Source organism: Heyndrickxia sp. NPDC080065 (genome assembly GCF_050281185.1).
Lineage (GTDB): Bacteria > Bacillota > Bacilli > Bacillales > Bacillaceae_C > Heyndrickxia.
In genome coordinates, this window is record NZ_JBNNWS010000006.1 from 172228 (window position 1) to 229898 (window position 57671).

59 protein-coding genes (1 of these 59 running past the window's edge) are annotated in these 57671 nt (G+C 33.7%); 45 read left to right on the forward strand and 14 right to left on the reverse strand.

The window, feature by feature from the left end; translation table 11 throughout:
• Positions 1–730: 730 nt before the first annotated feature.
• The 6 genes from ACQKP0_RS08845 (at position 731) to ACQKP0_RS08870 (ending at position 6465) form a co-directional block, all read left to right on the forward strand.
• Entirely contained in the window at positions 731–1681 is a 951-nt protein-coding gene (locus ACQKP0_RS08845; protein ID WP_427405461.1) for an ABC transporter permease, read from the forward strand.
• Positions 1682–1730: 49 nt separating this feature from the next.
• Positions 1731–2636 carry an oligopeptide ABC transporter permease gene (gene opp4C / locus ACQKP0_RS08850; RefSeq protein WP_427405462.1) on the forward strand — a complete coding sequence of 302 codons (906 nt, stop codon included), beginning with the start codon at positions 1731–1733 and terminating at the stop codon, positions 2634–2636.
• 24 nt (positions 2637–2660) lie between these two features.
• Positions 2661–3542: a GNAT family N-acetyltransferase gene (locus ACQKP0_RS08855; protein ID WP_427405463.1), complete on the forward strand. Its 882-nt coding sequence runs from the start codon at positions 2661–2663 to the stop codon at positions 3540–3542.
• Positions 3543–3654: 112 nt separating this feature from the next.
• The gene (locus ACQKP0_RS08860) at positions 3655–4572 is read left to right on the forward strand and encodes a serine hydrolase domain-containing protein (RefSeq protein WP_427405464.1); all 918 of its coding nucleotides are present in this window, start codon (positions 3655–3657) and stop codon (positions 4570–4572) included.
• 26 nt (positions 4573–4598) lie between these two features.
• Positions 4599–5423 (forward strand): alpha/beta fold hydrolase, encoded by an 825-nt coding sequence (locus tag ACQKP0_RS08865; protein WP_427405465.1) that lies wholly within the window; start codon positions 4599–4601, stop codon positions 5421–5423.
• A 1-nt stretch (position 5424) separates the two neighbouring features.
• Positions 5425–6465: a dienelactone hydrolase family protein gene (locus ACQKP0_RS08870; RefSeq protein ID WP_427405466.1), complete on the forward strand. Its 1041-nt coding sequence runs from the start codon at positions 5425–5427 to the stop codon at positions 6463–6465.
• Between the two features lie 155 nt (positions 6466–6620).
• Here the strand turns inward: ACQKP0_RS08870 and ACQKP0_RS08875 are convergent, their stop codons facing one another.
• Both ACQKP0_RS08875 and ACQKP0_RS08880 read right to left on the reverse strand, forming a co-directional pair.
• Positions 6621–6914 (reverse strand): DUF4190 domain-containing protein, encoded by a 294-nt coding sequence (locus ACQKP0_RS08875; protein WP_427405467.1) that lies wholly within the window; start codon positions 6912–6914, stop codon positions 6621–6623.
• A gap of 221 nt (positions 6915–7135) precedes the next feature.
• Positions 7136–7987: a helix-turn-helix transcriptional regulator gene (locus tag ACQKP0_RS08880; RefSeq protein WP_427405468.1), complete on the reverse strand. Its 852-nt coding sequence runs from the start codon at positions 7985–7987 to the stop codon at positions 7136–7138.
• Between the two features lie 117 nt (positions 7988–8104).
• Between ACQKP0_RS08880 and fabF the strand changes: the two genes are divergently transcribed.
• Positions 8105–9337 (forward strand): beta-ketoacyl-ACP synthase II, encoded by a 1233-nt coding sequence (fabF, locus tag ACQKP0_RS08885; protein ID WP_427405469.1) that lies wholly within the window; start codon positions 8105–8107, stop codon positions 9335–9337.
• Between the two features lie 171 nt (positions 9338–9508).
• On the opposite strand, the gene ACQKP0_RS08890 is transcribed toward fabF, so the two are convergent.
• From ACQKP0_RS08890 to ACQKP0_RS08900, 3 genes are all read right to left on the reverse strand, one after another.
• A complete protein-coding gene (locus tag ACQKP0_RS08890; protein WP_427405470.1) occupies positions 9509–10771 on the reverse strand; it encodes a hypothetical protein in 1263 nt (420 codons plus the stop codon).
• Positions 10772–10893: 122 nt separating this feature from the next.
• Positions 10894–11496 (reverse strand): hypothetical protein, encoded by a 603-nt coding sequence (locus ACQKP0_RS08895; protein ID WP_427405471.1) that lies wholly within the window; start codon positions 11494–11496, stop codon positions 10894–10896.
• Positions 11497–11709: 213 nt separating this feature from the next.
• Positions 11710–12225 (reverse strand): DinB family protein, encoded by a 516-nt coding sequence (locus ACQKP0_RS08900; protein ID WP_427405472.1) that lies wholly within the window; start codon positions 12223–12225, stop codon positions 11710–11712.
• A gap of 249 nt (positions 12226–12474) precedes the next feature.
• On the opposite strand from ACQKP0_RS08900, the gene ACQKP0_RS08905 reads away from it, so the two are divergent.
• Positions 12475–12876 carry a VOC family protein gene (locus ACQKP0_RS08905; protein WP_427405473.1) on the forward strand — a complete coding sequence of 134 codons (402 nt, stop codon included), beginning with the start codon at positions 12475–12477 and terminating at the stop codon, positions 12874–12876.
• A 190-nt stretch (positions 12877–13066) separates the two neighbouring features.
• On the opposite strand, the gene ACQKP0_RS08910 is transcribed toward ACQKP0_RS08905, so the two are convergent.
• The gene (locus ACQKP0_RS08910; RefSeq protein ID WP_427405474.1) at positions 13067–13627 is read right to left on the reverse strand and encodes a cysteine hydrolase family protein; all 561 of its coding nucleotides are present in this window, start codon (positions 13625–13627) and stop codon (positions 13067–13069) included.
• 206 nt (positions 13628–13833) lie between these two features.
• Entirely contained in the window at positions 13834–13965 is a 132-nt protein-coding gene (locus ACQKP0_RS08915) for a hypothetical protein (RefSeq protein WP_427405475.1), read from the reverse strand.
• Positions 13966–14213: 248 nt separating this feature from the next.
• Here ACQKP0_RS08915 and ACQKP0_RS08920 point away from each other — a divergent pair, with 248 nt between their 5' ends.
• Complete coding sequence (locus ACQKP0_RS08920) at positions 14214–14939, forward strand: VC0807 family protein (RefSeq protein ID WP_427405573.1); 726 nt, start codon at positions 14214–14216, stop codon at positions 14937–14939.
• A 299-nt stretch (positions 14940–15238) separates the two neighbouring features.
• On the opposite strand, the gene ACQKP0_RS08925 is transcribed toward ACQKP0_RS08920, so the two are convergent.
• Complete coding sequence (locus ACQKP0_RS08925) at positions 15239–15700, reverse strand: competence protein ComK (RefSeq protein WP_427405476.1); 462 nt, start codon at positions 15698–15700, stop codon at positions 15239–15241.
• 189 nt (positions 15701–15889) lie between these two features.
• Here ACQKP0_RS08925 and ACQKP0_RS08930 point away from each other — a divergent pair, with 189 nt between their 5' ends.
• The 3 genes from ACQKP0_RS08930 to ACQKP0_RS08940 all read left to right on the forward strand — a co-directional run bounded on the left by ACQKP0_RS08930 (position 15890) and on the right by ACQKP0_RS08940 (position 17225).
• Positions 15890–16471, forward strand: a complete 582-nt coding sequence (locus ACQKP0_RS08930) for a sigma-70 family RNA polymerase sigma factor (RefSeq protein WP_427405477.1) — start codon at positions 15890–15892, stop codon at positions 16469–16471.
• 63 nt (positions 16472–16534) lie between these two features.
• Positions 16535–16723, forward strand: a complete 189-nt coding sequence (locus ACQKP0_RS08935) for a hypothetical protein (RefSeq protein WP_427405478.1) — start codon at positions 16535–16537, stop codon at positions 16721–16723.
• Between the two features lie 283 nt (positions 16724–17006).
• The gene (locus tag ACQKP0_RS08940; protein ID WP_427405479.1) at positions 17007–17225 is read left to right on the forward strand and encodes a rhodanese-like domain-containing protein; all 219 of its coding nucleotides are present in this window, start codon (positions 17007–17009) and stop codon (positions 17223–17225) included.
• A 227-nt stretch (positions 17226–17452) separates the two neighbouring features.
• On the opposite strand, the gene ACQKP0_RS08945 is transcribed toward ACQKP0_RS08940, so the two are convergent.
• Entirely contained in the window at positions 17453–17611 is a 159-nt protein-coding gene (locus ACQKP0_RS08945; RefSeq protein WP_427405480.1) for a hypothetical protein, read from the reverse strand.
• A 767-nt stretch (positions 17612–18378) separates the two neighbouring features.
• On the opposite strand from ACQKP0_RS08945, the gene ACQKP0_RS08950 reads away from it, so the two are divergent.
• The 5 genes from ACQKP0_RS08950 to ACQKP0_RS08970 all read left to right on the forward strand — a co-directional run bounded on the left by ACQKP0_RS08950 (position 18379) and on the right by ACQKP0_RS08970 (position 23990).
• Positions 18379–19221, forward strand: coding sequence for a GGDEF domain-containing protein (locus tag ACQKP0_RS08950; RefSeq protein WP_427405481.1), 843 nt, complete (start codon positions 18379–18381; stop codon positions 19219–19221).
• A 382-nt stretch (positions 19222–19603) separates the two neighbouring features.
• The gene (locus ACQKP0_RS08955; protein ID WP_427405482.1) at positions 19604–20476 is read left to right on the forward strand and encodes a YitT family protein; all 873 of its coding nucleotides are present in this window, start codon (positions 19604–19606) and stop codon (positions 20474–20476) included.
• Between the two features lie 307 nt (positions 20477–20783).
• Complete coding sequence (locus tag ACQKP0_RS08960) at positions 20784–21380, forward strand: TetR/AcrR family transcriptional regulator (RefSeq protein ID WP_427405483.1); 597 nt, start codon at positions 20784–20786, stop codon at positions 21378–21380.
• 62 nt (positions 21381–21442) lie between these two features.
• Positions 21443–22579 carry an MFS transporter gene (locus ACQKP0_RS08965; RefSeq protein ID WP_427405484.1) on the forward strand — a complete coding sequence of 379 codons (1137 nt, stop codon included), beginning with the start codon at positions 21443–21445 and terminating at the stop codon, positions 22577–22579.
• Positions 22580–23111: 532 nt separating this feature from the next.
• Entirely contained in the window at positions 23112–23990 is an 879-nt protein-coding gene (locus ACQKP0_RS08970; protein WP_427405485.1) for a GNAT family N-acetyltransferase, read from the forward strand.
• Positions 23991–24196: 206 nt separating this feature from the next.
• On the opposite strand, the gene ACQKP0_RS08975 is transcribed toward ACQKP0_RS08970, so the two are convergent.
• From ACQKP0_RS08975 to ACQKP0_RS08985, 3 genes are read right to left on the reverse strand one after another with little or no spacing between them, the layout of a single operon-like run.
• Complete coding sequence (locus ACQKP0_RS08975; RefSeq protein ID WP_427405486.1) at positions 24197–25078, reverse strand: glycine betaine ABC transporter substrate-binding protein; 882 nt, start codon at positions 25076–25078, stop codon at positions 24197–24199.
• Positions 25078–25926 carry an ABC transporter permease gene (locus tag ACQKP0_RS08980; RefSeq protein ID WP_427405487.1) on the reverse strand — a complete coding sequence of 283 codons (849 nt, stop codon included), beginning with the start codon at positions 25924–25926 and terminating at the stop codon, positions 25078–25080. Before ACQKP0_RS08980 ends, ACQKP0_RS08975 begins: the two co-directional genes overlap by 1 nt.
• Positions 25927–27171, reverse strand: a complete 1245-nt coding sequence (locus ACQKP0_RS08985) for a quaternary amine ABC transporter ATP-binding protein (RefSeq protein WP_427405488.1) — start codon at positions 27169–27171, stop codon at positions 25927–25929.
• A gap of 356 nt (positions 27172–27527) precedes the next feature.
• On the opposite strand from ACQKP0_RS08985, the gene ACQKP0_RS08990 reads away from it, so the two are divergent.
• From ACQKP0_RS08990 to ACQKP0_RS09030, 9 genes are all read left to right on the forward strand, one after another.
• A complete protein-coding gene (locus ACQKP0_RS08990) occupies positions 27528–28061 on the forward strand; it encodes a GbsR/MarR family transcriptional regulator (protein ID WP_427405489.1) in 534 nt (177 codons plus the stop codon).
• A gap of 221 nt (positions 28062–28282) precedes the next feature.
• On the forward strand, positions 28283–28711 hold the full coding sequence (locus ACQKP0_RS08995; protein ID WP_427405490.1) for a hypothetical protein: 429 nt from the start codon (positions 28283–28285) through the stop codon (positions 28709–28711).
• Positions 28712–28957: 246 nt separating this feature from the next.
• Positions 28958–29569, forward strand: a complete 612-nt coding sequence (locus ACQKP0_RS09000) for a DUF4304 domain-containing protein (RefSeq protein ID WP_427405491.1) — start codon at positions 28958–28960, stop codon at positions 29567–29569.
• Positions 29570–29738: 169 nt separating this feature from the next.
• A complete protein-coding gene (locus ACQKP0_RS09005; protein WP_427405492.1) occupies positions 29739–30686 on the forward strand; it encodes a tyrosine-type recombinase/integrase in 948 nt (315 codons plus the stop codon).
• Between the two features lie 109 nt (positions 30687–30795).
• A complete protein-coding gene (locus ACQKP0_RS09010) occupies positions 30796–30990 on the forward strand; it encodes a hypothetical protein (RefSeq protein ID WP_427405493.1) in 195 nt (64 codons plus the stop codon).
• Between the two features lie 21 nt (positions 30991–31011).
• Positions 31012–31158: a hypothetical protein gene (locus ACQKP0_RS09015; RefSeq protein WP_427405576.1), complete on the forward strand. Its 147-nt coding sequence runs from the start codon at positions 31012–31014 to the stop codon at positions 31156–31158.
• Positions 31159–31321: 163 nt separating this feature from the next.
• Positions 31322–32281, forward strand: a complete 960-nt coding sequence (locus tag ACQKP0_RS09020) for an ABC transporter ATP-binding protein (protein WP_427405494.1) — start codon at positions 31322–31324, stop codon at positions 32279–32281.
• Positions 32274–33791, forward strand: coding sequence for an ABC transporter permease/substrate-binding protein (locus tag ACQKP0_RS09025; RefSeq protein WP_427405495.1), 1518 nt, complete (start codon positions 32274–32276; stop codon positions 33789–33791). The genes ACQKP0_RS09020 and ACQKP0_RS09025 overlap by 8 nt, the downstream gene beginning before the upstream one ends.
• Positions 33792–33932: 141 nt before the next feature.
• Complete coding sequence (locus ACQKP0_RS09030; RefSeq protein ID WP_427405496.1) at positions 33933–34877, forward strand: YncE family protein; 945 nt, start codon at positions 33933–33935, stop codon at positions 34875–34877.
• Positions 34878–34991: 114 nt separating this feature from the next.
• Here ACQKP0_RS09030 and ACQKP0_RS09035 read toward each other — a convergent pair whose 3' ends face one another.
• Positions 34992–35273: a hypothetical protein gene (locus ACQKP0_RS09035; RefSeq protein WP_427405497.1), complete on the reverse strand. Its 282-nt coding sequence runs from the start codon at positions 35271–35273 to the stop codon at positions 34992–34994.
• A gap of 602 nt (positions 35274–35875) precedes the next feature.
• A complete protein-coding gene (locus ACQKP0_RS09040) occupies positions 35876–36679 on the reverse strand; it encodes an SGNH/GDSL hydrolase family protein (RefSeq protein ID WP_427405498.1) in 804 nt (267 codons plus the stop codon).
• Positions 36680–36886: 207 nt separating this feature from the next.
• On the opposite strand from ACQKP0_RS09040, the gene ACQKP0_RS09045 reads away from it, so the two are divergent.
• From ACQKP0_RS09045 to ACQKP0_RS09135, 19 genes are all read left to right on the forward strand, one after another.
• The gene (locus ACQKP0_RS09045; RefSeq protein WP_427405499.1) at positions 36887–37630 is read left to right on the forward strand and encodes a YveK family protein; all 744 of its coding nucleotides are present in this window, start codon (positions 36887–36889) and stop codon (positions 37628–37630) included.
• Complete coding sequence (locus tag ACQKP0_RS09050) at positions 37623–38318, forward strand: CpsD/CapB family tyrosine-protein kinase (RefSeq protein ID WP_427405500.1); 696 nt, start codon at positions 37623–37625, stop codon at positions 38316–38318. Before ACQKP0_RS09045 ends, ACQKP0_RS09050 begins: the two co-directional genes overlap by 8 nt.
• A gap of 101 nt (positions 38319–38419) precedes the next feature.
• Complete coding sequence (locus ACQKP0_RS09055; protein ID WP_427405501.1) at positions 38420–39187, forward strand: tyrosine-protein phosphatase; 768 nt, start codon at positions 38420–38422, stop codon at positions 39185–39187.
• Between the two features lie 485 nt (positions 39188–39672).
• Positions 39673–40566 (forward strand): UTP--glucose-1-phosphate uridylyltransferase GalU, encoded by an 894-nt coding sequence (gene galU, locus ACQKP0_RS09060; RefSeq protein ID WP_427405502.1) that lies wholly within the window; start codon positions 39673–39675, stop codon positions 40564–40566.
• A gap of 43 nt (positions 40567–40609) precedes the next feature.
• Positions 40610–42433: a polysaccharide biosynthesis protein gene (locus ACQKP0_RS09065; protein ID WP_427405503.1), complete on the forward strand. Its 1824-nt coding sequence runs from the start codon at positions 40610–40612 to the stop codon at positions 42431–42433.
• A 92-nt stretch (positions 42434–42525) separates the two neighbouring features.
• A complete protein-coding gene (locus ACQKP0_RS09070) occupies positions 42526–43155 on the forward strand; it encodes a sugar transferase (RefSeq protein ID WP_427405574.1) in 630 nt (209 codons plus the stop codon).
• Positions 43152–44009 carry an NAD-dependent epimerase/dehydratase family protein gene (locus ACQKP0_RS09075; RefSeq protein ID WP_427405504.1) on the forward strand — a complete coding sequence of 286 codons (858 nt, stop codon included), beginning with the start codon at positions 43152–43154 and terminating at the stop codon, positions 44007–44009. The genes ACQKP0_RS09070 and ACQKP0_RS09075 overlap by 4 nt, the downstream gene beginning before the upstream one ends.
• Positions 44010–44024: 15 nt before the next feature.
• The gene (locus ACQKP0_RS09080) at positions 44025–45257 is read left to right on the forward strand and encodes a glycosyltransferase family 4 protein (protein ID WP_427405505.1); all 1233 of its coding nucleotides are present in this window, start codon (positions 44025–44027) and stop codon (positions 45255–45257) included.
• A 5-nt stretch (positions 45258–45262) separates the two neighbouring features.
• The gene (locus ACQKP0_RS09085; protein WP_427405506.1) at positions 45263–46300 is read left to right on the forward strand and encodes a polysaccharide biosynthesis protein; all 1038 of its coding nucleotides are present in this window, start codon (positions 45263–45265) and stop codon (positions 46298–46300) included.
• Between the two features lie 16 nt (positions 46301–46316).
• Entirely contained in the window at positions 46317–47426 is a 1110-nt protein-coding gene (locus tag ACQKP0_RS09090; RefSeq protein WP_427405507.1) for a capsular polysaccharide biosynthesis protein CapF, read from the forward strand.
• Between the two features lie 3 nt (positions 47427–47429).
• A complete protein-coding gene (gene wecB / locus ACQKP0_RS09095; RefSeq protein WP_427405508.1) occupies positions 47430–48554 on the forward strand; it encodes a non-hydrolyzing UDP-N-acetylglucosamine 2-epimerase in 1125 nt (374 codons plus the stop codon).
• Between the two features lies 1 nt (position 48555).
• Positions 48556–49623: a glycosyltransferase family 4 protein gene (locus tag ACQKP0_RS09100; protein ID WP_427405509.1), complete on the forward strand. Its 1068-nt coding sequence runs from the start codon at positions 48556–48558 to the stop codon at positions 49621–49623.
• A gap of 15 nt (positions 49624–49638) precedes the next feature.
• Positions 49639–50181 carry an acyltransferase gene (locus ACQKP0_RS09105; RefSeq protein WP_427405510.1) on the forward strand — a complete coding sequence of 181 codons (543 nt, stop codon included), beginning with the start codon at positions 49639–49641 and terminating at the stop codon, positions 50179–50181.
• A 1-nt stretch (position 50182) separates the two neighbouring features.
• Complete coding sequence (locus ACQKP0_RS09110; protein ID WP_427405511.1) at positions 50183–51340, forward strand: glycosyltransferase; 1158 nt, start codon at positions 50183–50185, stop codon at positions 51338–51340.
• Positions 51341–51364: 24 nt separating this feature from the next.
• Positions 51365–52615, forward strand: coding sequence for a hypothetical protein (locus ACQKP0_RS09115; protein WP_427405512.1), 1251 nt, complete (start codon positions 51365–51367; stop codon positions 52613–52615).
• Between the two features lie 17 nt (positions 52616–52632).
• Entirely contained in the window at positions 52633–53700 is a 1068-nt protein-coding gene (locus tag ACQKP0_RS09120; RefSeq protein ID WP_427405513.1) for a glycosyltransferase family 2 protein, read from the forward strand.
• 113 nt (positions 53701–53813) lie between these two features.
• The gene (locus ACQKP0_RS09125; RefSeq protein WP_427405514.1) at positions 53814–55337 is read left to right on the forward strand and encodes a lipopolysaccharide biosynthesis protein; all 1524 of its coding nucleotides are present in this window, start codon (positions 53814–53816) and stop codon (positions 55335–55337) included.
• A gap of 148 nt (positions 55338–55485) precedes the next feature.
• Positions 55486–56862: a UDP-glucose dehydrogenase family protein gene (locus tag ACQKP0_RS09130; protein ID WP_427405515.1), complete on the forward strand. Its 1377-nt coding sequence runs from the start codon at positions 55486–55488 to the stop codon at positions 56860–56862.
• Positions 56837–57671, forward strand: partial view of a GDP-mannose 4,6-dehydratase gene (locus ACQKP0_RS09135; RefSeq protein ID WP_427405516.1) — the 5' portion only. 191 nt of this gene lie beyond the right edge of the window; only the first 835 of its 1026 coding nucleotides appear in the window; its start codon is at positions 56837–56839; the stop codon falls past the right edge of the window. Before ACQKP0_RS09130 ends, ACQKP0_RS09135 begins: the two co-directional genes overlap by 26 nt.

The following is a 57671-nucleotide window of genomic DNA, read 5'->3' on the forward strand; positions in this document are numbered from 1 at the left end:
CCGGATGAACATCTACTTCAAAGAAGAGGAATGAAGTAGATGAAGCACGAAACCGGATGAACATCTACTTCAAAGAAGAGGAATGAAGTAGATGAAGCACGAAACCGGATGAACATCTACTTCAAAGAAGAGGAATGAAGTAGATGAAGCACGAAACCGGATGAACATCTACTTCAAAGAAGAGGAATGAAGTAGATGAACCACGAAACCGGGTAAACATCTACCTCAAAGAAGAGGAATGAAGTAGAAGAACCACGAAACCGGGTAAACATCTACTTCAAAGAAGAGGAATGAAGTAGAAGAACCACGAAACCGGGTAAACATCTACTTCAAAGAAGAGGAATGAAGTAGATGATGCACGAAACCGGGTAAACATCTACTTCAAAGAAGAGGAATGAAGTAGAAGAACCACGAAACCGGAAGAACATCTACCTCAAAGAAGAGGAATGAAGCACATGATGCACGAAACCGGATGAACATCTACTTCAAAGAAGAGGAATGAAGTAGATGATGTACGAAACCGGGTAAACATCTACCTCAAAGAAGAAGAATGAAGCACATGAAACAAGAAAAAGGGTAAACATGCACTTCAGGGAAGGGGCATCCCCTTCCTTTCTTAAAATAGCCAGCCTGTTGTTACACCTCTGAGTAAAAAACAGGTGCTTCGCAGGCGAGTTTTCAGAGCCATAAAAAAATATAACCAAAAGATAAAGTAAAAGGAGAAATGAATATGCTCACCTATATTTTTCGCCGTGTGTTATCAGCGATTCCCTTACTTTTTGGCATAACTATCCTTTCTTTTATTATTATTCAAGTGGCACCAGGGGATCCGATTGATATGTTGGTCGATCCTTCGGTTAGTCCGGAAGATCGCGAGAAATTTATCGAAGCATATGGGTTAAATGACCCGATGTATGTTCAATATTTTAGATGGGTTGGGAATATGATTCATGGGGATTTCGGAGAATCGATTGTAAGGAAAGGAATGCCAGTCAGTGAGTTGATTTGGAGTAGGCTTCCTAATACATTATTGCTAATGCTTATTTCTGCATTGCTTGCCATGTTGATTTCGATCCCTTTTGGCATTCTTTCTGCAACGAAGCCTTATTCGAAAATAGATTATACAGTGACAACCGCATCTTTTATTGGGTTAGCCACACCAAGTTTTTGGCTTGGATTAATTTTAATTATGGTACTTTCGGTACATCTCAACATCTTCCCAACAGGCGGTGTATCTACATTGAATGCCCCTTTTAGCATTTGGGATCGGCTGCACCATTTAATTTTGCCAGCTTTTGTTCTTGCTTCAGCAGATATGGCTGGATTAACAAGGTATACACGATCGAGTATGTTGGATGTCGTTAAACAGGATTATATTCGCACCGCTCGTGCAAAAGGATTTAAAGAAGGAAGAGTGATTTATAAACATGGGTTACGAAATGGACTTATCCCTATAATTACAATGTTTGGTCTGATGATTCCAGGTTTTATAGGAGGATCGGTTGTTGTTGAGACCGTATTTAGTTGGCCGGGACTTGGCAAATTATACGTGGATCATGCATTTATGAGGGATTATCCCGTTATTATGGCTTTAACAGTGATTACTGCTGTCTTTGTTGTCATAGGTAACTTGGTTGCAGATATCCTTTATGCCATTTTTGATCCTAGAATTGAGTATTAAAAGTAAATGTTCAAAAAAGAGCTGACAATCTTTAGGAGGGGAGAAATTCATGTCACAAACTAATTTAGTTCCTGTTAAAACAGAGTTGCTCGGGATAAAACAACAGGCTGATACAATGACAAAGATTTTTTTTCGAAAGTTTATGAAAAATAAACTGGCCGTTTTGTCCGCAATTGTCCTATTTATAATCATTTCGGCCACTATTTTCGCCCCGTTAATAGCACCGTATTCTCCTGATAAACAAAGTTTATTTGAAAAATTAAGTCCGCCAAGTGGAAAGTATATTTTTGGGGCGGATACATTTGGGCGGGACATTTTTTCCCGTTTATTATATGGTGCAAGGGTTTCTTTATTAGTCGGATTTGCCTCTGTGATCGGTTCTCTGACGATTGGCACCATTGTAGGAGCGATTTCTGGTTATTTCGGTGGTTGGTTAGATGGATTTTTTATGAGAGTCGTAGATATTATCTTATCGATTCCGCAAATTTTTCTATTAATCACGTTAGTGACGATTTTTGAGCCTGGAGTAGATAAAATTATCTTAATTTTTGCTATACTTGGGTGGACAGGAACAGCTAGGCTGGTACGTGGTGAATTTTTGTCGCTTCGTTCAAGGGAATACGTTTTGGCAGCAAAAACAATCGGAGTCAAAAGCTATAAAATTATTTTTTCTCATATCCTTCCCAATGCAATGGGACCGATCATTGTGTCTGCAACCCTTGCTGTCGGGAATGTCATTTTAGCTGAAGCCGTATTGAGTTTTCTGGGCCTAGGTATTCAACCGCCAACACCGAGTTGGGGGAATATGCTCGAGGATGCAAAAAACTTCACTATTTTAGTAAAAGCATGGTGGTATCCATTGTTTCCTGGTTTGCTTATTTTGATTACGGTACTTTGCTTTAATTTTTTAGGTGACGGTCTAAGGGATGCCACAGATCCAAGAATAAATGATTAGATGAATAGAATGAGAGGGAGAAACATGATCGAAATTAAAAGGTTGACAGATTGTACGATGGCAGAGGCAGTAAAGGCCTGGAATGTTGGTTTTGAGGGATATTATTTTGATGCAACGACCACACCAGAGAATTTTATCAAAAGGATGGTAAGTGAAGATCTATCGCCATCATTGTCAATCGTAGCATTTCAGGATAACCAACCAGTAGGAATCGTTATGAACGGTGTAAGAGAAGTGAATGGGAAAAAAATTGCCTGGAACGGCGGGACAGGAGTTGCCACGGAAGTTAGGAGCAAAGGGGTAGGGAAATTATTAATGGAGTCAACACTCTCTATTCTAAAAGAAGAAGGAATAAATATCGCCACCTTAGAAGCAATTAGTGATAACAGTAAAGCCATTTCACTGTATGAAAACAGGGGCTATTCCATCGTTGATGATTTAGAGTATCTGGGTCTTAAAGGATCGTTACAACAAAATCCGCTAAATTATTCCCAAGGAAATGATTTTGTCGAACGAGCAGCACCCCAGCAAATAGGCCATCTTCCGTTTTATAAAGACATGAATCCATGGCAAACACAATGGCAAAGTGCAAAAGATGGTGAAGGGATTATCGTAAAAGATGCTAATGGCAATGAGCTTGGTTACGCTTATTATCGCAAGACATTTAATTCTGAAGGGATTCATGTAGGTACCACTTTGTTTCAGTGTGAGGCGAAACCAGATCGAACAGATGCTGAAGAAATCATTTGTTTTATGTTAGGTGAGATTTTTGGCGATTTCAAGGATGATATCAATCGAACGATTCCTAATTTACCGATTACCAAAAGCAAATTAACCTATACGATTTTAAAAAGAATTGGTTTTGAACCGATAGCGAAGCAGGTTTATATGGTGAAAGAGCTTTAAATAAACAAACGCTGTATGGTCTGCGTTCAACCAGTTTTACTACGTAAAGAAAACGTTTCACGCATCCCATACAGCTGATTTTAAAAAAAGAAACGAACAAAGGAGATATCTTTTGAAATCTGAATTACTGAATCAGTTGGAACAAGAAATAAAAAAAGTGAAGATTGCTTCTTGTCTTATTCATCATGAAAATGAAATGGTTTTTCAATACTTCAAAAACAAAAAAATGGAAAATAAATTATTTCAAATGCATTCTGTGACAAAAAGTGTGATATCGATTCTAATGGGTATTGCGATTGATAAAGGAAAAATCGATAGTATAAAAGCTCCGATTTCAAATTATTTATCAAATGTTCCAGAAGATAAGAGAAATATTACAATGGAACATTTATTAACGATGACACCTGGGTATGAATGGGGAGAATTTGGAGAATGGGGTGGACGGCCATTTCCGATGATCAACAGTAAAAATTGGGTGAAGTTTGTCCTTGAGAAGAACATGGAAACCGAACCAGGCATGAAAATGGCTTATAATTCGGGGGCCTCTCATTTATTAAGTGCCATCCTACAAAAGGCGGCAAATGATAAATCTTCTGCGTATGCTGAGAAAGAGCTTTTTAAACCTTTAGGCATAACAGATTATCGTTGGTATGAGGATTCTAAAGGAATTTCAATTGGCGGATTTGGTTTATGTTTAAAATCGAAGGATATGTTAAAAATCGGGATAATGATGCTGGAAAGAGGGGGATGGTCAAATAAGCAGCTCGTCTCTGACGAATGGGTATCTAGTTCAACAACGGCTAAATATCATACTTATGATCATATAGGCTCATATGGATACCATTGGTGGGTATTGACTGATGAAAGCCCGAATATATTTTTCGCGATGGGTTTTGGTGGGCAATATATCATCGTGTCTCCTTCGCATAAATTAGTCGTTGTGTTTACTAGTGAATTATACAACGATACATTTTTTCCGTTACACATTTTTAGAAAACATATTTTACAGGCCATTGAGCTGAGCAGATAAGTTTAAAAAGAAAGCAGGTGCACAATATGTTCGTCGAAAAATATATGAAGCTCAGAAACTTAAACATTTTTACAAAGAAATATGGAAATGGAACACCGTTACTATTTTTGCATGGGGGGCCAGGAGGAGAGCACCGCTATTTTCTGCCCCATTTGCAAGAACTCTCGGATAGATTTCAATTAATCTTCTATGATCAAAGAGGTTGTGGATTATCTGAGGAGCCACAGGATAAAAATTATACAATGGATGAAGAAGTAGAGACTTTGGAAGCTTTAAGAGTAGAGTTAGGGATTGAAAAGGTAAATTTAATCGGTGAGTCTTGGGGGTCTATGTTAGCTCTGCTTTATGCCTGTAAATATCCCCAACATGTGAATAAAATCTTTTTAACCGCCGCAGTCGGAGCAGTTATCGATGGATATTTGAATTTCGAAAAAGAGCTTTTGAGTAGAATGACAGAAAAAGATAAACATGAGCTTGAGGAGTTAACACCAAAATTAGAACATGGGGAAGTAAGTGTGAACGAGATCTTCCGCATCATTGATCCCTACTACCTTTTTTCCTCCAAGAATCTGCACAAGAAGACCCCTACGAAAAGCAATGCGGAAGTAAATAGAATCATGGGAAACGATATCGTAAATCATTATGATTTATCCGGAAAAATGGATCAATTGTCTGAGATACCAATCCTTGTTGCTCAAGGTGACCATGACATGATTACTCCGGAAAAATTGCCGGATCTACTACTAAAGTTTATCCCTCATGCACAGTTAAAAGTTATTAAAGACTGTGGGCATTGGTCAGTCATTGAAAAACCTGATGTGCTTCAGGAATATATAACGGAATTTTTTTAAGATGAGAATAGGCAGAATGGTAAAAGAAGTGACAAATATAAAAGAGGATAGAAAATTTATGATTAGTATTTTTTATCCTGTCGATATCGAATGGAAAACAGAACATCATCCCACTTTTTTAGATTTATTTTTCCCGTATATCGATGAAGCAGTAAACATTTTTAAAGTGATGGGAGCAGAAGAAAGTCAACTAAGAAGTATTAAGACGAACTGCTATAATGATGCACCTATTTCAAAAAATGTGAAGAATAGCCCCGTTATTATTTACTCACCTGGGATCGGTGTGGATCGGGATATGTATCTTTATAATATTAAAAAACTTGTTCACGAAGGATATATTGTAATTACTGTTGGACCAACATATGACACGCTTTTTACAGTATTTCCGAGTAGAGGGATCGTGTACCAGAACGAAAAGGTACAAAATATAGCAGCAACAGATTTTACATCCCTAAAAAGTCTTATGGAAATTAGAATAAATGATATTACTTGTTTACTAGATAGTCTATCCGACATGTTTTCAAAAGATAGGGTGGATTTGCATAGAATAGGAGTAATCGGACATTCATTAGGCGGTGCGACAATTTTTGAACTTGCCAAAAATGATAAAAGAATAAAGGCAGGAATCATTTTAGATGGAAGCCTACATCTACTTTCGCACGAAAAGGATGTGTGGACACCTTTTCTATCGATTAGACAACATCAATCAACCTATCAGCAAATGAGAGAAATCTGGAGTGAAGAGGTTGCCCAAGCATATTGTGAAGGTCAAAAGTTATTATATGATCGATTAACTGGAAATAAATTATTTGTGAATGTCACAGACTCTGATCATATGTCGTTTACAGATGTTCCATTTATTTTTAGCAACAATGCAGATAAGTCGGTAGAAAGAATTCATCATGTGGTTAATGAATTGGTTGTAGGTTTTTTTGATGAGTTTCTTGCATATAAAAATAGTGATTTTAGCCATCTAGTAAATGATAAATCGACGGATTCTAGATTTTCTATTATTGATAGGGAAGGGAAAATTGAGAAATAGCTGGAGGCATGCGAAGAGGTAGCTTAGTTACCGGAGTGCATGCCTTATCTAATAAAGGGGCAGTGAATATTATTTTCTACCCAACGGTTGTTTAAAAAGTACTAACCGAATGAAAAAAAAGAAAGATGCTGTCGAAGCAACATCTTGTTTACCTCTTAAATAAAAATAAATTGTAATTCGAACCTTACGTTAGTGTACAAATACAAAGATAGAATAACTAAAAATATCCAGACAGAATGAATGATGATTCCTATTATGCTACAAATAAATCCGGAAGTTGCGAGTCCTCTGCCATTTTCATTTGTTTCCTCAATTTCTTTTATACTTATTCTAGAAATTACTAGTCCGATAACACCAAGTAACAGTCCAATAATAGGTATAATAATTGAAAGAATTCCAAGCGTTAACGAAATCACCGATTTGCTATTTGTCTGTGCTTTTTCAACCATTTATACGCCCTCCTCGTCATAAATATGAATAAATAAATGTTCTATAATCGATTAGATCAGCCCCCGTTTAGTTCAACAACTTATTTGAAAGCATCCTGTATCATGTTCCATTAATTATATTAAATTCCACTTATATTACAATTTTTCCTTCTTGCGCTAACCTTCCTGTTACAAAAGAAAAAAACTGATGATCCGCAATAGACCATCAGTTTTAAACTTTATTATGAATTCTTTTCCGTTTTTTCCATCAATCTCTTTAATTTCTCTTCAGTAGCTGATTCTTCTACTGAAGTATAAATGCTGCACCATAAATCAACATTCCCTTGAACTTGTAAGGAAGTTAAATTAAAAAGCATTTTTCCTGCTTTGGCATGTCTAAATTCGATTAGTAATTCCGGGGCAGTACTGACCTCGTTTTCTTGCCATAATGTCTGAAATTCTGGATAAAGATGAATCATTTCTTCGAGAAATTGTTCATACCATTCATCGCCTACATATTGTCCATAATATGCTCGAAAAATGGAAAGAAAACCTTTGACAAAATGCTCCCAGTTTACGGCTAACGCCCTTAGTTCTTTTCTTGCAAAGACTAATCGAATCAAATTTCTCTGCTCAATAGGAATCTGTTCAAAGTCCAAGAAAACATGCGCTGCCGCACGATTCCAACCAACTATTTGAAAATGACGATCCGTGATAAGTGTTGGACAATATTTGAGTTCAGATAAAATTTTTTCTAAAGAAGATGGAAGTTTCTTCTGAATGATTTCTTGCTGAGGAACATTAGGATTTACTTCAAAAGCTAGATCGTGCAGGTACTTCCGTTCATCATTATTTAACTGAAGAGCTGCTGCAATAGAATCTAATACGGAAGAGGAGACGCTAATATCCCGTCCTTGTTCTAACCATGTATACCAAGTCGTACTCACGCCTGCCATGTGAGCGACTTCCTCTCTTCTCAGGCCAGGTGTTCTCCGTCTAGTTCCCGTCGGTAATCCAACAGATTGTGGTTTAATATTTGCACGCTTTGACTTTAAAAATGCTGAGAGTGCTTCTAATCTATTTTTATTATTCATATTTCACACCCTTTGATCAATCATCCTATTACTAATTATACTATTATAAACTACAACTTGTAATAGGATAACCTCCGTGTAAAAATATAGAAAAATGTTATTAAGGAGGATTCAATAATGGAAAGAGTTGTTATTACAGGGATGGGAGTCGTCTCTCCATTAGGGAGCAACGTTGAAAAACTTTGGGGAAATTTGATTAAAGGTAAATCAGGAATTTCTTCAATTGATACATTTGATGTGAGCAAACATAAAACAAAAATTGCTGGTCTTGTTCGCGATTTTAACGCTGAAGAGGTTCTTGACCATAAGGAGGCGCGTTTAGATCGATTCTGTCAATTTGCTTTATATGCAGCAGAGCAAGCTTGGAAAGACTCCTCTCTAAATCTTAATGATATCGACCCGGAAAGGTTTAGTGTATATGTTGGGTCAGGAACAGGTGGAATTGAAACATTAATTAGAAATGCTGATGTCCTTCGAGAAAGAGGTCCAGGAAGGGTAAGTCCAACTTTGGTCCCTTCGATGATTTCAAACGCAGCTTCTGCACAAATCAGTATGAAATATGGGGCAATGGGACCTTCAATGTCACCCGTTTCTGCTTGTGCAATCGGGAACACAGCAATTGGAGAGGCATTCAGACTTATTCGTTCCGGAGTAGTAGATATTGCATTTGCAGGTGGAACAGAAGCGGCTGTAACTGATTTATCCTTAGCTAGTTTCGGAAATGCTAAAGCACTTTCTACAAGAAATGATGATCCATCAAAAGCAAGTCGTCCATTTGATGTAAACCGGGATGGATTCGTCATGTCAGAAGGAGCGGGAATTTTAATTCTCGAGTCATTGTCTCAGGCATTACGCAGAAATGCACGAATCTACGCTGAGGTCATAGGGTATGGTGCAAGTTCCGATGCCTACCATATGGTTGCTACACATCCAGAAGGGAAGGGGGCATATCTTGCAATGAAAAGCGCAATAAATGATGCTTCCATTTCGACTGAGGATGTAAATGTGATTAGTGCACATGCAACAAGCACCCTGCCAGGTGACATATCCGAGACACTCGCTATTAAAAATTTATTTGGTCCTCTTGCACACAGTATTCCAGTGACAGCTAATAAGTCAATGACAGGTCATTTATTAGGTGCATCCGGTGGTGTTGAGGCGATTGCATTAATCAAAAGTATCCAAAATGGCATCATTCCCCCAACCATTAATTTGGAACAACCAGACCAATTATGTGATTTAGATTATGTACCGGATGCAGCACGACAAGCAAATCTAAAAATAGGATTATCCAATTCTTTTGGTTTTGGCGGTCATAATGCGGTCATTGTATTGAAAAAATATGAATAGTTTCTTGAGGATTTGATTTTGAATTGAAAATGTCCTTTATTATAGAGTGAGGAAGATTTTAAAATCGTCCTCCTCTTAATTTAATGTAGGTCATTTTGCTGATATAGCTAATACCTATATCTATACAAAAAGAGACATTCATGTTTTCCATCAATGTCTCTTTTCTACTATTTATGGGGCGGTGGTTCCACTACACTTCTCTAAAATTGCCTCTTTTTCTTTCTGCGCATACACTTTACGGTTATTGATAAATGTATCGATTAATCCGTTTACCAGTGTGAGTTGTGTGGCAAATGATTTGTCGTCTTCTTGTGTAGATAACTTCTGTAATCTATCATACGCTTCTTCTACCACTTTATAGTTTTTTGTACGATAGTCTTGTAATTTATAAAAGTAACTCCATGCAACACGATCAAGTTCACCAAACGATACTCCTTTTTCATGCAGCAACTTCCTTAAGTCGTCTGCATCATTCTCATCTGCGGTTGAATCGAGTTGTAACTTCTCTTTCAACATGTTCATTTCATCATAATGCTTCATATAATGATCAAATTTACGTTCTCTTCCTATTTCAATTACTTTATCCGCTACTTCATCTAAATTTTCACCCCAATATTCTATTAATCTATTTGATAAATCTTCTAATTTTGTACCTATTATTTGAACATCATTATGATACAATTTTGCTATCGAAGATGGTGATGGTAAATTTTCTATCTTTTTTTGAAGAGAGAGTACTTGCTTTTTCACATCTTCATTGCTTTTATTAAGCGACACTAAATTACTATCAATTTTCTTTAATTCTGCATCATATTTACTTGGTGTTGTAGTCAATAGTTCATTAATTCGATTTCTCATTTTTTGTATAGTAGTTTTAACATAATCATACCCATCAAATAACCTATCAGTCTCATTAGTTAAAAACAGCTTTGCCATATTTAATTCAACTTCCGCCTTTTTCTTTTTCCCAATACTTGCTACCTCTGATTTTGTTTTGCCAATCTCTGTTTTTAATGCGACTAATTGCTTCTTTAAAGACGAAGATGTTTTCCCTAATGTAGCATCTTTTTTAGTATTTTTCTGAGCCTTCACGTCTTTTTCAAATTTACTTACCTTACTAGATAACGCAGCATTTGTTTTACCTTGCTTTACTGCTTTCGCTTCTAAAGAAGATAATGTACTATCATACTTTGTTTTCCCTAATTCTTTGTATCCAATTAATTCTCTTTTTATTCCGTTAATTGAAGAAGTATTAGAGGATAGAATACTACGATATTCTTTGATTTGTTTTGTATATTTTGCTTTCATTGCACTTACAGATTTCGAATAACTTGAGGCATGTGCTGTTGCCGCCTGCGTTTGAACAATCATACCAAAACCACTTAGTAACATGACAGACAATGCTAATCTAACTACGAATTTAAAACCTTTCACGTCACATCTCTCCTTTTTAATTTAAAATAACGTCTATCTAACATTTTAATTAGAATACTCATTTTTTAGAGAGGTTGTTCAATTATGTGGCTCTATAATGAACTACTATTTATTAAATCTACTTATTTTTTACTCCAAATATTTTTATAAAGGTCTGTAACCGTTAATTTCACTATGCCTGTTTCATGAAGTGAGACTTCTTTCATTTCATAAGACTCGGACGGAAAAATATAGAAAGCAAAATCATCTCCATCTTTATAGTTTAACCCACTTGTACCAAATAATGAGCAATTATAGACTTTACTATGATATTCAGCTTTCATTTTGGCAGACATACTATATGTAAAAGAATTTTCGTCTACCGTTTCATGATGAACTCCACTGATTAAAGAAGCACCCGTTAATGAATAATGTCCACTGGACCTAAAACCAATTCGATATCCTCCAGAATTTACACTGCCTGTATTATCAATCCAGGATACATAAATCCTATGGGTTCCATCATTGTATAACTCTTTTCCGATATTACTTTTTAAATTAGACAGGTCAATAGAAATTGAATATTTTCCTTTTAAAATATGACCTTTTGCATCTGTATATTCTTTTGTGTTATTCGCAATATAAGATATGCCATTAGTCCATAAACCAAGTAAGCCTGTTAGCCAAAAAACTAATATAATGATAGCAATCATGATAAGAGAAAGTTTTATTGCATTGTTTTTCAACTTAACATCAACCTCCTTCCAATATTAAGTCTATTCAATTCTTCTACCTAAATTTCCTTTTGATTGAGTAAAAAAAGGAAACAAAAATGATCACCTAATTGAAAAAAATAGTACATATATCAATGCTTATTCAAGTAAACGGGCCACATTTATGAAAAAAAGAACACGAATTCCTTCAGAATTGCGTCCGATTGCCGAATAAAGCTAGTCCATTTAACTTTTTAATTTCCTAAGTAATTGGAAAATCTGCCCCCTATGGTGTGATTCATGTTCAATTAAATGATAAACAACCCACTCAGGTGTGACGTCATAATGTTCAAGTACCCTCGGCTTACGCCAATCAATTAGGTCCATTGAACGAAAGTGGGAAAGAAATACTTCACGAACTTTATTAAGTCGATAAAAATGTTCTTCCAAACTTTGTCCCTCAATGTGGATTAAAGAGCCATCTTCTGAACGGTGTTCTAACGGAAACAAAGAGAGAATTTCGGGATCCCATTCAGTACCAAGGACTTCTACATATAACCAATCCGCCTCAATCAAGGCAATGTGATATAAAAGCGAGCCAATCGATTGTCTTTCATCAATTTTTGTGTCGAGTATACGTTGGCTGAGTCCAGTTAATTCAGTTATAAGAGTACGGCGGACATCTTCTAAACACCACAGCCATCGGCCAATTTCTTCTTCATATCCTGGTAATGACGATACTAGTAAAGATCTTCTCTTCAATGGAGTATCCTCCTCTTATTAAACTATTAAAAATGGATGTTTTGTTCCTTTAAGTAAAAAGTTTTTCGTTTATTAATATGTCGTTCGATTTTAATAAGCTATTGTATATTGTTTTCGTAATGCTAAAATAACCGCTTTTGATTTATCTTACTATTCTGATAGCTTTCTACCTTTTTTTTAAAATCAGAAGGATTTTCAACATAAGTACAGAAAAAATAATATTAATAAATATAAGGAGGTATCCTGACTATGTCTAACTTCATCTCTCATATAGCTACTGTTGAAATCCCTGTTACAAACCTTAATAAATCTATTGAATTTTATATTGACATTCTTGGTGTTGAGGTAGAATTTAAAGGTGATAAGGCGGCAATGCTCACCTTTAGTGCAAAGGGAGTACCAACTCTGTACTTGGTTGAAACCGAAGAACATAAGAGTATTTCTTTTATCAATACAAATAATGGTATTGAACATAGTGTAATTGACTTCTATACTCCTAATTTAAATGAATTCTATAATTGGCTTATCGACAAAGAAATTGAAGTCGGAACCCTAAATGTAAATAATGAAAATGGTTTAGGTGGGTTCGGATTTAAAGATCCCGATGGAAATTTATTAAGTGCTTGCAATATCCTTCAACAAAACCAATAAATACTTAAGTAGCTGTCCACCAACTATTGGTGGATTTTTTGTACTGCACATAATCTGTCCATTAAGTATCACTATGCAATCTTATTTTTTTTAATCCACTATGATAAAAAAAGACACGATTCCTTGTACAAGGATCGCACCCGATTGCTGTTAAATAAAAGCGGCACATTTTAGTTCCGCTTTTAGCTTTCTATTCCCTATATGAGTCATGAGTCGGACGAAATAAGTCTTCCTCTGCATTTCTGACAACTGAAAAGTGTTCAACATTGTAATGGCCATGAAGAGTCCGATTATGATGCTTTATGATTTGTTCTGCACTTAAAACATCATTGTCTGTTGTTGAATGCCCATCACCAACTAATGTTACATCCAAACCACTAATAGTGGCTGTTCTAACTACACTATCTATACAGTGCTGTGTTTTACAGCCCATAACAACAAGATGTTCAATCTGTTGAGATCGCAAATGATTTAGAAGACCTGTTTCATGAAAGGAATTCGTTGCAGATTTATCGAAAATCACTGCCTCATTAGGTACATGAATTTCATTATGAATTTGAAATCCTGGACCTTTACCTTCAGCAACATCAAGATCCCTTACAAACACAATTGGAACAGCTGATTCTTTTGCTTTTTCAATCACTTGATTGATATTCTGAATAAGCTGCTCTTTATTAAAAACCGCACTTTCTTTTTGATTCCCATCAATTAATTCTTGTTGTGCATCAATAATTAATAATGTTTGCTTCAAATGATTTTCCCCTTTCAAATATGGGGAAACGCTATAAAATTTAATTAGTTAGACGGTTTCCCCTGATAATTTTTCACGTTAACATTGCTTTTGTTTGTCATAATATCTACCCCCTAGACCAATATTGTCTATAAATTAGTTTTTATAATCTTTAGACGATTTAATTTTAACACATTTACAAAAACGCCTCCATCTGTTGAAAAATTTTATCGATGTTTTTCTTTTATTTGCTTTAATAATTCAATTATTTCTTCATTTTGTTTATAATTTTTTCTAAGTTGTATTTCTATTGATAAAAGAGTAATAACTATAAAAATAAAACCAATAATTATTATCAATATTATTCCTCCCACACCCATTTTTTTATTCTACTATCCAGTACAATAAATTAAGACATATATAATCTTATTCAGCTATTCTTCCAATAATCCTTCCTGACCAAATAAGCTAATTCACCTTTTGTGAAGAAAAAAAGTCCACAGTAATTATAAATAGTTTGAAAAATAAGTGGAGGTTTGTTAGCTCGTTCTTTTTATTGAGACTGGTCCATATATATTGAATAACTGAGGAAGGTACGGTGGAAAATATGAGGACAACCTTAATGCTGATAGTAGATTTTGTACTGTTTTTTATCTTCCCTTTGGTATTTTGGGAGCTTTGTCGTGAGATTGCAGGGGACTATCCTGCTATGATTCTTAGCATCCTACCGGGAATCTTTTATAGTTTGTACCGATTCAAAAATATTTCAAGGCTTAATTATACGGGAATATGGGTCATCCTGAATTTAATCGCAGGTCTATTGGTGGATATTCTGTCTGGGTCTGCCTTACAGCTGTTATGGAATAATGTTTTTTACTCAGCCGCCTTATTATTTATATATTCTATAAGCGTCGCAGCTAAAAAACCGCTTTATTTATACTTTACATTGGATCTGATGGAGATGAGTGGATATGACAGAAAAGTAACAAAAGAGATGTTTTTTGAAAAGAAGACATACAAGCTTTTTCAGCTAATAACGCTAATATACTGTGCGAACGAACTGATATATATTGTATGTTTATCCAAATGGATCAAGAAATATGGGGTAGAGGCATACCGCCTTGATATTATACTGGATAGTTGCCTTAATATCATGTTGTCGACTGCTTCGCTGGCAGCCTTCTTCTTTATCCATCAGGCGGTGAACGAAATAACTTTGGTTGAAAAAATGACTAAAGCAAACCCAAGAAGAAAATTGCCTTCGATATCATCTCATTGGACTTTCTTTCATTTTGAACGGGCTTACTTTTATTTTAGTAACCATAAGAGGTAGTGTTGAATTTTAATTAACGGATAGTGAGATGTTCCGCTATTTATTTTGAGACCAGGGTAATGGTGGTCTCTTATTTTTTAGCCTTGTGGTGCGCTAAGTTACACTTGTCGTGTAAATCTTTAATATGTATTTCTGAGCTCCTAGGTGAATTCCTTAGGAGCTCTTATCGTGGTAGATCATCTGTCTCCATCTGCTCTTTTTTATACTACCTTACTTTTTAATCCGGATTTTCATATATACACCATATATAAAGAGAAAAAATAATTATTTGTAAAAATTTTTAATGTAGGGTGAGATTATCATGACTTTGCTAAGTTGGAAAAGTGAAGTAAAGAATTGCGAGAGCGTTCTAGTTGTTTTATGAAAGATTTAATGGAACAGTTTAATTCAATTGACAGACCGTTATTAAATAAAATATGTATTTGACCTGATTCCTTTATGTAATCTTGTATATGATCTGGAAAGATCCATTTGCAATGATAATCCTTAGGAGATTTTGTCGGAATTGCATATAACATGTCTATTGGGCAGATGACTAACGGAGTTTTTTTAGAATAGGGAAATGCCTTCCGAACAGCGTTGATTCTTCCTTGGTAGTCGGTACACCTTAATTCACAAGCATGATTTAATATTTGTTTGATTGTCTGTTTGCTGTAAAAAATTCCATTCACATCATAGATTTTCACATTGAAGTATGGGTGGATAGCTTCCTCAAGTGCCATCGTGGTGTGCGAAATAATGTAATTTTTTACCTCTTTCATCCATAAATTCCTCCTATTTTACAATATAGGTCTATTATACTATTCATTTCCAAAATACGCCATAATTTTATTGATATTTTCATAATTTTTAAATTTATTAAAAGTTTGTTGATTTTAGGCGTTTTGTGTTTTGAAAAAGGCTGATTAACAACCTCTATTGATCTTTTTTGATGAATTTTTTGGTTGAAAATGGATTTATTGATCCTCGCCATACTACTAAATTCAAGCTATTTTAAAACCAACCCGGGAATAAAAGGAAGTGCGCACTCATCCGGAAAGGTTTTCGAATTGGATAATTTTCACGAAACAGTCGAAAAGTTTGAACCGATGATCCATCAAATTATTCACTCCTTGCACATTTATAAAAACTATGACGAATTCTATCAAATTGGTCTGATTGCTCTTTGGGAGGCAAGTGTGAAATTTGTCGAGGGGAAAGGGATTTTTTCCAGCTATGCCTACGCCACGATTAAAGGGCGAATGCTGACTGAATTGGCAAAAGCGAAAAAGCGCGAGGAAAGAAACGCCTATCCAGAAGAGGGGTTCTGGGAATATCGAAAAGACCCTGTAGCGGAAGAACCATTGGAGCTAGCAATCTTGCTCTCTTATTGTGACCAGCTCAAACTTAAAGAAAAAAAATGGGTCATCATGACCTTCTATTTCGGCATGAACACCAAAGAAATCGCCGACAAAGAAAAAGTATCCCCCTCCGCCGTAAAAAAATGGCGAAACGGCGCAATGGACAAACTACGAATGAATAAAGGTGAATAAATGGTGTCAGGCACCCTTCATAGACATTTGATGTTTTTTTCCTCCTGGTATGGACAGTTTTGAATGAAAAATCACACATATGTTCAAAACTGTCCACAGGGAGAAGAAAAAAGAGTTAAATGTCCACAAGCGGTGCCTGACACCAAAAAGTTTGGTCCTATTTGCGCGATATTTGGCCGGGATCGCATAAAACTTGATGTGAATTGCACGAAAACAGGCTCGAATCCACGAAATCGCAGACCAATTATTTGAGAATAAGGACCATTAAAATAAGAATCCGGTCCCATTTCTTTCGAATCTATAGTCACGAAAATAACAAGGAGGGACATAAATAATAGGATCGTATCACTACTTTGCAAGTTGCAATACAGAAGTCAAAAGGAGATACTACATATAAATCTTAATATAGAAAAAGGTGGCGAGCTCGTTTGGATATTAAAAAAATCACCCCAAAAGAATTAGATGATCGATTAAAAACAGTGAAAAAATACTCATTCTGGATGTAAGAGCAGAGGAAAAATTCAAGGAATATCATTTGGAAAATGCCAAACATATTCCTAAAACAGTCATCTTTGACATGGAAGGTAAGGAAAATAATAATGATTTGCCTCTTCCTAAGCATGAGGAAATCGTTGTCACATGCACTACCGGGAACTCAGCCATGAAGTGTGCTTCGATTTTAGCGGAAAAAGACTATAAAGTTACTGTTTTAGCAGGTGGATTAACCGCATGGAAAGAGTACTTGAAAGATTGATGAATATGATTTGATACTAAAATATAGAGGGCAACCTCTTCAAAACTGAGGTTGCTAATTTTTATTAAATTGAACTTTCGAAAAAATAGATAAACTATCCACAAGAATACCCACAATATCCACAAATAAAAGGACATATTCACAAAAAATTCTTATTTATCAACAAAAATAGAAAAAATCAATTATTAATTGTGGATATATACTGTTATCAACATCCTCATGTATTTCTACTCTTCTCTACAATCCTCATGAACATTTTCATTCAAATAAGAATTTTCCTTGCTGGCAAAGTTCACAGACAACAGACTCATCTCTGGATCGATTCCATAAAGTCCATTCATTAATTTTTCCTCATGTTTCTTGCTTCCAGCCTTATTCTCCTTCATTGCTTAATCCCCTTTCTTCTATAAAGTTGTTTGTTATGATTTACAAGTTTTCAATTATCTATCCACAAAAATATATTGAAAGAAGATATCATTAACATGTGCTAAATAACATAGGCTAAATTTTTTGAATATCCACAAGATTACACCGATTATCCACATTAATAACAGGTTATCCACGAAAAAATGTTAAAAATCCACAAATTATCCACAAACGTAGTTCTTAAAACGATAATATATCAACATTTCGGCCCTGTTGGATCATTATTGACTATAAAATTCAAACGCCAGTTTAAATTTTTTGATATTGGCAAAATATTTTCGTCCCACACCTTCTTGGTTAATCGACAATTGTAGCATTACTTTTCAGTATCTTGCCATTGATAAAACTTATTATTTGGATACTAAATTATTGGGTAAATATTTAAGACAAAGCGAACTAAAACGATCCTTATTTCAGAAGATATATCAATTAATTTCTCGAATATCGGTGAAAAATATTGTATTATAGGAAAATATTCACGCTACCCGCGAGAAAATTATAGGTATTTAGAACTATATTTTTATTCGCATGTTAGTAAAGGGGTAATTTTTCCATTTGTTACTGAAGTTTTTTTCTGTAGAATGGCGAATACAGGGAACCCTCGTTAGGAAAATGAGGAGAATTAATCAGGATTTTAAATATTACCGGGCTGTCGTTTTTACACACCAATAAAAGAATACGGAGAAAAACAATCAAGAGTTTAAATCGAATTTTGAAGAGGTGTAAAGTGGAAGTAAGAAAAAAATATTTATTTTGGTTACTGATAATAATTTTAACAATTACACCAATTATTATAAACTTTAATTTAAAAGAAGAATTGCAAAGACTTTCTACATTTTTTTGGTCACTATATCTTATTCCTAACATTTTAATTATGATTAAGTATCCAAAATGGAAAGTTATTATTGGAACAGCATTTTTCTACAGCTTTTTGAAGTATACCAATCATATTATTGAGGAAGGTCTCACCAGCAAAATTGAGTTGATTGCACTTATTTTAGATTCGTTTGTTAATGGGACTATTCTCTTAACGGTAGGTTCCTTTCGAATAAAATATTATAAATTATTGAAGCAGATGCAGAAACTTAGCATCATTGATTCATTAACTGGATTATATAATCGAAGATATTTTGATATATATATGGAAAAAACGATTCCGTTTAGTCAAAGGGTAAAGAGTCCTTTGATTCTTATCATATTAGATATAGACCACTTCAAAATGGTAAATGACAATAATGGTCATCTATGCGGGGATGAAGCTCTTAAACATATTTCAGAAATTATTAAACATAATGTAAGAAACTCAGATGCGTATGTTCGTTTTGGGGGGGAAGAATTCGCGATTATTTCTTCAAATACCAATTTAGATGAAGGTCAAATAATAGCTGACCGTATTCGTGAGGCTGTTGAGCAATCATATTTTACTTATAAAAATGAACATATTCATATCACGATCAGTATAGGGGTAGCATTGTACGATGGAGGAAAATTAGAGGAATTTATCGAAAAGGCTGATCAAGCATTATACAGAGCGAAGGAAAATGGAAGAAACCAAGTAGTTAGTTTTTGATATTGATTAAAACGCTCCAATTATCGCTTTTAAAATCATGAAACGGACATTGAATCCGTTATTTCCATTAAATGTCCCAAATTTAAGGGCTAAGTGGACACTGAGTTCGCTATTTACGAAAAAACGCAGGAAAATCACTGATTTTTATAAAATAGCGGAACCTTTGTCCGCAAACATAAGGAATTATCCCATTTTGTCACAATTAGCGGATCTAGTGTCCTCAAAGCAAATAGAACTAGCCTTTTTTGTTTGACTAGCTGCCGTAGCGAGTTCAATTATAATTAGCAGTATTTGTTATTAGACTGTAGGGGTTGGGAAGAATACTTAAAGAAAAATTTATGGTAATCTTAAATAAGAAAAAAAGTATGAAACGAGGTATGATATGAGAATAATCAGAAAGAAAAAGTCAAAAAAACTAAAAATGATATTACGAGGATTGGCAATCATAATTGGGGGATTTATAGCAGCATATGGACTAGAAACGGTATTAATCCCAAACAATGTATCTGATGGTGGTGTGACGGGTCTTAGTATCGTTGGATCAGAGCTATTTGGATTACCATTAGGAGTTTTAATCGCGATAATTAACATCCCTTTTATTTGGTTAGGATATAAACAAATTGGTAAAAGTTTCGCCATTTATTCGATTATCGGAATCGCTTCATTAGCTGTTGGTACAAGCCTTATGCACCATACCCCCGCAATTATTGAAGGGGATACTTTGTTAGTTACTGTTGTTGGGGGTATTATCCTCGGTATTGGGATGGGGGTAGCATTACGTAATGGCGGTGCATTAGATGGAATTGATATGCTAGCCGTACTGCTTTCTCGAAAATTACCGTTTGGGACGAGTGATTTGATTCTATTCTTAAACTTGTTTGTATTTATTTTTGTTTCATTCGTATTCGGCCTTCAAGGGGCAATCCTTTCGGCAATTGCTTACTTTATTGCTTCTAAAGTGATTCACATCGTTGAGGAAGGTTTAAGCGGTTCAAAAACCTTTAAAATTATCACAACTCAACCTGAATTAATGGTAGAGACTATACGTGATCGCTTAGGTCGAGGTGCAACGTATAATGAAGTTTATGGCGGTTATACGAAAGAAAAATTTAAGGAAATCACTTGTGTCATTAACCGCTTAGAAGAAAGCAAAATAAAAGAAATTATTCATGAAATTGACGATGCTGCCTTTGTTACAGTATATGATGTAGCAGAAGTTAAGGGCGGTAATTTCAGAAAGCATAATATTCATTAGAAAAAACAAGGAAATTTATTAAAAAGGCTTTGTTAAACAATGTAGTTGTTTTAAGGAAACCCTGTATGTTATGCGTTCAGCTAGTTTTCCTTCATAAGAAATCGCTTTACACACACGATAAAGGTGATTTTTTCAACAAAAACCATTAACAAAGCCAAAAAAAATCCTACAAAAAATCACCTTGCTAAGAGGTGTTTTTTTTGTGGGATTTTCATGTAAATAAACTAAGGGGAAATAGTTTTGTTGACCGCTCGGTACAAAAATAGTATTCTACTAATGTAATCTTCAAAACGAGAGGAGGATAAGTTTGAATAAACGCGGCAGACCCCGAGAGTTTGATTATTCCTCAATTGTAGATGTTGCAATGAAAACATTTTGGATAAGAGGATATGAGGGGTGTTCTACACAAGATTTATGCAGTGATACAGGACTTGGGAAAGGAAGTTTATACAATACTTTTGGTAGTAAACATGAACTGTATAAACAAGTATTAGAACGCTACCATGAAATTGGGATTAGGGAACAAATGAAATTGCTAAATACTCCGATTCCAGTTAAAGAACGATTAAGGAATTTTTTTGAATGGGCATTGAAGGAAGACTTTGAGAATATTGATCAAAAAGGATGTTTATTGATCAATGCCAGCGTAGAACGAGCTAATAACGATTTAATGGTTCAAGAAATTTTCTCAAGGCATGTTGAGCTGCTCAAACAAGCAATTGAAAAAGTGATGGAAGAAGGATTGCGAACTGGTGAAATTTCAAAGAAGCAATCAGCTGCGGATTTAGCTAGTCTAATATTAAGCAGTTATTACGGATTCCGTGTTCTAAATGTATCGATGCAAAATCGGATATTAGCTGAACAGGTTATCAAAGGAACAATGGAGTCTATTTTTGGCGCTTAGTGCGCTCTTTTTTCTCACTATTTTTGTACCGATCATTACAATAATGGATTAGGAGTGCTTTTATGCCATCGATTATATATTTGCTAGCTTTAGCAATCTTTTGTATGACTACATCAGAATTTATGGTTGCAGGTATGATGAATGAACTTGCTCTTGCATTTCAGGTTTCTGTACCATCAATTGGGTATTTAATTACAGCTTATGCGGGAGCAATGGTGATAGGAGGCCCTATTTTAACTGCAGCTCTCCTACGAATACGCAGTAAACAAGCATTATTGTTTTTAATGTTTGTATTTTTAATTGGTCAATCGCTCGGAGCTATTGCTTGGAACTATGATATTATGATGATTTCACGTATTATTACTGGTATCGCTTCAGCTTCAGCTTTTGGGGTAGCGATTTCCTTTTCTGCAACATTGGTTCAATCTGATTCAAGGGGTAAAGCTGCATCAATTGTACTTGCAGGTTTAATGATCGCAACAGTCTTAGGTTTACCTATAACAACTGTTATTTCGCAATATTTTGGTTGGCGTATTAGTTTTGGGGCTGTTTCTGTTCTTGTACTGTTATCAGGGCTTATGATTCAATGGTTGCTACCATCATCATCAAATAAAGAGCAATTAAATTGGAAAGACGAACTTATGCACTTTAAGAATATTCATCTTTGGGCAGCGTACATAACAAGTATGTTTATTATTGGTGGTACGTTTGCAGCATTTAGTTATTTCACTCCTATCTTTACAAATGTCACAGGCTTTTCAAGTGCAAGTATTCCATATTTACTTGCTCTCTATGGTAGTGCGACGGTAGTTGGGAATATTGTGATTGGCAAGTTTGCTGATAAATTTACAATGAAAATACTTATGAGTGGATTGATTATATTAATATTAGCAATGTCTTTATTTGCTTTAGGTGCGGAAAATAAATATATTGCGGTTATTTCTACTATTTTTATTGGTTTAACTGGTGTAGCAATGAATCCAGCTATGGTTGCGAGAGTAATGAAAACAGCTAGTAATGGAACGATGATAAATACCGCTCATAGTTCTTTTATTACGCTTGGTATTGTTATTGGTTCGTCACTAGGTGGTCTAGGAATCAGTAAAGGACATGGTTTTGTATCTCCACTGTGGATTGGAGCTTGTTTAGCAATCCTGGGGTTCATTTCATTATTCCCCTATTTACGTAGGAGAGTTTAAGTAAGACTAATGAAGCAGGCTGAAGAGTGGCTATGTCTTATTGAAGGGACAGTTAGCTTAACAAGGAGAAACACCGATTTTTGCATTTCATGGATGGCTAAAGGACCAGGTTAATGCAGCAAGAAACTCTTCAATTAATAAAAGCTTTGCAATGGTGTCCGTACAAACGTATAATTGTAATAAGAATATTCGGAAAAGAGGTTTTGATTGTTTATGATGAAACTTATTAATTGCTAATGAAAATTCACAAGAATTTTATCGTGTAATAAGCAAATTAAGGATTATTCCTTAGTTCTATTTAGTTTGCTTTTTTGCACATTAGCGATTAGAAGACATCATATCCTTTCAAATCATATATTCAATGTTTCCTATCCCTTAATGGGAAAGGTGTATTCATCATGAATTTATATTTGACTATGAGAAGGATTTCTTCTTATAGTCTTTTTTTATGTTTTTTAAGGCGGTGAGATAAATGGTAATGTTTCTTTCATTTTAAGTTTGAAGTAATCAAATAATGAAAAGGGGATTATTTATGACAAATTATCAATTAATATATGATTACAAAGACGATAGAAAATACAGAGAAAGTTTTAATGAATTAGCAAAGTTAGTTTTTGGACTAGATTTTAGCCAATGGTATGAAAAGGGATGTTGGAACGATCAATATATCTGTTATTCATATATTGATGGGGAAAAAGTAATTGCCAATGCATCAATAAGTAAAATGACGGTAGTTACAAATGGCAAGGAATTTAAAGGAATACAAGTCGGCACAGTTATGACGCATCCAGATTATCGTCATAAAGGTTTGGGCAGAAAATTAATGGATTACATTATTGAAACATATGAGGAACAATGTGAATTTATCTATTTATTCGCTAATGATTCTGTTCTTGATTTTTATCCGAAATTTGGATTTGAAAGAGTGCAAGAAAGTGGATATTTCTTAAATGCTGATGAGTACAAGAAAAAATCAAATAAAACGATCCGAAAATTAGATACTGGAAATATAAAAGATTTATCTTTAATGAAATTGTACGCTAAGGAGAGAATTCCAGTGTCGTCGGTATTAGATGTGAAAGACAATGAAAGTTTACTTATGTTCTATTTTCTTATTGCATTCCCTAACTCAATTTATTTTATCGAAGAAGAAGACATTATTGTATTATTCGAAGAAGAGGATGGGGAATTACATCTTTATGATGTTATTAGTAGAAGAAAAGTAGATTTAGAAATGGTTTTAAGCAGCATTGTATCATTGGATATCAAAAGAATTATTTTTCATTTTATACCTGATTGTAAGAATGTAGAGTCTGAAAAAATAGAAGCGGAGGATGATGTATTGTTTGTTCGACCGATGATAGAATTCGGGTCAGAACGACCTTTATTTCCAATAACATCACATTCTTAAAATTAGACTTGTAATGGTGAGTTAATATAGAGGGCTATAAAGTTATGAAAAGCGTTTCTGTAAAAAGCAGGAACGCTCTTTTACGGAAAGTGCAAATAATGCATATTTCTGCAATTGATTTTGTTCATCATGTTATTACATTTGAAAATAGATGGATGAAATAAAAAAACAGCTTTTCACCAATAAGGTAAAAAGCTGCACAAATTTTATTTTAAGTCTTCAATTGAATCAATATCCATGTATTTAGGAACTGTTAATCCAATTTTCACTCCAGTAATACTAGTACCGATATCTTCATATTTTCCTTTAAATTTATCTGCATATGTTTTGTGGGTAGCAGGCAACCAGGCAGCAAGTGAAGCATCTGCACTTCCATCAGCAACAGCAGTCCACATTGGACCGGCTTCTACCTGTGTAAGCGTTACATTAAAACCTATGTCTTCAAGAACCTTTGCCATTACATTCGTACTTGCAATTTCACTATCCCATGCAACATAAGCTAGTTTAATTTTTTCTCCATTTACTTTGTTTACGCCTTTTGTCCATTCAGCTACTTTTTCTTGATTATCCTTCACCCATTTGGAAGCAGCTTCTTCAGGTTTTGTGCCTTCTTGGATATCCAACATGACTGAGCCCATATCATCTTCAGTCCAGTTAAACTGACTTAGTGCTTTATAAGCATCTGGATGATCATCCTTTAATCCATGTCTGGCTATTGTATGAATTTCTTCTGATTCACCATATACACCTTTTGGGTCTTTAAGATACTTTAAATCATATTTAGCAAACATCCAGTGTGGATTCCACCCAGTGATAATGATTGGCTTCTTTTTATCATAAGCTTTTTTTAAGGCAGCTGTCATAGCTGCACTTGATCCTGTTACAAGTTGCCAGTTATCTAACTTATAATCTTTTATTGCATTTTCGGTTGCAGTCATAATACCTGCGCCAGGATCAATTCCGGTAATTTTATAATTTACATTTTTTCCGACAGACCCGTTGCTAGAGTTCGCTTTATCGTTTCCACATGCTGCTAATCCAAAGGATAGAACTGCAATGGCTCCAATACCAATAATCTTTTTCCACATTATATATTCCCCCTTTGTTTTTTCTTGCCTATATTTTGTGTGATTCGGTCTAAAACAATGGCTACAATAACTATCGCAAGTCCTGCTTCCACTCCGACTCCTGTTTTCAGCTGTGTTACTGCACGATAGACTTCTTCTCCTAACCCCGGTGCTCCAACCATTGATGCAATAACTACCATTGAAAGGGCAAGCATAATACTTTGGTTGATACCAGCCATGATAGTTGGCATGGCAAGTGGTAATTGTACTTTTAACAATCTTTGACTTGTAGTTGATCCAAAGCTTTCTGCTGCTTCAATAATATCTTCAGGAACTTGTTTAATTCCTAAAATTGTTAGGCGAATGGTAGGGGGCATCGCAAATATTACGGATGCAACGACACCTGGAACGACACCGATATTAAAAAAGAAAATAGCGGGTAATAGGTAGACGAAAGCAGGCATTGTTTGCATAAAGTCCAGGATAGGGGAAACGATTTTTCTTACCGTTTCCTTTTGAGATGCCCATATTCCAAGTGGAATTCCAACGACTATGGAAATAATAACTGAGGTTAAGACAAGTGCCAATGTATCAAGCATTGCACTCCAATATCCTAAATAATCAATAATAAGAAAGCCAATTAAAGAGAAAATCGCAATGCTTTTTTTGGTTAACCACCATGCAAGTAAACTGATGATTACAGCTAATAAAATGGGGTGTATAAATGCAAGTACGGATACTATTCCAGTTACGATATTCTCTAGACCGTTTGCCACACCATCAAATATTCCTCCAAAATTAGATGTTAACCAATCAACAAATTGGTCAATCCAATCAGCTAATGGAATTTTCGGGATCCAATTATTCATTTAATTCACCTCCCTTAATGAAGGATCTTTCTCATCAGAGATTTGAATAAATGTGTCATTTCCCGCAAGAGCACCTATAAGTGCACCTTTTATTACAATCCCTTTCATTCGTCCTTGCTCATCTACGACTGCAATTGGTATCACAGCTGAAGAGACTGCATCAAACAAATCTATTAAAAGAGTTTCCTTTGAAACAGTTGTAATATCACGATTAATGACTTCGTGAAGTGAGATGCCTCGATCGAATGCTTCCCGAGCCATCGGGGCAGTTACTGCTCCTAAAAGATGGTTTTTCTTGTCAACTACATATATCGAAGAGATTCCTAGATTTTTCATAAGTGTTAATGCGACTCTTGGTCCCTTTTCAATCTGTACAGTTTCAGCACGCTTCATAATATGTCCAGCTGTTAACACTTTGGAAAAATCTACATCTTCAACGAATTTTTCAACATATTTATTTGAAGGGCTCATTAATATTTCTTCAGGTGTACCAATTTGAACAATATTTCCATCTTTCATTAAAGCAATTCGGTCACCAATTCGAAGCGCTTCATCTAAATCATGAGTAATAAAAACAATTGTTTTTCCGACAGAATTATGAAGCTCAAGTAGTTCATCCTGCATATCTTTTCTAATTAACGGGTCTAATGCACTAAATGCCTCATCCATTAATAATATATCTGGATCGTTTGCTAATGCCCTAGCAAGACCAACCCTTTGCTGCATTCCGCCACTTAATTGATCCGGGTATTGATTTTCATAACCCTCTAATCCGACAAGCTTAAGAGCTTCTATCGCTTTTTCCTTTCTAATTGCTTTGTCTACACCTTGAATTTCTAAACCGTATTCTGTATTTTGTAGAATGGTTCGATGGGGGAGAAGAGCAAATTTTTGAAACACCATACTAATTTTTTTTCTTCTTATTTGTCTTAGCTGATCTTTGCTTATATTGGTTACATTTTCGCTATCAATTAATATTTCTCCTGAAGTTGGTTCGATTAGTCGATTCAACATTCGGACTAAAGTAGATTTTCCGCTACCCGATAACCCCATAATGACAAATATTTCTCCATCATAAACTTGGAAACTGGCTTGATTTACACCAACGGTTGCACCTGTAGCTTTTAATATTTCCTGCTTTGTTTTTCCCTCTGATAATTGATGTGAAGCTTTCTTCGTATGCTTACCGAAAATTTTCGTTACGTTCTTCACATCTATTTTGATTTTTTGATTTTCACTAGTCATTTTATCCTCCTTCACTTACTTTACACCCTTAATTGTAACGAACTATTTAGCTGCAAAACAAATGCGATATCACTCTATATTCCGTTCGTACAGTTTGTAAAGAAATAACTGTACGTACTTAATGTACGTTATTCTTAAAATTCCTTCCTTTTCCTCCAGTTTCCTTTTCTATTACGCTCTTTACTTTATAACTTCAAAAGGATAGATTATTTATTGAGGATTCTTAATAAGAGAAAAATTAGAGATTTCCTAAATGCAACTTTTGAATTTAACATTTAACTTTCGAATAATAAACTAATCGTTAGACAATCATGATTCTAAAAAGTAAATACCACTAAACGAGGTGTGATAATACATTGGAAGGCAAGGTTCAACTGGAAAAGGCTCGTGAACGAGTAATAGAAGCGGTCGCACAAAATATGCATTTATATGGTGTGACCCCATCAATTGGTAGATTATATGGAATGATGTTTTTTCATGATCAACCACTAACACTTGATGAAATGAAGGAAGAGCTTGGTATGAGTAAAACAAGTATGAGTACTTCCGTGAGAACATTATTAGATTTAAAGATGGTTGATAAGGTATGGAAAAAAGGAAGCAGAAAGGATTTATATGCAGTTGAAGGGGACTGGTATCAAAACTTCATTGACTTATTTTCAATTAAATGGCGTAATGCTATTTCCATGAATGAACACGCCATAGAGAAGTCTTTAAAAGAGCTCTCTGAATTGAAGAATGATGAAAATACGGATGAAGAATTGATGACTCAAATAACAAATGATATGGAAAAATTAAATCGTACATTAGAATATTATGATTGGCTAAATCGATTAGTTGATACGTTTGAGAGTGAGGAAATTTTTAATTTTGTTCCGAAAAATAAATAACCATTGGAATGAGGTCTAAGACAATTCTTAGATCTTTTTTTTCGTTTACTAGGAAATTATAAAATATTCACTTGTGGATAACTTTCCTATGGGTGGTAGTCTACGTCAAGCTCCAGCGCCTAGCCCCTCGAGGCTGATCAAGGCACTTGCGCATTTGTTTATAAGTTGAATAAAAATTTATATTATAATAGAGTTTCATATTACAAATTTAGGGTGAGAAAATGAATTATTTTGGCACTGAATTACAATTTGGTTTAGTTAAGAAGATCAATCAAGATACATCACTTATCTATTTAGTAATACCAGAGGTTATTTTAAATTTTTTGCTTCAAAATCAAAACCGATTAAATATAAACTTAGATAAATTCTCACAATTTAAATCGGAAGTTATACGTTACTTTTTTAATGAAGAAGTTGAAGAATTGCGGAGTTTAGCTTGTTCGGTATTAAAATCATTAGAAAACCAAAAAGCAAATCAAATTTTTCAAGAATACAGAAATAGGCTTAAATTAACTGAAGATAATATCTCTCAAGAGGACGTAAGTGAAGTTTTCCATCATCTTATTCATTTATGTAATATAGTTCTTCAAGGACAGAAATTATTATACGTTTCAGCTGGCTTTGATGATTCTGCCTTAATTGAAGGGTAAAAATCCTTCTGTCGTATTAAGTTAACAGGTGCTTTCCTAAAAAATTGGCTGCAAAATAAAACCAGCAGGTAAGTTTGAATTTTTCTGGATTGTCATTATTATACCTAGAGGATTTTTGGTTGAAGTCTTTCTGATCAAAGGTTAAAGTCATTTTAAGAAAGAAATAAAAATGATATTAAAATAAAGTATTGAATAACGATACAATTAAAGTAAAGCTTTGAATAAATGGAAAATGGAGAAAAAATGATGAATATGCAGGAATTATTAAAACAGATTATTAAAGAGGATATTGCCCCTTTATTTAAAGCAAAAGGATTTAAAAAGAAGGGAAAAAACTTTGCTAAGATATTCCCCGATTTCGCATGGACTGTTAATCTCCAATCCTCAAAATGGAATACGAAAGAAGAAGTAGAATTTACCTTTAACACTGGTATTTTTACTGATAAACTGTTTGGAACATTTTATCTTGAGAAACCACCTCAATTTCCGACAGAAGTTTATTCTGTTCTTAGGCTCCGTATAAATGAATTGAAAAATGAACCAGATAATTGGTATAAAATTAGTATATCGACTAACTTAGATGAAGTTAAGAGAAAAATTCAAAATGATATTCAAAATGTAATTTTTCAACACTTAGAGAAATTACAAACTATTGAAGATGTAATAAAAGAGATGGTTCGAAAAGAAGAACTAGGCTTCTACGAATGTCCTCACTTCCTCACAATTCTTTATAAAAATTCTGGTTTTATTGACGAATCTCAAAATAGAATTAATAAAGTATATGCTGAATCAAAGTTAGATTCACAGAAAGAATTTATCAAAGAACTTGCTGAACGTTTGGAATTAATAATAAAGTGATTTTTTTTATAATTGGAGAAGTGCCTCTGTTCAACTAACAGGGGCAAGAGTTGAAGATCAAATAAGATAGCAGCTTTTATTGATATTATACGAAAGAGGCAGTTTAAGAATGATATGAAATTTTTATATTGAATATTAATAATAAGTATCCTTATGGAGGACGAACGAGTTGATAATCAATGCAGAAATAATAAATCAACCATATTCAGGGCGATACAAGGAAAGAATTTATGACGTTTTAAGCCCATGGAATTCCCAAAGTTGGACTTGGGTAAAATTTGAAAATGAAGATTTTAGTGAATGGTGTGGTGAATTTAGAGGATTACCATGGGCTGTTGCATTATCAAAGAAGTATAACAACGTTCTAGTCCTAACTTCGGATTATTTATTTAAAATTGATTGTGTCAGTGGAGAAATAACTGAATATGAATCGCAGCCTCAATATCATAGTTTAACAGTATCACCATTAGGAGATTTCGTAATAACTGATTATTATGATATTGAAATTATTAAATCAACATTAGTAGACGAAAACAAACTCTCAGCTCAGCAAAAAGTATATTTTTTTCGTGACAAGGAAAGAGATATCGCTATTTTGTCTTTATTTTTAGGTAGCGGTATTCGAGTTAATGAATTATCTAATCTCCGCTTGCGTAATTTGGATTTTGAGGAAAAAACAATAAGTGTTTTAAGAAAAGGTGGGAAACTCGATACGATTCCAGTTGTACCAGAATCTATGGATGATTTAAAAAAATATTTAACTATACGCTCTACTCGATATCATGCTACTAAAGAAGATTTCGATTATGTTTTTGTTAAAAAAAGCAACAATATTGCCTACCCCATCTCAAATCGAGCGATTGAAGATATGGTAAAGAAGTATACAAAAGCTTTTAAATCTAATAAATCAATGTCTCCACATAAATTAAGACATACTTATGTTACTAACTTAATGGAACAAGAAAATGATATACATTTATTGATGAGACAATTAGGGCATACCTCAACAACTACAGCAGCTCTTTATTCCAACCCTGAGCAAGAAAAGGCAAAACAAGCCGCTATTAAAATGGGAAATAGGAGAGAACAAAGTAACAATACTCCTTTTCATTCGTGAAAAGGAGTTAATTATTTTTTATCTCTGTAAGCCCCCATTCAAACAACGCATATAAATGATCAGCACCCCTTAGTACAATAATCATATCAATTAAGGAGGTGCTATTCCTATGTCACAACAAAAACTAACAATCGTCCCCGTTTCAATACATCCAGAAGGTAAAAATACTATAACATCCACAGCTTCGAAAGATCCTTCAAATAGCGTTTGCACAATCAAAATTGCAGCTGCTGAAATTTCCTTCTTCACCGGCGTAGATGAGCACATCATCCAAACGGTCATGAGGGAGTTGAAAAATCTATGAAACATGATTATACAAGTGTAAATGATTGATAAAAGAGTAATCAAAGACAATGACCATGAAATAGATGCTGCTTTACAAGAAATATCAGACACAACAATTTTATTGAATTTCCAAAAAGCAGCTGTCAGCTTATACCCACATTTAATTCCAATCCATGCTTTTGCCTAAGATGCTTGGGACGACATGATCATGCAGAAACTTATGACAGTGAAAAACATAATTAATCAACTAACAAGTACAAAGCTTGAAGATCGATCAAGTTAATAACTGGCAAACAACCTAAAGATATATTAACCTTAATAAAATGAACTTTTAAGGGGGGGAATAGATTATGATTAAATTTGAAAATGTATCGAAAAGATATCAAGACGATACGGTTGCAGTTGAATCCTTGAATTTGGAGATCAAAAAAGGTGAGTTTTTTGTTTTGATTGGTCCAAGTGGTTGTGGAAAAACAACGACTCTGAAAATGATTAACCGATTGATTCCTTTATCGGATGGGACGATATTTATTGATGGGAAAAAAATAAGTGAGTATGACATTCATGAATTAAGATGGAATATTGGTTATGTTTTGCAGCAGATTGCTCTTTTTCCTCATATGACCATTGAAGAAAATATTATGATTGTACCTGAAATGAAGAGATGGGATAAGAAGAAAATGGGCAAACGAGTGGATGAACTGTTAGAAATGGTTGGGTTGGAACCAGAAAAATATAAGAATAGAAAACCAAATGAATTATCAGGTGGCCAGCAACAAAGAGTAGGCGTAATCCGTGCATTAGCAGCTGATCCGGAAATTGTTATTATGGATGAGCCTTTTAGTGCCCTAGATCCAATCAGTCGAGAAAAATTGCAAGATGATTTAATAAAACTTCAAAAAGATATAAAAAAGACGATTGTGTTTGTGACACATGATATCCAAGAAGCGTTTAAATTAGCAGACCGGATAGCTTTAATGAAAGATGGAGAAATTGTACAAATTGGTACTCCCAATGAGTTGCTTCATCATCCAAATAATGAATTTGTCAAAGAATTTATTGGGGGACATGGTGAATCAAATGATCCTGAACATTTTCAAATTGAACAAGCCATCCTTGCTTTAAATCAAGATAAAAAAATAAATGGCACAATTGCCTATACTAGCACTTTACAACAGGTATTAGAGGCATTATTACAAGATGATCAACTTGGGGTTGAAAAAGAAGGGGATATTATAGGAGTGATCACGAAAGATTCGCTTATTCAGTCGCTTGCATCATCAATGAAAGCAGGTGTTCGAGGTGAGTGAATTCTATTCTACCTTTATGGCGAGAAAAAGTGATTTATTGAGTAACTTATTAGAGCATATTGAGATATCTTTTATTGCTCTTTTCATTAGTTTATTAATTGCCATCCCACTTGGAATCTATTTAACAAGAAAAAAGAAAATTGCTGAATTTGTTATTGGCATTACCGCTGTATTTCAAACGATTCCTTCATTAGCCTTATTAGGTTTGCTTATTCCCCTCGTTGGGATTGGGAAGGTTCCTTCGATCATTGCTCTTGTCATCTATGCTTTACTACCAATCCTACGAAATGTATATACGGGAATTAAAGAGATTGATCCTAATCTAATTGAAGCTGGGAAAGGCTTAGGAATGAATAATCGCAGGTTGTTATTTAAAGTAGAATTACCTTTAGCCATGCCTGTTATTATGGCTGGAGTTCGTACAGCAATGGTATTAATTGTGGGAACAGCTACGATTGCTGCCTTAATTGGTGCTGGCGGACTGGGTGATTTAATAACAGTAGGGATTAGTCGAAACGATACAAATCTCATTCTCTTAGGAGCTATTCCTGCCGCATTACTTGCATTATTCTTTGATTTTATTTTAAGAAAACTTGAGAGATTATCCTTTAAAAAATCGATGATTTCATTTGTAACGATTATCTGCATCGCTTTTGTATTAATTATTGCCACTACGTTTATTCAACCTAAAAAAGCTGATTTAGTGATTGGTGGAAAATTAGGTTCTGAACCTGAAATCTTAATTAATATGTACAAGCTATTAATTGAAGAAAATTCTTCACTAACAGTTGAGCTCAAACCAAACTTGAATGGGACAACAATGGCTTTTAATGCTTTAACATCAGGAGACATCGATATCTATCCAGAGTTTACGGGGACAGTCATTGCTGATTTAATAAAAGAAAAGCCAAAAAGTACAGATCGACAAGAAGTCTATCATCAAGCAAAAGATGGAATCAAGGATCAATTCAATTTAGTGTTGCTTAAACCAATGGAATATAATAATACGTACGCTTTAGCTGTTACTTCAAAATTAGCTAAACAGAATAATCTAACATCCATTTCTGATTTAAAAGCAATAGAAGGAACGGTTCGTGCTGGATTCACACCAGAGTTTCCAGAACGTGAGGACGGTTATTTAGGTATTCAAAAGCTATATGGGATTAAATTTTCGAATGTAAATGTGATGCAACCGGAATTACGCTATAAAGCAGTGGATTCAGGCGAAGTGGATGTTGTAGATGCATACTCAACAGATAGTGAACTAAAAAGATATAATTTAGTTGTATTAGAAGACGACCAACAACTGTTTCCGCCATATCAAGGCGCACCACTATTAAAGCAAGAAACACTTGATAAGTATCCAGAATTAGAAGCGATCTTAAATCGATTAGCTGGTAAAATTACGGATGATGAAATGCGGGAAATGAACTATGAAGTGGCGGTTGAAAAGAAAAAAGCTAGTGTAGTTGCAAAAGAATACTTAGAGAAAAACAACTTATTGAAATAAATATGTTACTATTTTTGCATCAGGAGCTACTAATCTTAATGATGATTGGTAGCTTTTTTGCTCTAACGGAAAGTTGGAGAAGGGATATGTGGGAAAAAGGAGAATATGTAAGAAAAAGAATTGCTAAGGAGCTTGGTAGGTATGCTTCATATGAATCTAATCAAAAAATTTAAAACCTCTTTTCAAATAAAATTTTCAAATGACTATCGTTTTTTATGTCATTTAATGGGGAGTAAAACGATTGTTTATGATTCAAATTCATGGGAAAAAATAGCGGAGCTCAGTAAACCTAAAAATCCTAGCTGTATTCAGTTCTCGCAAAATAATGATTACTTATACATAAAAAACACAATCGGTACTATATGTATGTATGACACTTCAGAATTTCAATTAATTAAAACCATAAAATCAAACAAAAAAGTCCATTTTGTCGAAGGGGATTTTGCGTTAACGAATGCACCATTCACAATCCTGGATACTCTTAAAACCAAATGCGGCAATCAATTAGCATTAGTCAACATTGATAGTGGAGAATACAAGATTCTTACAGACTTTGATGACTCAATAACCCTTTTCGATTACCATCATATGATTCCAAGTGAAAATTCATACCTCTTTACTTTGAGCTATGTAAGCAACAAAACAGATAGTCGAGAATATAAACTACTAAAGGTTTCAAATGTTAATAGTGAGCCATCTATTACAATAATTGAAAATCAATTAAATTTACACTGGAACTCTGCTATTTATGACTCAATTCATCAAGTTTATATTTTGATCAATAATTTTGAAATTACCATAATGGATTCAACTTTTGATAACGTATTAAAGCAAAAAACGATTTTAGAAAACAACAACGATACAGATAAAGGATATTTCTACCATATTAACCAATCCAATAATGGGCAATTTATTATCTTAACGTACAGTAATCAAATTTATATCTTAAGGTACGATGATTTACAAGTTATACGTGTTGAAAATCTACCATACGCTTGTTTAGCTCAGTTCAGTGATAATAATCAATATTTATTAATTGGTACTTGGAATAATGGTTACATTTTAGAGAATGATTTGATTGAATAGTTAGATACAAAAAAATATACAACTTTAAAAAGCCTTACTATATTAGTTGAGGCTTCAATAGTTGTGTTGTAAAAGAAAAAGCACCGCGTAATAAAGTGCTAAAATTAAACAATATTAAAAATCGTCAAAATCATCTTCTTCGTTTTCGAATTCTTTAATTGCGATAAGTGACCCTAAAAGAAATTGATAATAAGCATAATTGTTATTACTATTTAATGATTTGTATCTATCTATTGCTTTTTCAGTGATAGCCGTATCGACATAATAGTTCTCTAAATATAGGATTACTTTTGATACCCAAGCCTCAAAGTTTACTGAATCAAAAAACTTACCAACCGTATCATCTTTTGCTTCCGATTGTAAGGCATCACCAGCTTTTATTAAATTGTCAATCACCTATTATACCTCCTTCTGTCTACTGACTTTTTCCCTATAATGATGAACAATCAATTTACTTTTTTATAAGCTCTTCTCTCAGCATAATTAGAACAGGCAAGGCAAATTTTAATAGTTTTGCCTTTATCATTCTTATATTTCCGTAAGGGTTTGATCTTTCTTTTACACATATTACATTTATTATCGAATAAACTAAGCATTTGTTACTCCTTCCTTCCTCATACTTCGATATAATGAGACTATTTTCCTGCTAAGTATATACGACTAAAATTCAATTATTCTTTAGTATTTGCAAAATAGACTTTTAATAAAATTTTTAATAGAAATTTTGTGTAACTTTAACAGTGAGTAATCTAAATACTAGTGGATGAAAAAAGGTTTACATATTATTGTTACGAAATTTGAGGAACCAGATTGTACACCATCTTTAAAGGCTATGGATATTAAATTCTCGTGAAGAAAATGCGGCTAGCTTTTTTCAACAATTGAATAGCCAGCCGCATGCCTTTATTTGTTTTAATAAGTTTTAAGTCTGACAACGAAAACATTAAGTAGATATTAAGTAATTACTAGAATATAGCATGGAGAAAAAACATTTCCCTCTATTCAGCAATAAAATAATCCTTCAAAAATGTAAACCAAACCTCATGCCCTTTCTCACTCGGATTACTTTCATTATCTAGATAATCCATAATCTCTTCTGTTTGCGGATTTGGCCATGCTGACCAATGATCAAGATAGTCGAAATCATTTTCTTTTGCAAAGTCTTTTAATTGCTCAACTTGTTTTGGATAATTAATAGCATTGTAAATCGGGTTGGAAGGCTGCAGCATAATAACTGTCTTCTCATTTTTCCCTTTTAACGCATTGACCACCATTAAGATGTTATCATGGTTAGTTTCTACTCCAATACCCCCGCTATTATCGTTTAATACAAATGGTTCAAATAAAACAAGATCAGCTTTTTCGTTAGCTACTTCGTTGAAGCGTTTCTCTAGGATAAAATCATTAGATGTTTTATCAAATGAAAAAGTAACCACTTGAAGATGCTCTTTTCCATACGTCTCTTCCATCGCATTTTTCAATTGGTTGGCCCATCCGTGATCATCTCCGAGCTCTTGGGAACCAACAATGGCTATTTTAAATTGCTCTCCTTGTTTCATCTTCTTTTTAAAAGTATCTTGTGCATCTGTCGGCCAGTTTTTTATGTATGATAAGTCCATATTAGGTGTTATGGTTTCTTTATTATCTGATTCGTCTTGATTGCTTGTAGTTTCCGTATCCGTGACCGTATCGGGATCCTTTGCAACGGATGAAACAATTGTTCTTTCCTTCCAATGGATATTCCCCATCACTAGAACAATGGCACATATAATAGCCGCCACTGTAGGTAAAATAATTTTCATAAAAAAACCCCCAAATAGAATAATTAAGTAGTTTTAATGCACTAATTTACCAAATTCACTTTAATTTATCTTAGTTTTGTAGTTTAATAATAAAAGGTTACAAAAAGATGACAATTTACATAAAAATTATGACAAATATCACCAAAAATTTCAATCACTTATGATATAATAGTACGCGTATTTTTAAAAACTACCTAGGAGGAAATCATGGAGGAAACGATAAGTTTAAAAGAATTAATGCAAACATTGCGTAAGCGATTGGGTTTAATCGTAATTATTACGATGTTGGCTGTTATGATTAGCGGGGTAGTAAGCTACTTTGTATTAACTCCAATCTATCAAAGTACAACACAGCTTCTAGTAAATCAATCAAAAGATGATCAAAATCTTTATCTTAATAATCAAATTCAAGCAAACTTGCAATTAATAAATACATATAATGTAATCATTAAAAGTCCAGCTATCTTAGATAAAGTTATTGATAATTTAAAACTTGATAGTACGGTTGATGAACTGAATAAAAAAATATCCGTATCTAATGAAAAGGATTCCCAAGTTGTTAATGTAACTGTTCAAGATCCAGATCCGAAAATGGCAAAAAAAATCGCAAATAATATTGCTTCAGTATTACAAAAGGAAGTTGTCAATCTAATGCGAGTGGATAATGTGAAAATTTTGCCTGATGCTAAGGCAGGAGAAAAAATCTCTCCTGTTAAACCAAGACCAATGATGAATATTGCGATCGCATTTGTTGTTGGACTTATGGCTAGTGTCGGTCTTTCATTCTTACTTGAATACTTGGATAACACGATCAAAACAGAGCAGGATATCGAAAAAACATTAGGATTACCTGTACTAGGTGTAATTACTACGATTGAAGAACACGATGAGATAAAAGGAAATATTCGTTCCGAGAAAAAAGCACGAGTAAGAGGTGAGACGATTGGCTAATAAAAAACAGAAATTCATGGATTCACGACGAAAGCTCATAACAAAATTGAGCCCGAAATCGCCGATTTCCGAGCAGTTTCGGACGATCCGTACAAACATTAACTTTTCTGTTGTCGATCAGGAGGTTCGCTCCATCATGGTTACTTCCTCTGGACCGATGGAAGGGAAGTCAACAACCGCTGCCAATTTAGCAGTTGTATTTGCACAACAGGGGAAACGAACTCTACTAGTCGACGCAGATATGCGGAAGCCAACTGCACATTATACATTTGGCCTTACTAATTCGTTTGGATTAACGAATGTGTTAACAAGACAAATGGAGCTAGAGGAAGCTGTGGATAAAACGGATATAGAAAATCTGTATGTACTAACATGTGGACCAATCCCACCGAACCCAGCTGAATTATTAGGTTCTCGTGCGATGAATCGCTTATTCGAAGAATTAAGTGAAGCATATGATTTAGTTATATTTGACACTCCGCCTGTATTAGCGGTTACCGATGCTCAAGTGCTTGCCAATAAATGTGATGGTACCGTCCTTGTTGTATCAAGCGGAAGAACGGAAGTTGATAGAGCTGTTAAATCAAAAGAATTACTAGTCGCAGCACAAGCAAAAATACTCGGTGTCGTATTAAATAATAAAAAGTCGAAGGATACTAGCTATTATTACTATTACGGAGCTAAATAGACAACATTCGACAAAATACACCTGTTTTACTAGATGGATATTCGTAGTAAAATAGTACTATATCTTAATTTTGAGATATTCACTAAAGGAGGTAAATTGCGATGATTGATATACATTGTCATATTTTGCCGGGTGTTGACGACGGAGCGAAAAATTTGTCAGATAGCATAGCAATGGCTAAGCAAGCAATTAGTGAAGGAATTGATATCATCATTGCAACTCCTCATCATAAAAACGGTACATACATAAATAGAAAAATAGACATTTTGAATAAAGTCAAAGAATTAAATGAAGCGTTTAAAACGGAAGGGCTTAACCTTACTGTCCTTCCTGGTCAGGAAAACCGAATTTTTGGCGAAATCATCGAAGATTATGATCAAGGCGACATCCTCACACTTACCGGTCATTCGACCTATCTATTTATTGAATTTCCATCAGGACATGTTCCGCGTTATGCAAAACAGTTGTTATATGATATTCAACTAAAGGGATTACATCCAATTATCGTCCATCCAGAACGAAATGCCCAATTGATAGAAAATCCTGATTTACTTTATGAATTTGTAAAAAACGGTGCAGCAACCCAGATCACCGCTGCTAGTTTAACAGGATACTTTGGCAAAAAGATTAAGAGATATACAGAGCAAATCATCGAATCAAACTTAACTCATTTCATTGCATCAGATGCACACAATACAACAACACGAGCGTTTAAAATGAATGAAGCATTAGACATCCTTGAACAGAAATATGGAGTGGATTCGGTCTATTATTTTACAGAAAATGCAGAGCTATTAGCAGAAGGAAATCATATTTTTCGAGAGGTGCCTGAACCGATTAAAACGAAGAAGTTTTTTGGATTGTTTTAGCTCTTTATTGCGTTACTAAATATAAAAATTACTTAGGTAATTTTGAGTTTAGCTAAATAGATGATAACCAGTCGTATAGAGAGAAGATAAATAAGACTGTTACTTGTAAATAGTCATCAAAAGGGTTACAGAAATTACGGTAATGTCTCCTACTCCGCTATCGATGGAGGCACTCGGTCATGCTGTGGGGAATATTTTTCTATTTCCTTAGACGCTTGTCGTCGAGAGTATGATGTGAGGTCGGGTTGGATGCCCGGTTTAAATGATAGAGTGGAAGGAATCGGCAGGTGTGCCGATTTCCATCACTCCTTACATTTCTGAATGGATACATACTTTTCTTAAAACTAAATATCTAATGAAAGGTCATATGACCATATGATTTTTCATTAGATATTTTATTTTATTTAGTAAAAATGTATTTTGCATACTTCATTACATACAAAGAAGTAACTTAGCACATTACAAGTATTTTGGGGGGGAGTAAGTTGAAAAAAGTAAGAAAAGCGATTATTCCTGCAGCTGGACTCGGAACAAGATTTCTACCAGCTACAAAGGCGATGCCGAAAGAAATGCTGCCAATTGTGGACAAGCCTACAATTCAATACATAGTTGAAGAAGCAGTAGCATCAGGAATTGAAGACATTATCATCGTGACCGGTAAAGGTAAACGTGCAATTGAGGATCATTTCGATAATGCACCAGAGCTAGAACAAAACCTGACTGAAAAAGGGAAGATGGATGTATTAGATGAGGTACAGTATTCTTCTAATCTAGCAAATATTCATTACATAAGACAAAAGGAACCAAAAGGCTTGGGACATGCCGTTTGGTGTGCGCGTAGTTTTATTGGTGACGAGCCGTTTGCGGTACTTTTGGGAGATGATATAGTCCAAAGTGAGACACCATGTTTACGCCAGTTAATGGATCAATATGAGGAAACACGTTCTTCGATTATTGGAGTACAGCAAGTTTCGGAAAATGAAACACATCGTTATGGGATTATTGATCCGTCTACTCATGAAGGTAGACGTTACGAAGTGAATAACTTTGTTGAAAAACCTGAACAAGGAACCGCACCATCCAATCTAGCGATTATGGGTCGATATGTCTTGACCCCGGAAATCTTTATGTTTTTGGAGAAACAGGAGACTGGAGCTGGTGGAGAGATTCAGTTGACGGATGCGATTCAAAAGCTTAACCAAATTCAGAGGGTGTTTGCCTATGATTTTGAGGGCAAGCGGTTTGATGTTGGGGAGAAATTGGGGTTTGTGAAGACGACTCTAGAATTTGCGATGCAAAATGAAGAAATAAAAGATGAATTGTTAGAATTTCTAGTGGATATTGTTAAAATTCATTCCTGTGAAGAGGGTAAACATTAATCAGTGATAAATATAAAAAACGGAATTAATAGGGGGGAGAATTTTGGATTATAAAAAGCGGATTCCATTGTTGGTTTTATTGGATTCCAGCATCGTTTTAGTAGCAATATTTATTGGTTATTTTATACTAAACCCTTTTATAAAGGTCTATACCATTCCATTTTTATGGATTAGCTCTATTACTTTGTTATTATGCCATCATTTGTTTGCTACTATTTATCGTCTCTATCAAAAAGCATGGGAATATGCAAGTGTCGGAGAATTATTAGCAATTGTGAAAGCTGTAACTTTTTCTATATTAGTAACGGGCATTGTTCAAATCTTATTTTATCATCATATTTATATTCGAGTATTAGCAATCACATGGATGATGCATGTCATCTTAATTGGAGGATCTCGATTTTCATGGAGAGTGTTAAGAGATCGATATATTTCTCCAAATCCTGATAAAAAACGTACGTTAATTGTCGGAGCGGGAGCAGCTGGAACCATGGTTGTTAGACAGCTATTGAAACATTCAACTTCTGATTTATATCCGATCGCATTTGTAGATGATGATCCTAAAAAATATAAATTGCAAATCTATGGTTTATTAGTACAGGGAACTATCAAAGAGATTCCCCAACTAGTTGAGCAATTAAAAATAGAAAACATCGTCATTGCTATTCCATCATTAAAGAAAAATGAAATCAAACGGATTTATGAGGAATGTGCAAAGACAAAAGCAAAAACAAAAATCATTCCATTATTAGAAGACTTAATGACTGGAAAAGTTTCAGTTAATCAAATAAGAGATGTGCAAGTAGAGGATTTGCTTGGTCGCGATCCTGTAGAGCTAGATATGAGCAGCATCTCTGAAAAATTAACAGGAAAAACTATTTTGGTTACTGGTGCTGGCGGATCAATTGGTTCAGAAATATGCAGACAAGTTTGTTCCTTTGTCCCTAAAAGACTACTCCTTTTAGGACATGGTGAAAATAGTATTTATACGATTGATATGGAATTAAGAAAGAAATATGGAGAATCGATAGAAATTATTCCTATTATTGCAGATGTACAGGATCGAGTAAGAATTTTTAATGTGGTAGAGGAGTTTAAACCAGATGTCGTATATCATGCAGCAGCTCATAAGCATGTTCCTTTAATGGAGTATAATCCCATGGAAGCCGTAAAGAATAATATCTTTGGTACAAAGAATGTGGCAGAGGCTGCGGATACTTTCGGAGTGAAGAATTTCGTTCTTGTTTCGACGGATAAGGCTGTGAATCCTCCAAATGTAATGGGAGCTACAAAGAGGTTTGCAGAAATGATTATTCAGAACTTGGCAAAAGAAAGCAAAACTAATTTTGTTGCGGTACGATTTGGAAATGTGCTTGGGAGTCGTGGGAGTGTTATTCCTCTGTTTAAGAAACAGATTATGGCTGGGGGACCGGTTACGGTTACTCATCCTGATATGACAAGGTATTTTATGACGATTCCAGAGGCTTCGCGTTTGGTTATTCAGGCAGGTGCTTTGGCTCATGGGGGAGAAGTGTTTGTGCTTGATATGGGGGAACCAGTAAAAATTGTGGATTTAGCTAGAAATCTAATTACTCTATCAGGTTATACAGAAGAAGAGATAGAAATTAAATTTTCTGGTATTAGACCTGGGGAGAAGTTATATGAAGAATTATTGAATGACAATGAGGTACAGAAGAAGCAGGTGTTTCCTAAGATACATATTGGGAAGGCGGAGCCGATGGATAGAAATGAGCTATTCGCTTTAATTGAAATGTTGCTTCAGAAAGAATCAGTAGAGTTAAAAGAGATTATTATTAGTATTGCTAATACTAAGTTTGGTGAAAAAGAACGATTATTAAGTAGTTAAATAATAAAATTAATTATTGTTATTTGATAAAATATCAGGCACTGATAATTTGTATAAGCTCTAAGTGTTCGGGAGAGGATTTTTTTATGGGACTGTATCCAATTGTTAAAAGGTGTATTGATTTTTCACTTTCATTTATAGCGATGATCTTACTTTGGCCTATCTTTTTGATTTTAGCAGCTATTATAAAAATAGATTCAAAGGGGCCTGTATTTTTTAGGCAAAAGCGTATGGGGAAAAACAAGAAATATTTCTATATTTTAAAATTTAGAACGATGAGAACAGATACACCAAGTGATATGCCTACCCATATGTTAAAAGACCCTGATTTGTTTATCACTAAATTAGGGAAATTTCTTAGGAAGACAAGTCTCGATGAGCTGCCACAAATAATTAACATCTTAAAAGGGGAAATGAGCATTATTGGTCCTAGACCTGCCCTATGGAATCAATATGATTTAATCGAGGAACGAGATAAATATGGGGCTAATGATATTTATCCTGGATTGACTGGTTGGGCGCAAATTAATGGTCGAGATGAGCTTCCTATTGAGGTTAAGGCGAGACTAGATGGGGAGTATGTCAGGAAGATTAGTTTTTGGATGGATGTTAAATGTTTCTTTGGGACGATTTTAAGCGTGGTTAAAAGTGATGGGGTTGTTGAAGGTGGGACTGGAGCTTGGGAGGAAGTTTCTAGCAGTAAGGAGAAAATATCAAAATGAAAAAAATCCTGATAACTGGAGCTAATAGCTATATAGGAAAAAGCTTTGAGAAGTGGTTAGAGAATTATCCCGACAGGTATATTGTAGATTCAATTAGTTTAAGAGATGATTCATGGAAAGAAAAAGACTTTTCAGGATATGATATTGTATTACATTTAGCTGGCATTGCACATGTTTCAACAGATCCAAAAATGGAAGATATGTATTATAAAGTAAATCGTGATTTAACTATAGAAGCAGCTAAAAAGTCCAAGGTAGAAGGCGTTAAACAATTCATTTTTATGAGTAGTATTATTGTGTATGGTGATAGTAGCAGTTCTAAAAGAGTTATTGACAAACACACAGTTCCTACGCCAAGTAATTTTTATGGTAATAGTAAATTACAGGCGGAAGAGGGCATTTATCCTTTGGAAAGTGATGAATTTAGGGTTGTTATTATTAGACCACCAATGATTTATGGAAAAGGGTCAAAAGGTAATTATCCTAAACTAGCAAAAGCAGCTCAAAAACTTCCTGTTTTTCCTGATATAGAAAATGAGCGAAGTATGCTTCATATAGATAATCTTTGTGAGTTTATAAGACTCATAATCGATAACCAAGACAATGGATTATTCTTTCCGCAAAATAAAGAGTACGTTAATACAAGTGAGATGGTGAAGCTGATTGCTGATGTTCATGGTAAGAAAATCAAACTTATAAAGCTATTCAATCCAGTCCTGAAGGTGATGGGAATGAAACTAGGATTAATTAATAAGGTATTTGGTAATTTAGTCTATGAACAAAGTATGAGTAATTATAAAGATAATTACCGAATTAGGGATTTGAGAAAATCTATTGAGTTAACGGAAAGATGAAGGGTGGACAAATAATTGAAAAAACATATTTTAGTTATTGCCCAATATTTCTACCCTGAGCAATTTCGTATTAACGATATTTGTACTGAATGGGTTAAAAGAGGATATAAAGTAACAGTTATTACTGGCATTCCAAATTATCCACAAGGTAAATATTATGATGGGTATGGACTATTTAAGAAAAGAAAAGAAACATATAACGGTATTGAGATTATAAGAATTCCACTCATACCAAGAGGAAATAATTCGATAATGCTCGCTTTAAATTATTTATCCTTTGTGGTGTCAGGTTTTTTTTGGAAAATGTTCACTCGGATAAAAGCGGATTATGTATTTATTTTTGAGGTATCTCCAATGACACAAGCGTTACCAGGAGTATGGTATGCAAAAAGGAGAAAGATACCTTGTTTTCTTTATGTTCAAGACCTTTGGCCAGAAAATGTTGAAATTATAACAGGAATAACCAATAAACATATTATTGGTGCGATTGGCAAAATGGTTGATTATATATATGCACGTTGTACTAAAATCTTTACAACTTCAAATAGTTTTGTTAATTCAATAGAAAAACGTAATGTACCTGGAGAAATAATTGAGTATTGGCCACAGTATGCAGAAGATTTTTATAGACCTCTAGAAAAAAAGAGTATTAACGAAATTCCGAATGATGGTGCTTTTAATATAATATTTGCTGGTAATATTGGTAACGCACAAGGCTTAGAAATATTACCAAAAGTGGCTGTATTAATTAAAGATAAAAAAATAAATAGAAAGATTCGTTTTAATATAGTCGGGGATGGCAGATATAAATCAACTTTAATTGAAATGGTTGAATCAAATAATTTAGATGCTATGTTTAATTTTATTCCAAAACAACCTGCCAACATGATTCCAAAATTTATGGCAGCTTGCGATTCTGCTTTTCTGTGCTTAACTGATGATCCATTATTTGCAATGACAATTCCTGCAAAACTCCAATCTTATATGGCATGTGGAATGCCAATTATTGCTTCAGCCGAAGGAGAAACAAATCAAATAATAACAGAGTCTGCTGCAGGATTATGTAGTCCTTCTGGTGATGAACAAAAACTTTCTGAAATAATTATTGAATTATCCTTAAAGTCTAAAAAAGAATTAATACAACTTGGGATTAATGCAAAAAACTATTATGATAAAAACTTTAATAAAGAAAAACTATTAAACAGAATGGATATACACTTTAGAGATTTCCGAAAAATAGGAGGGTGAACGAATTGTTTGAAAATAAGACACTACTGATCACTGGCGGCACTGGATCGTTTGGTAATGCAGTAATGAAAAGATTTCTAAATACAGATATAAAAGAAATTCGGATTTTCTCACGTGATGAGAAAAAACAAGATGATATGAGAAAACATTTTAAAAACGACAAACTGAAATTTTATATTGGAGATATTAGAGATTTATCTAGCGTGAAAAATGCGATGCATGGAGTTGATTATATTTTTCATGCTGCAGCATTGAAACAAGTTCCATCATGTGAATTTTTTCCACTTGAAGCGGTAAAAACAAATGTCTTAGGGACAGATAATGTCCTTACTGCTGCCATCGATTATGGTGTGGAAAAAGTGATTTGTCTATCTACAGATAAAGCTGCTTATCCAATTAATGCAATGGGAATTTCTAAGGCAATGATGGAGAAAGTTTTCGTTGCCAAATCAAAAACAGTTTCTTCCGATAGAACTCTTATTTGTGGTACGAGATATGGTAATGTGATGGCATCACGTGGATCAGTTATTCCACTATTTATTGAACAGATTAAAAGTGGCCAAGCACTAACTGTAACGGATCCTAATATGACAAGGTTTCTTATGAGTTTAGGAGAAGCGGTAGAGTTAGTCGTATTTGCATTTCAAAATGCAGAGGCGGGAGATATTATGGTTCAAAAATCTCCAGCAAGTACTATAGGAGATCTTGCACAAGCAGTAAAGGATTTATTTAATGCAGATAATGATATTAAAGTGATTGGTACCCGCCATGGCGAAAAACGATATGAAACACTTCTTACGAAAGAAGAATATGTAGTTGCAGAAGATTTAGGTGGTTTCTATAGAGTTCCTGCTGATCAACGGGATCTTAACTATGACAAGTATTTCGCCGAAGGCAACAAAAAGCTTACTACGGTTGCTGAATATAATTCAGACAATACACAAATTCTTAGCATTGAACAAATTAAAGAAAAATTACTAGAGTTAGACTATATACAGAACGAACTGAAAGAATGGAATAAAAAGATTCACGTAATGAACTAAAGGGTGGAATTGATTAATGAATATTCTTGTTACAGGAGCTAATGGATTTGTAGGGAAAAATCTTGTCGCAGAGCTAAGAAATAATGGGTACAACAATATATTTGAGTTTACTAGAGAGAGCGATCCTTCATTACTAGGAAAATATACAAAAGAATGTGATTTTGTATTTCATTTAGCTGGTGTAAACAGACCAAAAAATGAAAATGAATTTATGGAAGGAAATTTTGGCTTCACCTCTAAATTACTAGAATTATTAAAAAAACATGGTAATAAAGCTCCTATACTCATTACTTCATCCATTCAGGCTGTAAAAGATAATCCTTATGGAAAAAGTAAAAAGGCTGGAGAGGAATTATTATTTAATTATTATGAAGAAACTGATGTAAAAGTTTATGTTTATCGCCTACCTAACTTATTTGGAAAGTGGAGCAAGCCGAATTATAATACCGTTGTGGCAACTTACTGTCATAATATAGCTAGAGGATTAGATATCCAGATTAACAATCCTGATGTAGAGATTAATTTTAGTTATATAGATGATGTATTGGAGGAGTTTTTAAAAGCATTAGAAGGTAATCCAACTATACAAGGTGACTATTGTGTTGTACCTATAACGCATCATATTAAACTTGGGAAATTGGCAAATCTTATTAAAAGCTTCAAAGAAAGCAGACATAACTTAAATATTGCTAATATGGAAGATCCTCTTACTAAAAAGCTTTATAGTACATATTTAAGTTTCTTACCTGAAGATGAGTTTTCTTATGACCTGAAAATGAATAGTGACGAACGAGGTTCTTTTACAGAATTTATTAGGACTCCTGAAAGAGGGCAAGTTTCTATTAATATTTCGAAACCGGGAATTACCAAAGGAAATCATTGGCATCATACGAAAAATGAAAAGTTTTTAGTAGTTAGTGGTGAAGGTTTAATTCGATTTAGAAAAATAGATTCAGAGGATATTATCGAGTATAGGGTAAGTGGGGACAAATTACAGGTTATAGATATTCCTGCTGGCTATACACACTCTATTGTTAATATAGGGGAAAGTGATCTTGTAACTGTGATGTGGGCAAATGAATGCTTTGATCCGGATAAACCAGACACTTACTTCTTGGAGGTATAATTGATGAAGAAATTAAAAGTCATGACAGTAGTAGGCACAAGACCGGAGATTATAAGATTGTCAGCAGTTATTAATAAATTAGAAGAATCAAATGCTATTGAACATACTCTTGTTCATACAGGGCAAAATTATGATTATGAATTAAATGAAGTTTTCTTTAAAGACTTTAACTTAAGAAAGCCAGATTATTTTCTTAATGCTGCTACCGGAACAGCAGTGGAAACTATCGGTAACATCTTAGTTAAAATAGATCCAATAATGGAAGAAGTGAAACCTGAAGCATTTCTAGTACTTGGGGATACGAATAGTTGTTTATGTGCAATTGCTGCAAAGAGAAGACGTATTCCGATTTTTCATATGGAAGCTGGTAACCGTTGTTTTGATCAAAGGGTGCCGGAGGAAACAAACAGAAAAATTGTCGATCATACTGCTGATGTTAATTTAACATACAGTGATATTGCAAGGGAATATCTCCTTAGAGAAGGATTTCCATCGGATAGAATTATTAAAACAGGAAGCCCAATGTTTGAAGTTCTTAACTCTAGAAAAGACGACATCCAAAGTTCAAATGTATTAGAGAGACTAGGTATAAAAGAAGAAAATTACTTTGTAGTGTCCGCTCATAGAGAAGAAAATATCAATTCAGAAGTCAATTTCTTGAACTTGGTTGATAGTTTAAATGCGGTTGCCGAAAAATATAACATGCCTGTGATTGTAAGTACGCATCCTAGGACTAGAAAAATGATTGAAGCGAAAGGGATTGAATTTAATCCATTAGTGAAAACTTTGAAACCATTAGGATTTAATGATTACGTGAAACTTCAAATTAAGGCAAAAGCAGTTTTAAGTGATAGCGGAACGATTAGTGAAGAATCTTCTATTCTTGGATTCAGAGCACTTAATATTAGACAAGCCCATGAAAGACCGGAGGCGATGGAAGAAGCTTCTGTTATGATGGTTGGGTTAGGAAAAGAGAGAGTTTTACAAGGACTGGAGGTACTTGAAACTCAAGAGAAGGACACTTTAAGACTCGTTGGGGATTATAGTATGCTTAATGTTTCAGATAAGGTACTAAGAATTATATTGTCTTATACTGATTATGTGAATATGGTGGTATGGGGGAAATAAAATGAAGGTTGTACTCTTAGCTCCAACACCCCCGCCAGTAGGAGGTATTGCAGGCTGGACATTAAGGATGCAGAAAGCAACGTTAAAGAACGGTTGGAATGTTGAAGTTGTAGATGAAAAATTATTAGGAAATCGAGAGGTATTTGGATCAAACACTAAGCCTAATTTATTAATGGAAATTAAAAGGTGTTTTAGAATTTGGAAAGATTTATATAAAGCTTTAAAAGATCCAGAGGTGAAGGTTGTTCATTCTTGTATTCCCGCAAGCACAACAGGGATGTTGAGGGAATATATCTGTGCAATGATAACAAAAGTAAGAAAAAGAAAATTTATAATACATTACCGTTGTACGCTACCTAACATGGTTAAAAGTACGGCAGGATTATTAATGTTTCAATATCTTACAAAAATAAGTGATCTGGTAATAACACTAAACAGTACTTCTGTAGATTATGTTAAAAAATATAGTAATACAAATGTAAAGTTAATACCAAATTTTATAGAAAAAGATTCAGTATTGGATAATGAAAAGAGAATAATATCCAACAAAATAAAGCGAGTTCTTTATGTAGGGGGAGTAATAGAAAGTAAAGGTTGTTGTGAAATTATCAATGTTGCAAATTCCTTTCCGGATATACAATTTCGACTTGTAGGGAATCCTGATAAAAAAGTATTGGAAATTGATAAACCTGCAAATGTAATATTGTGTGGAGAAAAAAATAGAGAAGAAGTACAGCAGGAACTAGTTAAAGCTGACCTCTTTATGTTTGTTTCATATTTTCCAGGTGAAGGATTTTCAAATGCTTTGGCAGAAGCAATGTCATATGGATTACCATGTATAGTTAGCGATTGGGCAGCAAACCACGATATGATAGAGGAATATGGTGGTATAGTAGTTAGTGTGAAGGACGTTGGAGCAATGATAAAAGCAATAGAGGAATTAGCAAATGATAGGAATAGAAGACAAAGGCAGTCAGAATGGAATATTAAAAAAGTGAAAGAAAACTATGTCGATAATATTGTTACTGACCAGTATGTGGATGCATACGAAAGCATTTTAGAAAATTAAATGGTGGTGTTGTTATTGCGACGAAAACTTGGTTGGTTTTTACTAGTAGTATACAATTTATTTCGTCTGCCAATAAGTTGGGTATTTAACTTTGGTAGATTAAAATTCTCTTTGATTGGGATAATATCACCTAATGTAAAAATAGCTGTTTCTAATAACGGAAGGATTGAAATAGGTAATAAATGTTGTATTGAAAGTGGGAACCTTCTAAGATCTAGCGGTGGAAAAATTAACATTGGAAATAGAATATATATTAATAGGAATTGTAATATTGTGTCTAGAGAAAGTATAACTCTTGGGGATGGAACAACTTTGGGGCCAAATGTATCCATTTATGATCATGATCATAGTTTTGGGAAAAACAAAAAAGGGAATTTTAAAATAGCACCTATTGTTATTGGTAAAAATGTTTGGATAGGGACAGGTGTAATAATATTAAGGGGCGTTAGTATAGGAGACGGAAGTGTAATTGGTGCAGGGGCAATAATTACTAAAGATGTCCCACCAAATACAATAGTTACAATGCAAAATGAAATAATAATGAGAGAGATTAATTGATATGGAAAAAATACTGATTGTTTCTACGGGGAAATATCCTAATGGCAATGCTGGAGCTATACGTCAACACTCATTTGCAAAACTTTTTGAACGCTGTGGTTATTCCCCTTACGTAATTGGACTAGGAGAATCAACTGATTTTGCAATTAAAGAGTACGATGGGATTAATTATACTTCATTTAGATCTAAAAAAAATAATATATTTAATCGCATTTTAAATTTATTACTTTTTAAAGCAAGACTAAAAAGATTTTTGAAAAACAATACTGGCTTCTCAAAAATTATGGTCGTAAGCATACCAATACCCGCACTTTTTTATCTAAAAAGATATTCGATAAAAAAAGGTATTGAGCTTATCCATGATAGTGTAGAGTGGTATTCTCCTGAAGAATTTACATTAGGTAAGATTTCACTACCATATATAGTTAATAACTCATATAATACAAAATGGATAGATAGTGGTTTTAAAGTTGTGGCTATTAGCAAGTTTCTACAAAATCATTTTACATTACGAAAAGTAAGTGTAATTAGAATACCAGTTATTTTGGATATCCATAATATGCCACATAAAAAAAGGAATATTAACAATAAATTAGTTCTTATTTACGCAGGAGCTGTTGGGAAAAAAGACTATTTAAAAGAAATAATAAATGGACTAGCTTTATTAAATACTAGCGAACTAATGAAATTAGAAATGCGGTTATTCGGAATAAGTAATGAACAATTAAAGAATGAATTAGGTATTCCAACTGAAATTATAGTTAAACTCTCTTCGAGTCTAAAATGTTTTGGAAGGGTACCAAGAGAAGAAGTATTAAAAAATTTAGAAGAAGCGGATTTTACTGTATTATTACGGCCTTCCGAACAAAGGTATGCAAAAGCTGGATTTCCAACAAAAGTAGTAGAAAGTCTTGCTAGTGGAACCCCAATAATTACTAATCTTAGTTCTGACTTAAGTAACTACTTAATAGACATGGAAAATTCTATTTTGGTTGATGATTGTAGTTCGGAATCTTTTCGTGATGCTTTACAGAAGGCAATCAACTTAAATCTTGTGGATAAACAAGAGATGCAAAAAAATGCACGAAAGACATCTGAGAAATATTTTGATTACAATAACTATATTGATGAAATAAAACAGTTATTAGAATCAAAATGAATCTCTTAAGAGAGGAAGAATTAATTGAAAGGAAAACTGCTTTACCTTTTGTTAATAGTGTTTACTTTTCTATATATATATTATCCCCCTTTATTTTTCACTAATACTTTACACATTTTAGGTGGTCTTTCATGGATAATAATAATTATTAACCGCAAAGGGTGTTCAGTATTTTTTTCGCGAGGCGGTTACTTAAAAGAAATTTTTTTTACCTGGTTTATAACTTCATATTTATATTTAGGGCTTCTAATAAATGGTCGATCAGATCTTTTGGTAAGCTATGTATTCATAATTATTCCCCTTGAGATATTGCCTATCTGCTTTGTTATTGTATATCTTATAAAGAAATTGAATGGTAAAAAAACATTTAGTGCTTTATTAATACATGTAGGTTTCGTCCAAGGGGTTATTTCGGTACTAGCTTTTTTGATTCCTGAAATCCAATCTTGGGTAATAAATAGGATGCTCTCATATGGATATGATAATGTAATTATTGGACTTTCCCAGCATAGAATGTTTGGTTTAAGTTATACTTTTCCTTATTCAATGCCAATAGTCCAAGGGGTTATTGCTTGTCTTTCTATTTATATGGGTATTAACAAAAATGCTAAATATTTCATTTTTACTCCGTTTATTATTTTTTCGGGAATCATTAACGCAAGAATAAGTATTGTTATCATTGCCATAGGAATAGTTTTAATTTTACTAGCTTCTTTAAAATTAAAGCTTAATAAAAAGTATAAGATAATAATTGCCTTTTTTGCCTTTATGATTTTACTTAATCCTATATCAAATATAATTCAAAAGAATTCCTCTGATACATTTAATTGGTTAGAGGATGGATTAGATCAGTTGATCAATCTTTACCATGGGGATATCAGTGGTGCGTATACGAGTTATATTACGGATAAGTCAAATTATAATTTACCAGATGGACTTAAGTTATTTTTTGGAACGTCTGAGAGAGTAATTAGAGGAAGTTCAACGTATCAATCTGATGTTGGATATATCAACGACATTTGGTTGGGTGGAGTATTTTACGCATTAACTTTATATAGTTATTTACTCATTAAATTAAATAAAATTAGGGTTTCTTTAAACAGAAGGCAAATAGATGGTACTTTAGTAAGTCTGTTTTTGGTATTTGTTATTATTTTTAGTAATTTTAAAGGAACTATTTTTGGAGTTAATGAATTTATAAATCTATTTTATTTGATTTATATATATAGCATATGTTACAAGGATAGTCCTTCTACTAATTTAACAAAAATTTAAAATTAAGGGTGGTTATTTTGGGACAGAGTTTAGTAACAATAATTGTTCCAGTTTATAATATTGAAAAGTATTTAAAAACATGTATAGAAAGCATAATAAATCAAACTTACACTCAAATAGAAATTATTTTGGTGAATGATGGTTCAACTGACTCCTCTTTAGAAATTTGTAAGCAATATATATATGATAATAGGGTTACTATAATTGATAAGAAAAATGAGGGATTAAGCAGCGCAAGGCAAGCGGGGATTGATAAGGCTAATGGGGAATATATATGCATGGTAGATTCTGATGACTATATCGAAAAAGATTTTGTAGAAAAAATGTATTCTAAAATTCATAATGATGATTCAGATATTTGTGCCTGTGCATCAAGGTTCTTTTCAGATAAATTCAGTAGAGTATTCGGTTATAGTGAATCTTATTCAAAAATCAAAATTACTAAACATGACATTGAAACTAAATATTTTGAATTACTAGGACGTTATTACATGAGTGATTCTTGGAATAAAATTTACAAAACAAGTTTTATAAGGAACTCCAATGTTAGATTTTCATTAGAACGAAAATATAATGGTACAGATCTTTCGTTTAATCATCGTTTATTACTTCATTTACCGCAAATTTCTGTGGTAAATGAACCATTATACAACCATCAAATATTAGAAAATTCTAGAGTGAGACGGAAAAATAAAGAATTGCAAAAGGGCTTTATGATAATTATGACTCAAATAATTAACGAAGTTGAAAAATTAAATTATACAGACTTAATTAATAATCAACTTAGTTGCTTGTATGTTAAATTTCTAAGGGAAGCTTCTCAAGATATTTTTAATTCGGGACTACCCTCGAAGGAGTTAAATAGTAAATATAAAGAATTCTATAATTTAAATAAACAATACTTAATGGAAAATCAAATATTAGACCTAGTACCCACTAATATGAACACCATTTCTTTAAGGATATTTTGCCGTTTTTTAAATACGAAAAATAGTATATGGCTGTTAAAATATTTAAGCATAAGACAAAAAGTATTAAAATTACATAACACTTTTAATGGTATTAAAAAAATATTAAGATTTTAAGTTTTTCAAAAATTTTCGGTAAATAGTTAGGTCATCAGTTAATTTTTATAGCTAATTTTATAAGTGGAATTTTCCCAATCTATTTAGATAAAAGTTGAGAGCGGAGTGTATCTATGAGAAGTAAAAAAGCTATAGCTAATATAATGTCATCACTCCTGTTGCAACTGACAACAATTATTTGTGGATTTATAGTACCTATCTTAATTATTAAATCATATGGGTCAAATGTAAATGGTGTTATTAACTCAATTACTCAGTTTTTAGGTTATATTGCTTTACTAGAAGCCGGTATTGGTGGTGTCGTTAGAGCTGCTTTATATAAACCTTTGGCAAACAAAGACAATGTTACAATAAGTAGAATAGTGAAAACAGCAGAAAAGTTTTTTAAAATAATAGCTTATATACTTATCGGCTACCTTATAGTAGTCGCTTTTGTATTTCCAAATATTGTGAGTGGTGAGTTTGATAAGATTTATACTATTACCCTAGTTTTAATAATTGGTATGGGGACTTTTGCTCAGTATTTTTTTGGAATATCATATCAATTATTGTTGCAAGCAGATCAAAGACTATATTTCACTTCCTTATTACAGGTTTTTACAGTTGTTATTAATACTGTTATAGTTGTTGTATTAATTAATAAAGGTGCAAGTATACACTTTGTTAAATTATGTAGTGCAGCAGTTTTAATAGCTAGACCTTTAGTCCTTAATATATATGTAAAATATAGATATAAAATAATAAAAAATGTAAATGCTGATAGAAATGCATTAAATCAGAAATGGGATGGTCTCGGCCACCATATCTCGTATTTTGTAAATAATAATACTGATATTGCTGTATTAACCCTATTTACAAATATGAGAGAAGTTTCAGTTTACTCTATATATATGATGGTTGTAGCGGGAATACGGAATATTACAACAACCTTTTCATCAGGCATAGAGGCTGCTTTTGGAAATATGATTGCAAATGGAGAAAGAAATTCTCTGTATAGAAATTTTATCTCTTTTGAGTTTTTATCTTTTTTTATAACAACGGTATTATTTACAAGTGCCTCATTATTAATACTACCATTTATCTCTATTTACACTAAAGGAATTACAGATGTAAATTATATTAGACCATTATTTGCTTATGTATTGGTAGCTGCTGGAGCGGCATATTGTATTAGATTACCTTATCATTCTATAGTAATAGCAGCTGGACATTTTAAGCAAACTAGAAATGGGGCTTTTGTTGAGGCAATAATTAATATTGTGTTTTCAATTGTTCTAGTAAATTCTTTGGGAATACTAGGTGTTGCGATAGGTACTCTATTTGCTATGCTTTTTAGAACCTTTCAATATATCTTTTATATTTCAAAAAACATTTTAGAAAGAAGAATATTGGATCCTATTAAAAGAATTCTTGTAAGTGTATCTTCGGTATTAGTTAGTGTGATAATTATTAGATTAATTCCAACAATAGCTATAGATAATTATTTTTATTGGGGAATATATGCTATAGGAGTAACAACAATAATCTTCTTAGTAACTCTTTTTGTGAATTTGATATGCTATTTTCAGGATTTGAAAAACGTGTTACAGATATTAAACAGGGTAATTAAATCAAAAGGTAAAAATTATCAATCATAATGTAAAATATAGGTATTTTACATAATTTATAAAATATTACTTCATTTAGTAGTAATTAAGAAAGGACTATAAGAAAATAGAGAAAGTTTGTAATAACAAACTTTAAATATAGTGGAATGTCAATCAATTGATAGAGGAAGGTTTTAATATGTACAAAATAGCAGTAGCAGGAACAGGATATGTTGGCTTAGTAGCAGGTGTATGTTTCTCTGAAGTAGGGCATCAGGTTACTTGTGTCGATATAGATGAAAATAAAGTGAATACAATGAAACGAGGAATCTCTCCTATCTATGAAGCAGATTTGGAAGAGTTGATGCAGAAAAATTATGCTGCTGGAAGAATTAATTATACAACAGATTACCAATCAGCTTACAAGGATGCAGATGCAATTTTTATAGGTGTAGGTACTCCGGAACAACCGGATGGATCTGCAAATTTATCATACATTGCAACAGTTGCAAGACAAATTGCTGAATCAGTAGGAAAGGAATGTTTGGTCGTTGTTAAATCTACAGTACCTGTTGGAACGAATGATAAAGTAGAACAGTTTATTCAAGACTTTTTAGTCAATGATGTGAAGGTAGAAGTTGCTTCAAATCCAGAATTTTTGGCACAAGGATCTGCCGTACATGATACATTGCACGCAGAAAGAGTTATTATCGGGACAGAAAGTAAATGGGCTGAAGAGTTACTTATGAATATTTATGAACCATTTCATTTACCGATTGTTTCAGTAAATAGAAGGTCCGCAGAAATGATTAAGTATGCATCTAATGACTTCCTTGCCCTTAAAATATCCTATATGAATGATATCGCGAATCTATGTGAATTAGTAGGTGCAGATATTCAGGATGTTGCAAGGGGGATGAGTTTTGATGAAAGAATCGGTAGTAAGTTTTTAAATGCGGGTATTGGTTATGGCGGTTCTTGTTTCCCTAAGGATACAAAAGCACTAGAGTATATTGCAAGTCAAAATGGATATGAACTCAAGACAATTAAAGCTGCCATTGATGTGAACAAAGAACAAAAGACAATGTTATATAAGAAAGCTAGAAAGAGATTCATTACATTCAATGGTCTTAAGGTAGCAGTATTAGGGTTAACGTTTAAGCCTGGAACAGATGATTTAAGAGAGGCACCATCTTTAGAAAATGTACCATTACTGTTAGAGCAAGGTGCAGACATTTTTGCATTTGATCCAGTCGGTGCAGAAAACTTTGCTAAAGTGTATCCGGAAGGTAAGAATGGAAAAGGAAGTATCACGTATGTTTCCAATATAGAGCATGCTTTAGAAGGAGCAAATGTGTGCTTTATTTTTACTGAGTGGGGAGAAGTAAAAGCAGTAACCCCTGAAACATATAAGAGATTGATGAGAACTCCTTTGATTTACGATGGAAGGAATATATATAGTGTTTCAGACATGCAGGAAGTAGGAGTTGAGTATCACTCTATAGGAAGAAAATCCGCAAGTAGAGAAGGATTAAAGGAGTCGAAGAATCTTGAATTACAAACCTCTAGATCCTAGTAAAACATATCTTATCACCGGAGCAGCAGGCTTCATTGGATATTTTCTATCTAAAAAACTATTAGAACATGGATGCAGAGTAATAGGTGTTGATAATATAAATGATTACTATGATGTAAATCTTAAACATACCCGTTTGGATCAACTAAAACCTTATGATAGGTTTACCTTTATCAAAGGTGATATTTCGGACATGCCGTTGATCACTGAAATTTTTAAAGAGTATAAGCCTAATGTAGTAATAAATCTAGCTGCCCAAGCAGGTGTTAGGTATTCAATAGAGAATCCAGATGTATATATTCAAAGTAATATTATAGGTTTTTATAATATTCTTGAAGCTTGCAGACATCATCCAATTGAACACCTAGTATATGCTTCGTCTAGTTCTGTTTACGGAGCGAATAGAAAGGTTCCTTTTGAAGAAACTGATTTTGTAGATACTCCAGTATCACTATATGCCTCTACTAAGAAATCAAATGAATTAATGGCCCATACTTATAGCCATTTATATAAAATTCCAGCTACGGGACTTCGTTTTTTTACAGTTTATGGCCCTATGGGTCGACCAGATATGGCTTACTTTGGATTCACTGATAAGTATTTTGCTGGGGAGCCAATTAAGATATTTAATAACGGTGATTTTGAAAATGACCTTTATCGAGACTTTACTTATATAGATGATATTGTTGTTGGAATTGAGAGACTTATAGGTAAACCTCCAATTGAGTCTGTTCCTCATAAAGTTTATAACATTGGTAACAACAGTCCGGAGAAATTGATGGTGTTTATCGAGACTTTGGAAAAGGCTT

Excerpts from the sequence above, each read along its gene's own strand:
- fabF (WP_427405469.1), top strand. The coding sequence starts at position 8,105 with ATGGAAAGAGTTGTTATTACAGGGATGGGAGTCGTCTCTCCATTAGGG.
- opp4C (WP_427405462.1), top strand. The coding sequence starts at position 1,731 with ATGTCACAAACTAATTTAGTTCCTGTTAAAACAGAGTTGCTCGGGATA.
- ACQKP0_RS08970 (WP_427405485.1), top strand. The coding sequence starts at position 23,112 with ATGACAAATTATCAATTAATATATGATTACAAAGACGATAGAAAATAC.
- ACQKP0_RS09045 (WP_427405499.1), top strand. The coding sequence starts at position 36,887 with ATGGAGGAAACGATAAGTTTAAAAGAATTAATGCAAACATTGCGTAAG.
- ACQKP0_RS08905 (WP_427405473.1), top strand. The coding sequence starts at position 12,475 with ATGTCTAACTTCATCTCTCATATAGCTACTGTTGAAATCCCTGTTACA.
- ACQKP0_RS08875 (WP_427405467.1), bottom strand. The coding sequence starts at position 6,914 with ATGGTTGAAAAAGCACAGACAAATAGCAAATCGGTGATTTCGTTAACG.
- ACQKP0_RS08975 (WP_427405486.1), bottom strand. The coding sequence starts at position 25,078 with ATGTGGAAAAAGATTATTGGTATTGGAGCCATTGCAGTTCTATCCTTT.
- ACQKP0_RS08880 (WP_427405468.1), bottom strand. The coding sequence starts at position 7,987 with ATGAATAATAAAAATAGATTAGAAGCACTCTCAGCATTTTTAAAGTCA.
- ACQKP0_RS09010 (WP_427405493.1), top strand. The coding sequence starts at position 30,796 with ATGTCACAACAAAAACTAACAATCGTCCCCGTTTCAATACATCCAGAA.
- ACQKP0_RS09100 (WP_427405509.1), top strand. The coding sequence starts at position 48,556 with ATGAAGGTTGTACTCTTAGCTCCAACACCCCCGCCAGTAGGAGGTATT.
- ACQKP0_RS08925 (WP_427405476.1), bottom strand. The coding sequence starts at position 15,700 with ATGAAAGAGGTAAAAAATTACATTATTTCGCACACCACGATGGCACTT.
- ACQKP0_RS09130 (WP_427405515.1), top strand. The coding sequence starts at position 55,486 with ATGTACAAAATAGCAGTAGCAGGAACAGGATATGTTGGCTTAGTAGCA.
- ACQKP0_RS08935 (WP_427405478.1), top strand. The coding sequence starts at position 16,535 with ATGAAAAATCACACATATGTTCAAAACTGTCCACAGGGAGAAGAAAAA.
- ACQKP0_RS08865 (WP_427405465.1), top strand. The coding sequence starts at position 4,599 with ATGTTCGTCGAAAAATATATGAAGCTCAGAAACTTAAACATTTTTACA.
- ACQKP0_RS08965 (WP_427405484.1), top strand. The coding sequence starts at position 21,443 with ATGCCATCGATTATATATTTGCTAGCTTTAGCAATCTTTTGTATGACT.
- ACQKP0_RS09090 (WP_427405507.1), top strand. The coding sequence starts at position 46,317 with ATGAATATTCTTGTTACAGGAGCTAATGGATTTGTAGGGAAAAATCTT.
- ACQKP0_RS08870 (WP_427405466.1), top strand. The coding sequence starts at position 5,425 with ATGAGAATAGGCAGAATGGTAAAAGAAGTGACAAATATAAAAGAGGAT.
- ACQKP0_RS09125 (WP_427405514.1), top strand. The coding sequence starts at position 53,814 with ATGAGAAGTAAAAAAGCTATAGCTAATATAATGTCATCACTCCTGTTG.
- ACQKP0_RS09000 (WP_427405491.1), top strand. The coding sequence starts at position 28,958 with ATGAATATGCAGGAATTATTAAAACAGATTATTAAAGAGGATATTGCC.
- ACQKP0_RS08985 (WP_427405488.1), bottom strand. The coding sequence starts at position 27,171 with ATGACTAGTGAAAATCAAAAAATCAAAATAGATGTGAAGAACGTAACG.
- ACQKP0_RS09055 (WP_427405501.1), top strand. The coding sequence starts at position 38,420 with ATGATTGATATACATTGTCATATTTTGCCGGGTGTTGACGACGGAGCG.
- ACQKP0_RS08980 (WP_427405487.1), bottom strand. The coding sequence starts at position 25,926 with ATGAATAATTGGATCCCGAAAATTCCATTAGCTGATTGGATTGACCAA.
- ACQKP0_RS08995 (WP_427405490.1), top strand. The coding sequence starts at position 28,283 with ATGAATTATTTTGGCACTGAATTACAATTTGGTTTAGTTAAGAAGATC.
- ACQKP0_RS08955 (WP_427405482.1), top strand. The coding sequence starts at position 19,604 with ATGAGAATAATCAGAAAGAAAAAGTCAAAAAAACTAAAAATGATATTA.
- ACQKP0_RS08930 (WP_427405477.1), top strand. The coding sequence starts at position 15,890 with ATGGATTTATTGATCCTCGCCATACTACTAAATTCAAGCTATTTTAAA.
- wecB (WP_427405508.1), top strand. The coding sequence starts at position 47,430 with ATGAAGAAATTAAAAGTCATGACAGTAGTAGGCACAAGACCGGAGATT.
- ACQKP0_RS08920 (WP_427405573.1), top strand. The coding sequence starts at position 14,214 with ATGAGGACAACCTTAATGCTGATAGTAGATTTTGTACTGTTTTTTATC.
- ACQKP0_RS09020 (WP_427405494.1), top strand. The coding sequence starts at position 31,322 with ATGATTAAATTTGAAAATGTATCGAAAAGATATCAAGACGATACGGTT.
- ACQKP0_RS09075 (WP_427405504.1), top strand. The coding sequence starts at position 43,152 with ATGAAAAAAATCCTGATAACTGGAGCTAATAGCTATATAGGAAAAAGC.
- ACQKP0_RS08855 (WP_427405463.1), top strand. The coding sequence starts at position 2,661 with ATGATCGAAATTAAAAGGTTGACAGATTGTACGATGGCAGAGGCAGTA.
- ACQKP0_RS09030 (WP_427405496.1), top strand. The coding sequence starts at position 33,933 with ATGCTTCATATGAATCTAATCAAAAAATTTAAAACCTCTTTTCAAATA.
- ACQKP0_RS09110 (WP_427405511.1), top strand. The coding sequence starts at position 50,183 with ATGGAAAAAATACTGATTGTTTCTACGGGGAAATATCCTAATGGCAAT.
- ACQKP0_RS09040 (WP_427405498.1), bottom strand. The coding sequence starts at position 36,679 with ATGAAAATTATTTTACCTACAGTGGCGGCTATTATATGTGCCATTGTT.
- ACQKP0_RS08845 (WP_427405461.1), top strand. The coding sequence starts at position 731 with ATGCTCACCTATATTTTTCGCCGTGTGTTATCAGCGATTCCCTTACTT.
- ACQKP0_RS09015 (WP_427405576.1), top strand. The coding sequence starts at position 31,012 with ATGATTGATAAAAGAGTAATCAAAGACAATGACCATGAAATAGATGCT.
- ACQKP0_RS08945 (WP_427405480.1), bottom strand. The coding sequence starts at position 17,611 with ATGAAGGAGAATAAGGCTGGAAGCAAGAAACATGAGGAAAAATTAATG.